The following is a 47,114-nucleotide window of genomic DNA, read 5'->3' on the forward strand; positions in this document are numbered from 1 at the left end:
GCCAGTCGGCTTGCACAGCAATCGTGCGGGCCTCGAAAACGATCCGCACCGGCGGCGCCACGCCGAACGTCTCACCAATCCGCGCAGCCAGTCGTGCGGCTTTCAGCGAGTCGCCGCCGAGATCGAAGAAGTCGTCGTCGATGCCGACCGGAGCGTGCTCGAATACGGTCTCCCACAACCGGGCCAGACTTTGCTCCAGCGTCGACGCAGGGGCCCGATAGGGCGCGCGCGCCAGCGCGGTGCCCGCATCCTCGGCACGCCGATAGACGGCGACGGTGGGCAGCGTGCGCTCGCGCCAGCCGGCAGCGCACGCGCTGCGGCGCAGTTTGCCGCTCGAGGTGCGTGGCAGTTTGCCCGGCGCAAGCAACAGAATCACGCTGGCCGGTTCGCCGTGGGTTTCGGCAATCGCCCGATTGATCTGTGCGAAGAGTTCGGCGGGGTCGGCCTTTGCGACGGCATGTGACACTTCGGCGGCGATGCCGATGCCTTCAATGCCACTCTCGGTTGCCGCAAACGCGATGATCCGGCCTTTGCGAACGCGTTCGACCCGCTTTGCGAGCATCGCCTCGACATCCTGCGGGTAAGTGTTCTGCCCGCGGACGATGATCAGATCCTTGACTCGACCGGTGACGAACAATTCGCCGTCCAGTACGCAACCGAGGTCGCCGGTACGCAGCCAGCGTTCAGCTGGCGCCTCGCCTGTCACGAACGTTTCGGCGCTCGCTTCCGGATTGCACCAGTAACCGGTCGCGACGCTCGGTCCGCTCACCCAGATTTCGCCGATCTGTCCGTTGTCCAGCACCGCATGCGAGCCAGACTCGACGATGCGCACGCTGTGCGCATGAGGAACCCGGCCGCAGCTTACCAGCGCGACGCCTTCGCCTGTCACGTTGAGCGCGCCCTCGCTGAGTGCCTGCGGGGTGACGTGGCGCACGGTCATGCCCTTGCCGGGCCCGGCGCTACTCACGAGCAAAGTGGCTTCGGCGAGACCGTAGCAGGGGAAGAGGGCGTTGGTGTCGAAACCTTGCGCGGCGAAATGGCCGGCGAACTGCGTGAGCGTCTCCGCGCGAATCGGCTCCGCCCCGCAGAAAGCGACGCGCCAGCTGTCGAGCGCGATCTCTTCGAGTTGCGCGGCGCGTACGCGATCGGCGCACAACTGGAATGCAAAGTTCGGACCGCCGCTGACCGTGCCGCGATACGCGGCAATCGCCTTCAACCAGCGGATCGGCGCTTCGAGAAAATGCTGCGGCGTCATCAGGACGAGCGGAAAGCCGCCGAACAGCGGCGCAATGAGGCCGCCAATCAAACCCATGTCATGGAACAGCGGCAGCCAGCTGACCATCGTATCGGCCGGTGTGAAAGCCATCGCGGCGCTGATCGCGCGTTCGTTCGCGATGAGATTCGCGTGACTGACCATGACACCTTTCGCGGTGCTGGTCGAACCCGACGTGTACTGCAGGAAGGCGATGGTCGCGCCGTCGATGTCAACGGGTGTGTTCGACGATAGGGCATCGCCGTTCATTGGATCGTCGACCGGCAGAGTGAGCGGAGTGACGGCTTTGCTGCCAGGCTGCGCGTACTCGTCGGCGAGCGCGTGAACGGCGTCCGCGTGAGCCAGGTCGGTGAGCAGCAGGCGTGGCTCGGCGTCGTCGAGAATCGCTAGCAGCCGTTCAAATTGCTGCGCCTGGGTGGGCTCGGGCGGATACACCGGCACCGCCGCAATGCCCGCATGCAGGCAGCTGAGAAACGCGACTGCGTAGTCGAGTCCGGAGGGCAGGAGCAACATGGCCCGGTCGCCTGGCGCGGCCTGGCTGAGCAGCGTCGTGGCGAGTTGCCGGGCGCGGGCGTCGAGTTCGCGATAGGTCAGCGTGCGCTCATCGCGCTCACCGTCGGCGAGAAAACGGATGGCGATCTGCTCGGGTTGCCGTTCGAGGTGCGCGGCGAGTGCGTCGAGCAAGGTGGCCGGAGACGGCGAAGCCGCCGTATGCGCGCTCGTCAATGCCGATGCGGGCGATGCCGCCGGGGCCGCCGGCGTCTCGCTGTGCTGGTTCGACGCGATCGCGGCCTGCATCAAGCCCGGATTGCGCCGCAGGAACGGGCACGCGCCGAAGTTCGGCGTGTCGTTATCGGGCAGAAAATATTGTTTCCACTCGCGATTGTCCGTGTCGCCGAAATAGCCGAGATCGGCGTGCGGAGGCACCTCGTCCCAGATGTTCAGACGGCGTCGCACTTCGGAGCGCGCCTGCGTGCTGATCGCCCGGTTCGTGACCTTATCGACGAACACGGCGCGCGGCTGGAACAGCAGCACCATGCCGGGCCCGAGATTGCGGCTGTGACGCGCGCCGAACGACGGGCACGCGCACACGACAAACGTCTCCAGGCCGGCGAAGGAAAACTCCCAGTCCGGATGTGAAGGGTCGAGTTGCTGACCCACCTTGGGATCGGGATCGTGGTCGTGGAGATATTGCAGCGTGTGCCAGAACGCGTCGTGATAGGCGTCGTGAGACAGCGGCTCAGCGTCGGGCTCGAAAAAGATCGCGATGTTGTTCTTTTCGTACTCTGGCAGCGTGGCAAATTCGGCGAAGGTCGCCATGGTGTCCGGCAACGACGAGATGTCCTTGCCGTCGATCCACGAATAGAACATTTCGCCGCGCTTTTCCGCCTGAGTGCCGAAAAAGCAGGGATAACCCGGGTCCATCACGTCGTCGCGCAGGCGCTCATACGACACCGGCAACCAGTCGGGCAACGCACGATCGAACGTGCTCGCGCCCACTCGGCGCCCCAGGATGATGCGGGAGCGCCAGTCGGATACATCAATCGTGTCGCTTTCGAGATTCGGGCGAACAGGGTCCTTTTCAGGCTGCATCAGGTGCTCCAGATGTGCGTGTGCTAACGCCGGCTTGCGATATGCGAGCCGGGTGGCTTGATCCGGGGGACGGGCGGCTCTGTCGTCGAGCCTTGAGCAAACGGAATGGGGCGGGATTCAGGGGGTGCCCGAGTCCCGCCCGCCGACGTGCTTCAGGTGGTCGCCGTGGTGATTGCGGCGTGGTCGGCAGTCGAAGGTTCGGTGAGTTCGGCGATCCATTCGTCAGGAATGATCGGCTGGTGATAGGTGCACGAATCGGACTCGACGGTCGAGCCGTGCAGACGCCCATCGGGAATCAGCACCATGTCGCCGGGATGCATCGACAGTTTCATGCCGAGGTTGCCCCAGAACAGCATGTCGCCGCTCTCGATCACGACCAGCCGATGTTCGTTGTGCACGTGGGTGGTCGAGCAGAGTTCGTGAGGCTCGATAAACGTGTCGCGGTCGATATCCGGAAAATCGATCTCGATCTTGTCGTAGATCCGACGCGCGTATTCGCAGTACGTTTCGATCGACGATAGCCAGTCCAATTGCTCGCCTAGGTCCCAACGTGCGCGTTGCGCCAGCAATTGCGCGCCGGCCACGCCTTGCGCGAACTGGTGCAATGCCTGTTCGCCGTGCCACGCGGCGAGCGTGTCGATCGTGCGTTCGAAGCGCGTTTGCAATTCCGCGCGCAACGTCTCGACGCTGGCGCCTGCGGCGGGGCCGGGTGCGATGTGCGCGCAGGCTTTGAGCAGCGCGCCACCGAAGGCGAGATGTTCAACCTCGGCAACGAACGCCGCGCCGGCGAGCGCGAATGCGCGGTCCGGGCGCGAGCCGAGTGCATAGAGCAGATTGCAGCGGGCCAGCGTGGTCGGCAGATAGAACTGCCAGTACGAGTGTGTCTGGCGCGTGACGCCGCACATTCCGGCGATGCGCGCGAAGGTTGCGTCGTCCGGCAGCCTGCTTGCGAGGCTCGGGCGAAATTCGGGATCGAGCCAGTCGAAATAGTTGGAGCCGGCCGCCCGTGCCAGCGCGGTACGGCGCGACGGCAGTGTCGCCCAGCGTTGAATCACGATGAGGCGCAAGCCTTCCTCGAGGAAGTCGCGCTGCAGCAATCTGTCAAAGCGTGTGCTCCAGAACTGCAGTTCGTCATTCAGGGTCGCGGTGAGACGTGCGCTGAGCGTCCCACGGGTTTCGCCGGGTTGCGCCTGATTGCCCAGATAGTCGAATGCGTACGCTTCCAGGTAAGGGCGAATCTGTGCACCGATGATGCGCTGTTTGTCGGCGTAAAACGAAGCACAACGCTGCTGCTGGTCGACACTGCGAGGTGCACGTGCGATGTCGAGCTCGTTGAGCGTCAATAGCGTGCGATTGGTGGCGAGCGATGGCAACCGGCTCACGTTGTCCACGCGTACGGGCTTCTGATACTGCAGGAAGTTGAAGTCTTCCGGCCGCAGCGGCCGCCGGTAGAAATCGTCATCCAGCACCAGCTCATCGACCGATGCGCTGCGGAACGGATCGCACGCCGCGAACTCGCGCAGCAACGACAGAAAAGTTTCGCGTTGCGGATACTGCGCGGCGAAATCGAACAAGGCGGGAAAGTCGGTCGGGTTCATGGGAAAGCGACTCCATTGCATTGAATAGGGCTGGCTATGACCGCAGCGGGCAGGTGGTGCGCTGCGCGTACCATTGATGGCCGCGTTAGCCGACGGGTTGCAGGTCTGCGCGCATCTGCTCCGGCAACGCATGACGCAAGGAAGCAACGATCGTGTCGATCAGTTCGGCGCGATGACTATCGATGAAAAAGTGGCCGCCGTCGAAAGTCGAACGATCGAAGGCACCGTGGCTTTCGTCGCGCCACGCGTCGAGCTTGAGCAGGTCTTGCGTGACGTCGTCGCGACGGCCGCCGAATGCGTGAATCGGGCAGTCGAGCGGATTCCGTGTGCCGGTGGGCGGCGATCGCCACGTGCCGTACAGATGGAAATCGTTGCGCACCACCGGTACGATCAGTTCGACAAACTCACGATTCACCAGCAACTCCGGCGACGTCTGACCGAACGCCTTCAATTCGTCGAGCACATCCTGCTCAGGGCACGCCAGCCAATCCGTTTCAACCACGTGATGCGCTGGCGCGGGACAGCCGGACACGCCGAGCCAGCGAGGCTCGACACCGGTCCGCTGACGCAGCGCATGGGCCAGTTCGAACGCGAGCAGTGCACCGAGGCTGTGCCCGAACAATGCGAAAGGGCGGTCGAGCTGTGAGCGCACGTCGGCGACCAGCCGGTCGATCAGACGTTCCCATTCCGGCAGTAACGCCTCGTCGTGACGCAGGCCGCGGCCAGGTAAATGCAATGGCGCGATCCGCAGCCACGACGGTGCCGCTTGCGGCCATTCTCGATAGACCGCCGCCGCCCCGCCCGCATAGGGCAGGCAAAACAATGTGATCGGCTGCATGGAAGGTGCGTAGTGCGTTAGTGCGTTGCTGCGTCCACGGGGGAGACACTCGCGGTTTCCGCCGGGTTGTCCATGGCCTGGCGCAGGCTGAGCGGACGCATGTCGACCCACACTTCATCGATATACGCGAGGCATTCGGCTTTGGTGCCTTGCTTGCCCGCGGTGTTCCAGCCGGCCGGCAAGTTTTTGTAAGTAGGCCAAATGGAATATTGATCTTCGTGATTCACGACTACGTTATAAACGGTATTTTCGTCGCCCCAGCTCATATTTTCCTCGTTAGTAATCCAAATTACCCATGTTAAAGAAATAGGTTTTCAGAACGGTTTGGTTACACATTTGAAAGGACTTGGGAGTCACTTAATTACATAATACTTTCAGTGCGTTGTCATTTGCTTGCGTAAATACGCTGACTTGAAGATTGATACGGAGAATAGGGCAGCGTACGGCACTCGTCAAGTAATGAGAATCATTCTCACCGTGTCTTAGGGTTATTATGCGGTTGCCATCGCGCGAGGTCGGCGGGTGTCTTGCCGAATGTCGGCCGCAAGTCCTTGGTGAGCAGTCCACGCCTTGTACTAACGTCACACCCGTTATTGCGCCCGTACTCCACTCTCGACTGAACTTCAGTAGCAACTCCTGACCATACATTGGCAGCAATAGGTGGAGCGATGAGGGGCCGCGTCCGTAGGGGTTGATAGCCGTCTTCTTTGCGTCGTCGGGTCACCATCCGACACGAACGAGCTCGCCGTCCGGAAGCAAACCTCCAGACCGATGATATCCTTGGTTCGTTGGTGCCGAAGACCTACGCCCCGTTCGAGTGCGTTTCCAACAATACTGATGTAGCCCGAGGACGCAGTGACGTTGATTATTCGTTCGGTGCCGGATGAAGACTCTGCGAACTCGATCTGAGTGACTCCGGGTGCAATCACGGCCCAGCCGGAAGCACAGTCAATCTGGCGCGTCTTTTTCAACCGTCCAAGATCGATGGTGACGACACCGTCGGTTGCTGGTTCTGAGGAGCCAAGCCCCAGTTTCGACCAGTACTGATGACATCCAGCCCCACATCTGTCTTGTGCGATTGAACGCTCGATCGATCTCCTGGACGTCGCCGACAGTACCCGGTCGAATTGTTGAGTGAATATATCGAGACATGAACAGGCTGACGTTTCTTCTGGAAACATCTCTCTCTGAAGCATCGAGATTGGGTCGACGTATGTGCTCCTTTCCAACTAGTCGCTCGACTTGCTCTACTGTTTGCCGCAATGCTGAGGTGTCACGTGGCGCAGAATTTTTGGTTGTTATGTTCATTCGTCTCTCCGGTCCGGCGTAGAGGATTCATTTGGCCGCATTGGCGTCGTGCCCGGAAGATAGACGTGCCGCGGCTTTCGTCGCTGGTTGCGCCAGCGAACTTGCGCAAGAAAACGGATTACCCTCGGGATCATCATTCATATCTGTAGTTATACTGAACAAAAAATGGGGATGTGATGCCAGCCTGCTTCGTGTGCCGCAATGGGTGGCAATTCGCGGGACAGGGGGCAGTGGTGACTGTAAAGAAGAAACTGATCAGTTCGATATGTTGCAGATGATTGCTCGCGACAATCTGCTTGAGCACCGCCACAATTCCTGCGAGCGATGTGCTCGGGAGTGTCGGCGGCAATTCACTGAAATTTTATGCTGCCTTCGGTAGCAAGCAGGCGGCATTTTGTGAGGCTGTTGATCTCTACATCAGGTTGGTTGGATCGAAATCTACGCGGTCGCTCAACGGCGCGAACACCGCCCATGATGGATTACGTGCAATGCTGGAAACCACCATTAGTGTGGCGACGTCAAACAAAGCGGGAGGGTGTCTCCTCATGTTAGGCGTTATGAACAATTTGCCGAAAAACGATGATGTCTGGTCCCATCTCAAGAGAACACGTCGCGAGACGTTGGCATTGATCCGCGCACGCCTTCAGCGCGGCGTTGCAGAGGGCGATCTGCCGAGTGACACCAATGTCAACGTGCTTGCACAACACTTCCTTGGGTTGACCCAGACTATTTCGCTTCAGGCGCGCGATTGCGCATCGCGGGCATCACTTAGACGCTTGATCGAACCGGCCATGGCAGCGCAGCCAACGCCCTGACTGAGGACCTTGTGATTGATACCCGTTCCGGAAACTCAATAGTCGAGTCGCTGGCCCGGCACCATCTACGGGTATCCGACCGGCAAACTCTTATGTGAGAATTTACGGCGAAGCGTAAAGGTCGCCTTTCGAAGCCATTTTCTTTCCCGTTTGATACCTCAAGCGAGGGGACGCCCTACAGCGACTTAACTGAGACTGAGTTCTTCGAGGTATGTAAGCCTAATGATAATTGTTCGGAGGGCGTCAATCGAGAAGCCCAACATTACAGGAAGCGAGAACGCGCAGATGACTTCGTCATCGATTGTCTTCGGTATGCTATCGGGCCTGAGGTTATAGCCCAATTTTTGATATAGGCGGAACATCCCGCAAGGGGCGACTCCAACGAGCAGACGCGCGTCGCGTTTCTCACACTGGTTCATCACGTTGGCGAGTAAGTGGTGCGTTGCATCGGGTGGCCGTGGTCCTGCCTGATCTTCGACAATCTCGTAAGTGGCACTTCGCCGGTAGTTGGCTCGCGCTCAATAACATAAATACGGTCGGGGTATGGGGTATCCTCGCCGGAGTGGCTTCGCTTGGGGCATTGTCCACACTAGTGTTTAATCGCCTCACAACGCGGCAATGACTGCCAGTTCGGGACAGATCGTCGCATAGATACTATTGGCGAGCCCCGAGTAATCGGGATGGAATCCCACCTCGTCGGAGAGGGCTAAGGTTCAGTTCGTCGACGAAGGCGTCTATGACCCTGACCGGATTGCCCTGTCCGGTCTAGTTGTCGATACATTCAGTAGTGCGACCTGCTTGAGGTCATCGCCTTCAACGCATTGCCTCATGAGTCACACGGTCTGATTGTGTTGATTCAGTTTAGGCGATCAATGCGCTTTCAGACACGCTCGGTCGTTTTCGACGGGTGCCCCTGCTGCGCGGTTTGGCCGCAATCCGGCGACCGGCGCCGAAATCCAGATCCCGGCCGCGAATACTGTCAAGTTCACGGCGGGTAAGGCGTTCAAGGATGCCGTGAACGGCGTCGGACTGCGAGCGACCGTCGTCGGCTGTCAACTTGTCGACGGATGGAGTTTGCAGAAATGTCGCGGCAGAGCATCCGCGCGGCGCGAGGAAATGTGGTGCTGTTTCACTACCAGGCGACATCTTGGGCGTCGTCGTCGAAGCGCGCAGACAAGGGGCGGTAATCGAATCGCTCGAATCCGCGGGTCTCTCGTTTCTCAGAACGGTCAAGGGGGCCAGTTAGCGTCTATCATCATATTGTGTGATAATAATTCTCATTAACCAAACCAAGACATTACTGCCGTTGCGTTGAATCTCATGGGCATCTTTTTTATGATCGCGCTGGCCTTTGGCGGCGCGCTGCTGTTCTATTTCACGGCACCTCACCAGCGCTGGCTGCGCGCGCCGTGGCCCGCCCGGCCGACACGCATCGCGTCGAGCGTCTGTGTTGCCGCCGCGATCGTATGTGGCACGCAGGTCTTGCCGGTGGCGACCTCGCTGTCAATTGTGGTCGCAACGGTCATGGCTTGTTTCACGCTGTATCCGTTCGTCGGCTTGCTGATCGAGCGGGCTCGCGCAGGGCAGGTCGCATGACAGCGCGGGCATCGACTGGCCGGCGCACCACTGGTTCGATCGAACGCGGCCTGCTGATGAAATTCATCGCGGGCATGAGCGGTGGCTTCGGCCTTGCAATTGCTGCAAGCGCCCTGTTTGCGCAACTGTCGGCCGGTGCGCTGACGTCGGCCAGCAAGTTCCACGTCGTGATGTGGCTGGTGCCGCCGATCTGGATTGCGGTCGCATCCGCCGCGTTCCTGTTTCGCAGCAGCGGCCGCGCGTTCGCATGGCTGGCTGCCGCCAATGTAATCGCCTTCGCGCTTGTTCTGCTGTGCCAGCGCGCCGGGTCCTGAGCACGTCTCCCTTCCATTCCGCGAGCGGTCTGCCGCGCGCTTCATTTTGTGTCCAGCATGCGCAGCGATGTTCTTCGCGTCTATAAAACCGTTCACACGTGGACCGGCATCGTTGCCGGGCTGCTGCTCTTCATTGCGTTCTACGCGGGCGCAATCACGATGTTCAAGGATTCGCTGAGTGCCTGGACCACGCCGCCTAAAGTCAGCGTGATGCCTTCGGTTCCGCTCGACCATGCGGATACGCTCGTCGAGCGCACGCTGAGCGCGTATCCCGCCGCTCGCAAGATGTTCAATCTCTCGCTCGTTGACGATAAGCGCGTGCAGTTGTCGTGGCAATCCGCGCCGGGTCGTCGCTGGTATGCCTGGCTCGACGGGCAGGATCAACTGCAGACCTTGGAGAGCCGCCTCTCGGATGCCGCGCGCTTTATCGATGTGCTTCACATGACGGCGGGTGTGCCGGGAGGGTATGACGTCGGCATGGGGGTGATGGGTGTGGTGTCGTTGCTGTATGGCCTTGCACTCGTGTCCGGCGTGATTGTGTTGCTGCCGACGCTGATGAAAGATCTGTTCGCCTTGCGCGTTGGCAAGAATCTGAAGCGCATGTGGCTCGACGCGCACAATGTGGTCGGCATCATGAGCCTGCCGTTTCATCTGGTGATGGCATTGTCAGTCGTCGCGTTCGGTCTGGGCGATTACATCTTCGACGTGCAGGACAAGGTGATCTATAGCGGCACACTGAAGCCGATGATGACCGCGCAGAATCCATTCTTCAACAAAGCGCCTGTGGCGCCGGGCGCGAGTACGACGCCGGTGATGCTGCCTCCTGCTCAACTGCTCGCAAAGGTGCGCGAGCGTGCGCCGGATTTCGTGCCGACCGCGCTGCGTTATCGTGGCGCCGGCAAGCCTGGCGCCACGGTGTTCGTGGCAGGCGACGACGAGCGCTATCTCGCGCGAGACGGCGGCTTCGCATTGATGGACCCGGTCAGCGGCGCGTTTCTCAATGCCCAGTTTTTGCCCGGCGGCAATGGCAACAATTGGTCGGCATCGACGAGCGCGTTTTACGCGCTGCACTTCGGCAGCTACGGCGGCGCACCGGTGCGCTGGGGTTATTTTGTTCTCGGTCTCGCGGGCGCGTTTCTGTTCTATTCGGGAAACCTGTTGTGGATCGAGAGCCGTCGCAAAGCCATGCGGTCCAACGGTGTGCCGGTCAGGCAGCGTCGTTCGACCTTCGTGATGGCGGCACTGACTGTCGGCGTCACGCTCGGCTGCATGTGCGGCATTTCGCTAACGCTGGCCGCGGGCAAAGTGCTCGCGGGGCGCATCGGCGATCTGCACGCGTGGCATATCGGGATCTACTACACGGTGTTTCTCGCCGCGATCGTGTGGGCGATGCTGCGCGGGGCGGCGCGCGCGTCGGTGGAATTGCAGGCGTTGACGACGTTGTCGACCGCGCTGATTCCGCTGGCGAGTCTGACCGGTTGGCTTGTGCCGTCTAGCGGCTTGTGGTTTTCAGCCGATGCAGGGGCGCTCGGCGTCGATGTCGGCGCGGCATTTGGTGCGCTGTGGTTTGCGTGGATGTGGCGCAAGACGCGCGAGCGGGTCGCATCGGCGCGCATCGACAGCGTGTGGTCGTTGCGTGCAAACCATAACGCGGACGAAACGGCGGGCGCAAGGCGGGAGGCAACTGAGGCGCAGCAGAGCCGCTAGCTTTGAGGGCGAGTACCCATACAAAACGCCGCCGGTTTCGACAACCCGGCGACGTTTTTTATTGTTATGGCGGGTCTATCCGATCGCCCCACACGGCACACTCAGAAATCAGTCGTCATCGAGAGCAGCACTGTGCGCGGTGCGCCTTGCGTCAGATAACCGCCGATCGTCGACGACCAGTAGGATTTGTTCGCGACATTGAGCACGCTGGCGCGGAAGGTGGTGGGCCTGCTGAACAGCACGGTTGCGTAACGCGCGCCGAGATCGAAGGTGTCCCAGGTCGGAATCGACAGCGTGTTAGTCGCATTCAGATACTGCGGGCCGGTGTGCGTCCAGCGCGCTGTTAGCGTCAAGCCGTTGAGCGTCGGCACGTCATACTCGGCGCCTACGTTGACCATGAAGCTCGGTACGCCGATCGGTCGCTTGCCGTCGGTGCCGCCGGTCGTGTTGAGCTGCTGTGCGTTGATGTACGTCGCACCGGCGATCACGCGTACACCCTTGTACGGCTCACCGTAAATCGACGCTTCGATGCCACGGTGCCGTTCGTCACCGTCCGCGACAAAGTAGCCCGCTCCGTTGACGAACGTCGATGGCTTTTCGATCTGGAACGCCGCAAGCGATGCGCCGAATCTCTCGTTATCGTATTTCACGCCGACTTCGTATTGCTTCGAACGCTCGGGCGGCAGCAATGCACCGAAATTGAGTGCCGTGTTCGGAGCTTGCTGGCCCGCAGCCAGCGCCTCGCTGCGGTTTGCGAAGAACGCCACGTTCTGCCATGGCTTGACGACGAGGCCGAAGAGCGGCGTCGTGATCGAGTCGTTGTACGCCTCGGTCTGCTTGCCGGTATAGCCGTACTCATTCGAATGAATTTCCTGGTGCCGCGCGCCGACGGTGAACAGCACACGGTCGTTCAGGAAGCCGAGGGTGTCGGACACTGCAACGCTGCGCATCAGGTTGACCGCCACGGTCTGCGGGTCACCTAGGTTGCCGCCCGTGTACGCGGTGGCCGGCGACGGTACTTGCGGGGTGTTGTAGAGATCGGTCGTGAACGACTTGCTCAACGTATAGGCCGACTGCGAGTCGATACGCACGATCGAGGCGCCCACCGTCACGAAGTGCGAGACCGGACCCGTGTTGAAGCGCCCACGTACGCCCGCCTCGGCGGAGGTCGCATCTTCCTGATGAGGCACGCCCAGGCGCGACGCGGTCGTGCCGGTATTACGGACCGTCGGCGACGAGTATTCACCGTGCTCGTTCGTGTGACGGGCGCCGCCCGCCACGTAGGCCGTCCAGCCCGGCAGGAAGTCATACTCCGCACGCAGGATGCCGACCGTATCCTTGAGTGACGAGTAGGCCCAGTTTTGCGCGTAGTTGTAGGTCGCCGAGGGCGTCTCCGGCACAAAATTGCCGGCGACGTTGACGGTTGGCCGGCCGCCATTGACGCGTTGCCGCTGATACAGGAGGTCGGCAGACAGACGCACTTTGTCGCCGCGCCAGTCGAGCGCAACGGCGGTGGTGTTGTCGCGCCGATGCTCGCCGTCGATGCTCGTTTCGCCGTCGTGGTTGGCCTGGTTCACACGGATGCCGAACTGATCTTCGCTGCCGAAGCGGCGGCCCACGTCGACGTGCGCGCCGATTTCCCCTGAGCCAGTGCCTTCTACCGTGACGCGTGTGAGCGGTTTGTCGTCGGCACGCTTCAACTGCAGATTGAGGCCGCCCCCGACCGCCGACCCGCTCGGCGACGCGCCGCTCAGGAAGGCATTCGCGCCTTTGAACAGGTCGACGCGTTCAAGTGCATCGGTCGCCACCAACTGCCGGGGCGTGATGCCGTAAAGGCCGTTCAACGAGACATCGTCGCCAGTGAGCTGGAAGCCCCGGATGACGTACACCTGCGAGAAGTTGCCGTACCCGTAGGCGGTGCGTACGGCAGGATCGTTGGCAAGCACGTCCGCGATCGTGCGGGCCTGCTGGTCTTCGATCAGCTTCGACGTGTAAGTCGTCATGCTAAACGGCATGTCGATGTTCTTTTGCTGGCCGAGCACGCCGAAATCCGCGCCGCGAGCGACCTGGCCGCCGCCATAGGTCGGGGCTAGATCACCGGGCAATGTTTCGCGGGAAGCCTGGACCTTCACGGACGGCAGGGTGCTATCGGACCTATCGGGCGCGGCGTTCGTCCCGCTCGACGCCGCGGACTGCGCGACGGCGAGGGTCGGCACGCTGAACGCGATCGCGATGGCGGCAAGGATGGCGGTGCGGATAGCTGAAACTTTGGCTGGCGCGGGCTGAGTCGAGTCGAAACGGGAAGCGGACATTGTCTGGAAATTGAGCGTGGTGGTCGGTCGTCCATCCCGGGGCTTTGATCTGGAATCCGGGCGGTCTTCTGCTGCTCGGCTCGATCGATCTCTTTTTTGACGCGATGTGCCGAAGCTGGTTTGGATCGGCATTTTAATGCAAATGAGAATCAGTAGTATTTGTAAATTATGTGTTTTGAGTCTGGAAGGAAGCAAGCTTCTTGTCTCCGTGCGCGCTTCCCTGCGTCTTCTCGGCACCTGATCGAACTCGTGTCACTCAAGATCAAGATATCGGTTCATGTGCGGACAAATCGGCTGCGCGGACAAAATTGATACTGGCGGCACCAAAGCACAATCATTCGGGTCCCCCATGTCATCCAGTCCTCGTTCTCGATGGCCCTATGTGTTCATTTCGGCCTTCCTCGGCACCGCAATCGAACAATATGATTTCCTGCTGTATGGCACCGCATCGGCGCTGGTTTTCAACAAGATTTTTTTCCCCAACCTTGATCCGCTTGCCGGCACGATCGCAGCGCTTGGCACGTATGCGGCAGGGTACTTTGCGCGTGGTGCAGGCGCGCTAATCTGCGGACACCTCGGGGACCGCATTGGGCGCAGGACACTGTTATTGACTACGCTGCTGGTCATGGGCGTCGCGTCTACCCTGGTGGGCTGCTTGCCAACGTATGCGTCAATCGGAATCTGGGCGCCCATCCTGCTGACCTCGCTGCGCGTGTTGCAAGGTTTTGCCATCGGCGGCGAACAAAGCGGAGCGATTGTGCTTGGCGTCGAGAGCGCACCGCCTAATCGGCGCGGCCTATACGGCAGTTGGAGCAACTCGGGTAGTTATGGCGGGGCGTTATTGTCGACCGGGGCGCTCTTGCTGACGTCGCTCTTACCTGAGCATGACTTCCTCAGTTGGGGCTGGCGTATTCCATTCCTGTTCAGCGCGGTGTTGGTCGTAATTGGCCTGGTGGGACGGGCAAGATTACCGGAGACACGTGAGTTCACGCAGTTACAAGCGACTGCATCCGTTGCCCGATTTCCGCTACGTGACTTGATACGCGATCACCGTCGCGAGGTCGTAATCGTGTTCATGGCGAGGTTAGGGGAGATTACATGGTCCGTGTTTGTTCTCCTGTTCTCCGTCGCTTACGTGACAGTGCAACTGAAGGTGCCGCGGTCCGTAGTTCTGACCGCCATCATGGCCGGCGCCGCGAGCGCGGTGTTCACCGTGCCATTGCTTGCCGCATTGTCCGACCGGATCGGACGGAAACCGCTTTATCTTCTCGGACTTTTTACGTGCGCGGTTTATGTGTGGCCCTACTTCCATATGCTTGATACGCGCAATCCGGTGTACATCACGCTTGCTATCGTGATTGCGCTTGGTGTCGTGCATCCACTGATGTATGGACCACAAGGTGGCTTCTTCGCTGACATGTTTGATGTGCGAGTGCGCTTCTCCGGTGTATCTATCGGTGCTATCGGCGCAGTGGTCGGCGGCGGGATCAATCCTGTCATCTGTTCATCGCTTCTGGCACACCGAGGCGGTGATCCATTCAGTGTCGCGCTATACATCACGATCAGCGCATTGATTGCTGCATGTTTTGTTGCACTAGCTCCGCGCGGATCGAGGGCGCGGAACGCGTCGCACGCATCCGTTCTCGCAGGAAGTGAAACGCCCGCGCAAGGGAACCATTGATGGAGATTCGCAACGCGTCATCACTGATAGACATTCCTTTCCTGGAGATGCAGATGGGTGAGAAGAACAACGAAAGCCTGATTTCGCAGATGGATGAAAAACTGGAGCAGGGTAGGTGGGACAGCCGGCAGAAGATCGCAATCGCATGCCGCATGCTCGCGCATGAAGGACACTCGGAGACGCTTGCGGGCCAGATTACCGTGCGGCAAGAAGACGGCACGTTCCTAACGACACCGATGGCCACTGGTTTCGATGAAATCACGCGTAGCAATGTGATTCGTATCGACGACTCCATGCGGGTCGTAGAGGGTAAAGGCATGGCGAATCCCGCGATCCGTTTTCACCTCTGGATCTATCGGCGACGCCCTGAAGTGAACTGCATTATTCATACACATCCGCCCTATATCAATGCGCTTTCAATGACCGGCACGCCGCTGGAAGTCGCGCACATGGACGCCACGCCTTTCTTCGACGACTGCGCGTTCCTGCGTGAATGGCCGGGCTTGCCCATTGGCGACGGCGAAGGGGAAATCATCTCGGGCGCCTTGGGAACCAGGCGCACGGTCCTGCTCGCGAACCACGGCTTTCTCGCGGCGACGCGATCGCTTGAAGAATCCGCGTATCTGTCCGTGCTGATCGAACGGGCCGCGCGCAGCCAGATCCTGGCGCGGTCAGTGGGCGAGATCCAGCGCATTGACGCCGAACGGGCCGCTGAGTCGCACGATTTCCTGTTGCTGCCGAGCATCGTCAACGCGAGCTTTGCGTTGTTTGGCCGTCGTGTCATAAAGCGGGAACCGGAGGTGCTGTTCTAAGCGCATCGCGAGGGAGATAGCAGGTTTTGCGGCACGATAGTTGGCGGTGCAGGTATCCGTAGGCAGAATCAGGGCCGCGTGGGTTCCGCTACCCGTACGCCGCCCAGCTTGCGGAACTCGCGCGGCGACAGGCCGTATCGGGTGTGAAAGCGCCGGCTGAAATGCGCCGCATCCTTGAATCCATTGCGCCAGGCGATCTGCTCAATGGGTAGCGCAGCACACATGGGATTGAGCAGGTCGCTGCGGCAGCATTCAAGACGATGCTGCAGGACAAACGTCCGGTATGGCGTACCTGTGGACTCGAACATTCTGTGGATATAGCGCCGCGATACCCCCAAGGCTGTTGCGCATGACGCGACATCGAGCTCGGGGTCGCGAATGTTGGCCATCAGGTAGGCGCTCAGGTGCGACCAGCGCAATGCATTGCATGACGCAGGGATCAATGCTCCGGCGCGGGCATGTTCATCTGCGGCATTCAGATACGCTGCGCAGAGCAGGGACACGAACGCTTGCTCGGCGGCAGTCATCGCGTCGGCACTCAAGTGCGCGAATTCCGGCAAGACCATATCGATGAAATGGTGGATCAAGCGTACGGGAGCGGACTGTGCATCCGCACAATGTGGCTCGAAGGACGCGTGTCGCGCAATGGCATGGCCGAAAAACCGCGTGAGCGGCAGGCGGATCATGACGAGCGTGGTGGTTTCCTCGAGCCTTGCCTGCGACGGTAGCCGCGCGCGCCGGTACGTGATGTCTCCCGCGCGAAAGGTAAGCGTCTTGCCCTTCTGACTGATCGAGCCGCTGCCGGACAGCGCAACCAGTACGATCACATCGTCGCCCGGGAACGCTGCGGCGTGCTGAGCATCATGCCGCACTTCCTGATACCCCAACCGCACCGTTGCGAGCACCCCGCCGCCGGTCAGCCGGCAGGCACGCACCTGACCGGTTTCGCCCATATCCGGGAACAGCAGGTCGCCCGGCATCACAATATCGTCGAGCGAGCGCTTCCATTCGTGCGGTCCCACAGGGTGGATGTCCCTGAATGTCGGCGCGTACGGCAGATTCAGATCTGAAACAGGATACATGGCACTCTCCACGAACCGGCCGGGCGAAGTACTAAAACCGATTCTGCCAGAATCTGATGACGGGCGGTGCTCTCGATCGGGCAACATTACCGTAACGTCGTCAATTCGGATCAGCTTGAGGATCAGTCGCAGGTAGCTCGTCGCGATAGCTCGGTCTTGAGTTGGCTGCTTTACTGCTTTGTGTTTCCCACCTGTTGCTCTTCCCACTCCTTGCGCTCCCCCCCTTTCTTCACTTCAAGAAAATTGCGGCTCTCGCCTGCTTTGAAGAACTTGAGGTGGATCGCGACGCGCTCGGACAGCTCCGGATGCAGTTTCCGAAGCGCCAGTACCCCAATTTGCGCACCACGTACTAGGGGCAAAAAAGGCTGTAAACCATGAAGGAAACGTCCACCCAAACCGTTGTCGGTGCGATTACCGACGCGATCCTGCTGCAACGCCTCGCCCCAGGAACGCGCCTCGGTGAGACCGAACTCGCGTCCATTTCCGAGGTCGGGCGCACCGTCATCCGCCAGGCGCTGATACGGTTGTCGCAAAGCAAACTTGTACGGATCGAACACAACCGTGGGGCGTCAGTCGCGCAGCCCACCGAGTTTGAAATCCACGAAGCGTTCGAAGCGCTCGCGACGATCGAATGTGCGGCCATGGAGAAATTTGCCGGCACGATGACGGCTTCAGACGTGCAACGTCTGCATCAGCATCTGAGCGAGCAGCGCGTCGTGCATCAGCGCAGTAACGTCGACCTCGAATACCGGCTTGGCCCGGATTTCCATCTGCTGGTTGTGCAGATGGCCCGCCATCGCACGCTGGAAGCCATTCACGCTAGCCTGATCGCGCAAGAGCGACTCTTCACATCATTTCATTACGACGATTTCGATCAAGGGCATCTATGCCGCGATCACGAGGAAATCATCGGATTTTTACAGGCTGGAGAGGTGGCACGTGCCCAGACATTGATGAAAGGCCACTACCGCACGCTTGAAGGATTCTGTCTTGGCCATAAGGTGAAACGGGCCGACCTGCCGTTGCACAAGGCCCCGGTTCCTGAGGGGAAGAGCGATGAGCCCGGCCAGAAAGGGCAAGTGGTTCAACTCAAATAGGGGTGGTGGCGCCGCGCGCACCTGCAGCCGGTGCGCCTGCCTAGTCGCCTAGGCACAACTCCACGTCAGTGTGCGGTTCAGCACAAAGCGCAGGTGAGCGTGGCCTACCTGCACATGTTCGAACCCAGTTAGAGAATTCGTACGCGTACGACCGGCTATGGCAGCTCGCGGACGACATCCTGGTAACCCATCCGATCAGCGCGGTGACGTCGGTTTCGCGCGAGACGTCCGTGGGGATGAAACACGCTTCGTGACCGGCGGCGCGCAGTGCGGCCACCTCCTGCATGGCGTCGTTGAGGTCGGCGATCACGACGGTGGCGCCGTCGGTCGCGAAGCGCATCGCGATCGCAAGGCCGATTCCGCGCTGTGCGCCCGTAACGATCGCTACTTTATTTTCAAGTTTCATGTTTTGTCTGCCTGGTTACTGAGTGGTCGAGATTGCCTCTGTTTTAACTCTTTTTGAATGTCGCATGGCATAAAGAGCGCACCATCCGGATTGCGGATTGCGGATACGGCTTGCGCCTTCCCACCGTCGGCTTCGTTGAGGCACGGTCCACCTGCGTCAAGGAAGGGGCCGTCCCTCAATACTTCGCCACTGGCGTCGGATTGGCGAAGTACTTGATCAGCCTCGTCGCCAGCCATCCGTGGTCGTCGGTATTGCTAAAGTTCTTGATCACGTTGGTCGTATTGCCACCGCCCCACAGGATCGCAAACACGTTGTTGCTCGCGGCCAGCGCCAGCTTCTTGTTGTCGATGCTCCAGTTGTAATTGCCCGGCTTGTTGTTGTACTCGAGCAGATACTGCTGATAGCTGGCATTCGGCGCGAGGCAGTTGTACGCCGTCGTCCCACACGAGACGGCGTAGTTGCCGACTGCCGTGTTGGGATTGGACGTAGTACTTCCCAAGATGATGTTGCCGAGGTCGGGCCGCAGATTGCTGTCTCCGAAGAAGTACGCCGGCGCGGTGCTGAACACATACGACCCGGGCGTGCCTTGAAACAGCTCGGGTGTGCTCTCCATGTTGTTCGGAATATGAGACCCCGGGATCTGCCACAGCATGATGGGTATGTTCCGATTTGCCTTGCTGAGCTGACCCACGGCGGACAGGTAGTTGTCCCACGAGCGCGCGTTATACAACGTGGCTGACCCAGGCGCCGCGCTGTCATCCATCTCGTAGCGATCGAACAGGAAGAAGTCGGGACCATAGGCATCCGCCGTGTTGATGGCCGCGGGCGCGCTCTGATTCAGCCAGTTCGAGACCGGCGTCGAAAAAGTCGACGCGATCTGCGCGCTACTCAGGTTCTGATGCAGCCAGAAACCCGAACCGATCGCCCACATGTTGTCCTGCCATCCGAAGGTGACCGTGCCTTTGGCCGCTAGCGCGCGGATGATCCAGTTGTTCGCCTGCACCCATCCGGCGAACCCGGCAGGAAAGGTTGGCGTCGGATAGGCGCTGCGGTCGTACACGGGGTTCTTCACGCAGTCGTTGAACCACGTGCCCACCTGGCTGTATGCGCCCGCGGTGGTTGTGTTGTTGACGTTCGAGTTCCAGAACGCGTCGCCCTGGCTGTCGAGGCTCCACGCCGGATAGCCGTCGGCCAGCAGACTCCTGAGTATCTGAACGGGTGTGCCGGTGTAGGTCTTGCCCAGATAAGCGGCGGTCCCCACGCCGTTCGGATTCGACGTGTTCCTGTAGGTGCGCGATGTCGTCGTCAGGCACATCGCCTGAGCGAGCGCGGTGTTCACCGCGCCCGTCGGCAGCGCTGAATTGGCAACGCTAAGGTAACCGTTCTGCTGCATGGCGCCGAGAAGGTCGGGGTTCATCAACAGGGAACCGTAGTAACTGTTGCCCTGCCAGGTCACCGGGTTGGCCGCCAGCATTTGCGCATCGCCGGCGAGACTCGCGAAGTGGCGTCCCATCAGATACGTCGCCTGCGGGTTGGACTGGCTGAGACCGGCCCCGCCGTTGGTGAAGTCGTCGAAGTTGGCGCCGCCGCTCATCTGCGCGGTGTATTCGACGATGGCGACGCGCATCGGATGCTGGTTGATTGCGCTTAGCGCATTGAAGTCACTGGTCATCCGGTAGGCGTTGGTCGGCGGGTCGATTACGCCCGGGTCGCCATTGCCGTTGACGCCGGCATACTTGAATACGGCATCGACCGGTTTGCCGCCGAAGTCGTCGTTGCCGCCCGTCGAGGTGGCGATCGGCGGTGTCGCGTTGGGGCCGCCGATCGCACCCATTGCAAGGTATGCAGGCCAGCCCGGGACGGAACCGCCGGTCCAGTTACCCGGCGTTGGCGTCGGAGTAGGCGTTGGACTGGGCGTCGGTGTCGGAGTAGGCGTCGCCCCGGCACAACTACCTGTAGCAGTCCAAGGTTGACCACTCCCGGAGCCTCCGTTATAAGAAGCAGGATTTTGCCCCTGGGTCCACCAGTTCGCCGTGTAGGCAACGCCGTTGTATGAAACAACACTGCCTGCGGTATAAGCCACGCTGGCGTTCCAACTGGCGGGACAACTGCTGGAGGAACCGGTCGATGCGGGTGGCGGTGACGAAGTGGACGTGCCTCCACCCGCATTTGCTCCGACTGGCGTCCATAAACTTGTAGTGGTCGGATTCCAGCCAGAACTGGAATAGTCCGTCTGGTTCACGATCGCCTGATAGTTCTCGCCATTGTACGTCACGATCATACCAGCAGCGTAGTACGTGTCGGCTGTCCACGCGGGGTACGCATGGGCGCTCTCATAAGAGATCGCCACCAGCACCGATGCCGATGCGACGACAAGCGTCGACCGCAATATAAGTTTGGCCTTCTTTCTCATCATTTTCCTCTTGGTTGGAAACGACCTTTTTCACCACTTGATGCAACCAGAATCTGCTAGATAGTCGACAGACCCGACGACTCCGGACGCGCGTTGCTGATGTGAGCGGGCGGGCCTTTCACGGGGCGGAGCCGATCAGCACCTGTTGCGGCGATCAGTGCATGCAGGATTCGAACGAATAGGCGACAAAGCGCGACAGCATCTGGCTTCAGTCGCGACGCGGACGCTATGGTTGAGCTGCCGGGGAAACGGCGGGATGACGAATTCGATGGTGTATGACGACACCCAGCACATGCCGATCAGATGCAATCAGCCGGCGGCTGAATTGAACAGGAATGCGTAGTGAGTTTCGCGATCTGTAGTGCGGAAATTGCGATCCAGAAGGATGTAGATCTGTGACACTCAGCCGTCGCGAAGGCTTAAGAGAGCAACGAAGTTGACCCGTTTTCTGTGCTGCCTGGCACATTGAGATAAGCGTTGTAGCCAGGAGAAAGTTGAGCAAGTCGCGCTCGATAGCACCGACAAAGCGGAACGTTGCCAGACGCAGCCAGACAACCCTTGCCATCGAAGAACCCCATTCACAGAAGCGCTATATAGCGCTCCTCACGGAGCGCGTAGCGGATTGGAGAATGGGTTTCGAGGCGATGCTTCGGTTATCCCAGCGGGCTAGAAGTTAGCAAAGCGCGGATAGAAGAACAAGAGAAAGCAAACTGAAAATATGTAACTCATTGTCACTGCTGGGTCGGGCCTCTGCTGCCTCGAATCGGTACGGCTCGGGACCGATGTAGATGAAGGTTCGACAAGGCAAACGTTTATACACGCACAAAGCGTATGTACGAGCAGTTGTTAGCTTTCGTGTCCACCAATAAGGCGATTGCGATCCGCAACGGCCGGCTAGCCGGGACGTGCCGCTTATGCGTTGGTCGACACGAGGCCAGTCGTCCGACCGCTGGCCAGCATCAACTGAGCTAGCGCACCTTGCGCGCTCTGCAGTTGAGTCTCGATTTGGCTGAGTTCGCTGGTATTCGAACCCTGCAGCGCCGCGCTCAACGCGCTTTGCGCACTTTGCAGTTGGGCGTTAATCTGGTTGATCTGGCTGGCGTCAACCACTCCCGCGGAGCCGCCGGCGCTGGACGATACCTGCGCTAGTTGGGCCTCAAGCGACACGACGAGTGCATTCATCTCGTCGAGTTCGGTTGTCGAGGAGTTGCTGGAAGACGCTGATCCGCCGCCAGCGCCCCGCGAGCCAGATGCGGAGGCAGAGGATGTCGAACCGGACGACGCTCCGCCCGACGACATCGACGTACTGCCGGTCGCCCCTTCGGTCGAGGCGGACGTGCCAGCGGACACTTCCTTGGTCCCGGACGATGCGCCGGTGCTGCCAGCCGTCGAACCGGACGACCCACCCGCGCCATGGTCGGTCCCGGTCGTTGTGGCGGCCGTGAAGGCCGTGGCGGCGGTTGCTGACTGGATCTGCATGGAATCCCCTCAATTGGTTCGAACACGACACATGGCGGCTTTGGAGCTGATTGGCAATCGCCAGAGAAATGCGCGATCACCAGCCCATCTTCTCGATAACGGCGGGCCGAATGGTTTCTTGAGCCGATTTCTTGCAATATTTCCGTATCGGGATACGGCGCGGGATAGCTGCCTATGCCGCGATGCCGCGCCGCGCTAGCCTTGCTTGCGGACGAGTTGTCATGGCTCTGCGAACATCATCTTCGGGCAACGTGCTACCTGCGCACGCTCCTGCTCGTTGACCGGCGTGACGTGCACAGCGAGAAGCGGGCCGTGTGTGTCAACCGCCATATGTACCTTGCTGCTTTGCTTGCGCTTATGACCGTCGCAACCCGCACGCGGTCCGCTTTCGCAGATCGACTACAACGTGTGCCCGTCCAGAATCACCGCGCTGGGCAGGCCCTGACGCGCCTGAGCGACCCGGATTACCGAACGCAGATCGCTGACCATTGCCTCAAAGCAATCCGCACTCAGCCAGCGTTGCGTTTGCTGATTCCCCACCTCCCACGGCGGGAAATCAGTCGGCAATATACGCCACGACGCACCCGCGCGTGCCATCCAGCGAAGCGCATTGAACTTCTCGCGCACCTCGTACCGGCGCTGCAGTGCGTATTCATTCATCAACGTCAGGTACGAAGCGGCAAAGCTTCATTCTTCGTCCGATACATCCGCCGGGTATGGCCTGCGTTCTATCAGGCCCATCAGGTTATCAGGTCTGGACTGAAGTGCCTAACACGCTCCAGCAGAATGCTTTGTGCGCGACTATCGCCTCCGACGAAATGCTTCGTGTGTCTCACACTGAAACGCGATAAGCCAACGATAGGTCTTCAAAGAGGCGTTTTGACACGGTCTTAGGTGAGTAGCCCACCGGAATCGCACCCGCAGGCCCTCGCAGGTAGGGTCGAGAACTGGCGCGCGCACCGGTAGGCGCCGGTGGTGATTCCACCGCTTTCGCGATGGCCCGCAATCCGGCAACCATGGTCACGTTTCCAGCTCCCGCCACGTCGAACGCAGCGGGCCGGTTTCCGGCACTACGCTCTCCTGTCTGCTTCATGTCAAGATTTATGGGACCTATCATGCTGGGCGCGCTTTCGGTGCGGCAGCACGACGAACACGATAGCCGTTGAACAGCTTCAGTTCCTCATACATCCAGCGCCTACTCCACCGCTTCCAGCCGAAGCCCCGTCGATTCCGGGAGCGCCCCATGTGGCGCCTGATCTTCTTTTCTACCCAGTCTTTGATGAAGCTGAAGCACTCGCTGGAATGTCCAACGGCGAAGTAATTCACCCAACCGCGTAACACCGGATTGATCAGTTCTACCACCCGATCTACCGGCTGCGACTGGTATCGCCGAAACACCTCTTTGAGCTTGCGCAATAACGCCGTGCGCTTCTTCAGCTTTGGCGTATAGTGCGCCCGCCACACCTGCCTCTGTACGCTGCGGAGTCGACGGAAGTCGAATCCCAGAAAGCCGAAGCTCTCTGAGCGGTCCAGATTAACGGTGCGGCTCTTCTCTTCATTGACCTCAACCTGCAGTTTGGCAAACTCTTCCCGAAGTCGCGTGGTCACCGCCCTCAGCAGCCACGCATGGCGCGGATGGGCATCGATCAACACCACCAGATCGTCAGCGAATCGGGCATACTCGACGTAGGTGTACTTCCCGTTGCGCGTGGCTTCTTTCGCCCGCTCCAGCATACGGTCTACCTCAGTGAGATAGATGTTACTGAGCAACGGTGAGATCACCCCGCCTTGCGGAACGCCTTGTTTGCCCGACGCCGTCAGCTTCAGCAGATGCATTACGTCGTCGTCCTTGATCCGACGCGCCACTTTTTCAAGCAGTAGATGATGCCGAACTGTGTCAAAGTAGGCGCGCAAATCAAGGTCTATGACGCGGGTCTTGCACTGAACAATCGCCGCCGCCACCCGATGCACCGCTTCATGCGCGGTACGCTTGGGACGATACCCGTACGACCCCGGTTGGAAGTCTGCCTCGAAGATCGGCTCCAATATGAGCTTGAGCGCGCCTTGAACCACCCGGTCACGGATAGCCGGAATCGAAAGGACACGGACTTTGCCCCCGTCCTTCGGTATCTCCTGCCGCCGCGCCCGTAACGGAACATAGGCGCGCTCGACCAACTCGCTCTGTATCTGCTCAAGAAACGCCTCCACGCCCTGCGCCTCGATGGCCTCGAACGTCACCCCGTCGATACCCGGAGCGCCGTTGTTCTTTCTGGCCAGCGCATACGCCTCGCGCAGTGCGTCCATCTTGCAGACATGGACGTACAACCCCCAGAAACGCCAGGACGGTTCAGCCTTCGCCTTGACGTATATTCCCCGCCTCAGGTCCTGCAAAGTGCTGGACGCCTTTGTCATCTCGTCCTTGCCTCCCATGTTGTCGAGGAAACTACAAACAGCAGGGCCCCTTCGCTCCACCAGCGTTACCCGGCTTCACGGCTACTACGGACTCATCCGCCACCCTCTCGCCTTCAGCCCACTTCCCGGGTTCGCCGGTTATAGGACCTACCTTGCTCCGGCGATTTCGCGCCGGGGCGAGGAGGGCTTCTCCAGTTGCTTGGCATGTCCTTGTCATCGTGCCGTCGCTTCCACCCCGCCGAAGTGGAATAGCCGTATCGGTCAGATTTCGGCTACCCATGCTGCCTTCACCCTCACGGTTGCGGGCTCGGCCCTCGGAGCTTTTCATTTTCGAGGCCACATCTACGTTCACTTTTGTTACGGCCCGATGACTCGCGCATTCCCCAAGGAAATGCCTGTCGATAGGCTTCAAGGTCTTGGTTTCCCGCCACCCTGCTATCCAAGCTACGGGGCCTCTGACTCCTACCCCGGCAGGACTGACTCCTGCTGAACATGCCAGCCTTCGCTGGACGCACAACCGGACGTGAATCTCTCGATTCATCCGACTCCTATTGCCCACCGTGTTGCGCCAGAATCCAGTGAGCAAACAGGCCCGGCCGCTGATGTCGTATCTTGACCACCAGCTCCCGTGCCCGACTCACTTTATCCTTTAGGCGCTTGTATTTCCTGCGCACCCACCGTACCAGGTATTGATCCAACGAATCGAACACCGCGTACAACGCCGAACGATAGAAGCGGCCACAATATTTCAGCCACCCTTTGAGCACACGGTTGATCTCCTGTGCCAAGTCCGTCAAGTCCACGGTGTGTCGGCAATGCAGTCGCCATCGACGCACTGTCTGGCGAATGGCTTTGGCCGCTGTTTGGCTGATCGCAGGCAGGAAGCTCACGAACACCGTACCGGCGCGCGATCTTGCGAACCGCGGTCGGAAGCAGAAGCCCAGGAAGTCAAACTGATGAACGCTAAAGCGCTCCCGCCGATTGCCATCGCGACAGTAGACGACTTTCGTCTTCTGCGGATGCAAGGCAAGTGAGCACTGCGCCATCCGCTGTTCCAGGGCTGCCTTAAGCGCCTCCGCCTCCGCCTCCGCCAAGGTGCGACAGTGGCAAACTACATCATCGGCATAACGTTCGAACGGCACGCCCGGGTAGTTGCGGCGCATCCATTCGTCGAACACATAGTGCAGAAACAAATTGGCCAGCAACGGACTGATGACTCCGCCTTGCGGTGTGCCAGCGTCCCGCTGCTGCACAGTGCCGTCTGCCAGACTGACCGGAGCCCGAAGCCACCGCTCAATGTACAGAAGCGTCACCCTGCACTTCGTGTGATGCCGTATCGCCTTCATCAGCAAGGCGTGATCGATGGAATCGAAGAAGCCCTTGATGTCGAGATCAAGCACCCAGGCATATTGCCAGCAACGCACGCGCGCCATGGCGACTGCTTGATGTGCCGACCAACCCGGCCGGTAGCCGTAAGAGTCGGGATGGAAGCGCGGTTCCAGTTGTGGCTCAAGACGCTGTTTGACCACCATCTGAGCCACCCGGTCCGCGACCGTCGGTATCCCCAACGGTCGCACACCGCCGCCTGCCTTCGGGATCTCCACACGTCTGACCGGTGGAGGTTGGTAACTTCCCGAGGCCAGTCGATTCCAGAGTTTATAAAGGTTGTCAGCCAACCTCGAATCGAACTCTTCGATCGTCTGCCGATCGACTCCTGCAGCGCCCCGGTTGGCCTTGACCTTCTTGTAGGCCTCCCACACTTCGCGCTTGGAAATATCAAACGGTTTGGCACGCCGAGACAGATCCTCCCGTTGCCGGTTGTCTGCCTCGTCTTGCCGGACAACGTCGCCCCTTCGGTCCAGCCCCATTACAGGGCCTTCCTCCCTACTACGGACGACTCCGCCCCTGTGCCGCGCATCGGTACTCAGGCTCTTGCAGGGGCTACCTGCTTGAGCTGCTCCCTTCGCATCGCGACGACAGGTTCCTACGTTCCTCATTGAAGCCTGCGCTGGCGTCACGCCACCTTCATGCCGGACGCCAGACAGCCCGTCAACAGGCTCCGTCTGTCCTTGTCCCGGGGCATCCATACCCCCCGGTTTTGGCGTCATCATGGGGTTTCGACACGTCATCAGTGGTTCACTCGCGTTTGTTGGCAAGCGCCACGACGGCGACGTTTTGTTCCCCGTCGCACCTGGACTTTCAGTATCCATCGCGAGAGCGGATCGCTACGCTTCACTGCCTGCTGGACCACTGATCTGGCTCCGAGCACAAGAAGCATGCGCAGGTATCCGTTGCCCCTCTTCGTAATTCCGAAGAGGCGTTGCCTGCCGCCTGACGAGTGTTGGCGTGGCGTCATACCGATCCAGGCCGCAAACTGCCAGCCGTTCGCGAACTCGACGGCGCTGCTTGCAGCGGCGATGACGGCGGTTGCAATCATGGGACCGATACCACGGATTTTCTCCAGCCGCTGGCTTGCAGCGGAAGTCTTGTGGGCTGTGGTGCAAATAGCGGAGCTTGTCGAGTAATTTGGTTTTGATTGGATGCCTCACTGAGCCGGGATGACCGCATTCCAAACCGCAGGCACCGTGATATCCTTGAGTCGCAGTTGGGTGAGGCTAAATTGTCCTTTGCGAATGCGATGCGTCAATTCAACGCCCGCCAGCGTGTTCGTGGCGTTCTTGAATTGCTTGAAACCAAGCATGACGTTCGTCCTTGACTTGATGTTGCGATGGTCTTGCTCGACTTGGTTGTTCAGGTACTTCGAGGACCGGACCTTGGTGTCTTCGGGAATCACGCCGTCTTCCTTCATCTCACGAACTGCGCGATGCGAAGCCGCGGAGCCATCGAGGGCAATGGGTTTCGATGGCTGGCCCTGATGCTTGATGGCCTTCTTGAAAAGTGCTTTTGCTGCGACCACGTCGCGTTTGGCGCGGAGCATGAAGTCTACTGGCTGGCCTGCCCGATCCACCGCTCGATGAAGGTAGACCCATTTGCCACGCAGTTTGATATACGTCTCATCGACACGCCAGGACTGACCGGTGAACGTACCAAACCGGGTCCAGCGTTTGACGAATTCGGGCGAATAGCGCTTCACTCAACGCAAGATTGTGGTGCGCGCCAGCGACAGTCCTCGCTCGGCCATCATTTCCACCAGATCTCGCAGGCTGAGCTTGTAGCGCAGGTGCCAGCGAACACACAGGATGATCACCTCGCGATCAAAGTGGCGCCCCGCGAACAACTCCTCCAGACTTTTAAACTTACCCATCGTAGGCTCTCAAATTCGTTCAGCCGGAGACTGTAACCGTTTCGACCACGCTATTTGCACCAGAGCCGCGACATCGAGGAAATCGTGTTGAAACGAGATATCTGCGTTACAGACTGGATTAGCGCCGGTCATCTATGCGCGCTAGCCATATTTGAGCGAGGGCGATGCACGCGGCAGCGAGCAACGCCAATGTCGAAGCCATCATGAATACACGCTTCAGCGGCACAAGTCTCGAAAGTAGTAGCCCACCGACGAGCGGGCCAATGATGGATCCACCTCGGCCGATTCCAAGCGTCCATCCTATGCCGGCTGCGCGGACGCCCTCCGGAAATAGCTGGCTCGCCATTGCGGGAAACGCAAGCTGACCGCCGACGAGACATGCTCCCGCCACGAACAGGACGATGAACGCTGCGGATCCACCTTCCAACAGGTGCCCAAGGGCGAAAACCAGCCCGCCTCCCGCAAGGAAAAGGACGGCTACTGGAATAAACGGGCCCGCTCGCACAACAACTGCAGATAGCGAAAGCGCTCCTGTAATGGCACCAAGATTAAATACGACGACTCCGAATGCTGCGCGCCCTACAGGGACGCCACTCAGGTTAAGAATAGTTGGCATAAAACTGACGATAAATCCGGAGAGAATCATGATGGCGAGCACCCCGGACCATAGTGCCAAAATCGCGGGAAGCCTGCCTGCTCTAAATGCCTGCAGGAACAGGTAGCCCCGCTGAGGCCGCCTTGGCGCTACCCCTTGCAACGGGGCGGCCCGTCTTGTCGACGGCCTCGGAATACAAAAGAAGACCGGGAGGATAACGATCAACGCGAAGGCACCTCCCATGACAAAAACGGACGCCCAGCCGAACTGAACCATCGTGACCGAACTGATCGCACCACCGATAACTGCTCCAAGCGGAAACCCAATGGACATCAGAATGACACGCACGGACTGGTATTTGGTCTCGCCGTTTTCTGCGGCGATAGCAGCGACCGGAGGGATGGCTCCGCCCATGCCCAACCCGCCTACAAAACGCAAGGCCGCCAAGGTGGTCGCGGAATGAACGAAAGCACAGCACAAGGTGAGAACACCCGTTACAGCTAACGCAGAAATGAGCATACGCCGACGCCCAAACTGATCCGCCGCCGGGCCAACGATGAATGATCCCAAGACCGTACCGACGAACCCGGCGCTGAACACTCGCCCCAATGAGGCATGGTCAATCTGCAGTGACTTGACTAGCAAGGGCGCGACAAATGACAACATAAGCGTATCGAAGCCGTCAATCATTGAAACTGCAATGCAGATCAACGTTATCCGGAGCGCCGTAGGGGAATGCGTGTCTGTTGCCGGGATAGTGTTTTCCATGATGACGTCGTCTCCTAATATTCTTTTAACCGTCAGCAGACCTGCGACGGCGTTTCCAATAGCGTTGGCGCATAAGCACCGCGGCTTGCGTCCCTCTGGCGAATGGCCTAGCAGATACCCGGGAACCAGCATCTAGGTGGATTCGCCACGTCGAAAACTCCCAGTTGCGCAACCCGCCAGGCCGCCTCGTGACCATGCCTTATCGCCATCGTCCGCGTCGAATGCCTGCTTGCAAGCAGCGCGTGCGCATAACGCCAGACGGCGGAACCTTGTACCGCATGAAACGCGTTATCAACTTACCACGCCATAGTATCGGCAATGTTCCGTCGATCACTGATTCCATGAAAGAGATTATTGATTCAACAACTGGATCAGCACCACGCGCCTTCAACAGGTAGGGAGGCGTTCCAATAGGAGAGAGCATGCGTTCGCCCGATGCGGGGCGCACGCAATCAATTGGCGATCTCGTCTAGTTCCGCAAAACCCTTCCTTGTTCGCTGCAGCAGAGTTCGACAGGCCTGCGTAGGCGGCAGGCCTGAACTGCACCGTTCAAATAGAGCCCTCCTATTGTTCGTTCAAGCTCGTGATGGTCCGGGGGACTGCCGACTCAGCGCGAAAGAGTGATTGGGCCGCTCTAGTCGCGCTGGGCGACGGACAAGAAGGTCCGTAAGTAGCTGAGGTTGATCAGATCGAATGGCATCGGTAAGTGAGGCATTCTTAGTAGCTACGGAGAATGAATACGTCCTACATCGCTGATATGACTTCCGTACGGTGGAGCAGGACCGGGACACCTCAGCATAGCCAATCTCTCGCGTCATAAAAAACGTCGAACGCTTTCGATATTCTGAGATAAATTAACATTCGTGGCACCCTCCACGGGCAAGCATGTCGCTACCACTGATGTAGGCGGGCTCGAAACTTTTCTCAGCCGGTTGGTCGCAACAGGGGAGATCGACATACAGCGCACGCCCCGCTGTAACGGCTTGATTCGCGATTGAAATCAGTAAAATTGTTTATCAAATGAAGGATTCGTTTCGATCCGGCTACACTACGCCTCAATCTGTTTCGAAACGTGACGCCAAAGACGGTTAGATATTCACGATCAAGCGCATCAAAGATTGTTAATTAGTATTACTAATTAAAATTGTGGAAAATTGTCAGTGGCCTCCAACATGTATGGAAGAGGCTTGCGAATCGGCGATCAGCAGTGATTCCGGAGTCGTGTGTTTGTGCAAAAGTGCAGGACGCGGATCAGTCCTAGCACATGACATTTCATCCGGTCGCTCAATGAAGACAGAGATGTCGATGGGCAAATGGAACTCACGTCACATCATATATGCCGCCGATGCGGATCTGTTGCGTACTCGCCGAAGTGGGCCGATCACGTTCAGCAGCGATGGCGATACATTTTGTCAATTCGTTAATTTTCCGGGAGTGCGCCGGAGACCGATTTCTTCTGCCATGGAGTGGAGAGCGTTTGTGGGCTCCTGAAAAACATCCGGAGCACGGGTTCGACAAAATAGACCAGACTATTAAATTGCTTAAATATCTGATGATATACAGATTTATCTGGTGAGCTACGTTTTATTTGAAAATATTAATATGTTATGCGATGTAATAATTAAAAAATATCAACAACCAAACATTGATATAACCACTAGTCGTCATTTGCATATCATTTAGAAAATATCTAAAAGGAGACAGTAATGCGCAGGACGATTTTCGTAGCATCTACTCTCGCTCTAACGATCGGTACGCCTTCTGTTTTTGCGCAGAGTAGCGTGTCGTTGTCCGGCTTGATGGATGCAGGGATAACTTACGTGAACAACTCATCAGGGCATGCTAATCCGCAGTTTGTTGATGGCGTTGACGTCCCAAATCTGATTATTTTCACCGGAAAAGAAGATCTAGGAGGAGGTACTGCGATGATCTTCCAACTGGAAGATCAATACCTCCTAGGAACGGGGAGTTGGCCAACAAACAAGAGCCTATTTACGTGGGAGTCAATGGCAGGTTTTCAAAACCAACAATTCGGTACCTTGACGTTCGGCAATCAACGTGACTTCATGATTGATTCAGTGTTTCTAGGGCAGAACGACGGCGCTGAAGCTCACGACGGCGTGTATGGCATAGCCGGAGGCCCTTTCATTAAGTTAAATCTGCCGAACAACCCGACGGGATCTTTTAATTGGGACCGTATGGGCTTCAATGCACCGATTTCCAACTCGGTGAAGTATGCGAGCCCTATATGGAATGGATTTTCCGGCGGAGCACTGTACTCTTTTGGTGGAATACCCGGATCCATCGGATCAAATAGCGGCTCGAGTTTCGGATTGAACTACGCGAATGCGTCGTTTGGGGCAAATGCAGCAATAACCAATGTCAAACAGGCTGTTGCGGGTGTCCAGGCTAGCGTTCGCAACTGGGGGGTCGGTGCACACTACTACTTAGGAAATTTCACGACTGCGGCGCTCTTTACGGCCGTTCACAACGGTGCGAACGGGGGCTCGGTATGGGAAGGACAGCTAAGTGAGTTTTGGCAGATAAATGCCGCTTGGGGTCTTAGTACGGCATACGTATACATGAAGGGTAACGCCGTAGTGAACAACAATCACGCGCACGAAGTGTCTTCAGCACTGTCCTATGCGCTTTCGAAACGTACGGTTGTCTATGCTACCGCAGTCTATCAGCGAACCAACCGCGGCGCCAATGCATTGATCAACGGGCTGAATAGCCCGGGTTCAGCGGCGAGCGGGCCGTCACAACTGCTCGGAAGAATCGGGTTCCTGACTCATTTCTAGTTGGAGGAAATGAAGCTGGTCATGTCTGCCATACCGAGTCCCACTCGGGGGGCTGGCAGTTCCGATCCTCGATATTTCGGTAGAGGCTGGAAGATGTTCAGTTGGACCACGCGCTCCCATCACTCTAAATTTGTGATTTGGATTGGAAATTAATAGATCGCGAAACTGCAATTGAGGAATTCCTTCAGAGCGAATAATCTCGTCGTAGATTCAGTGGGCGGTTGAGAAGGTTAACAAAGGAGATAATTTTGAAAAGTCAATCACTGACTAGCAGGATGAATGATGCAAATAGTTCCCCGGAGACGGCCAGCGACGTTGGGTCAGACTGGGCCTTACCAAAAAGGGGGCGCAATGCGATCCTCCCCGCTATCGCATTCATGCTAGGCATGGGTTTCGCCATGGCCGATACTGCGCCGGCTGCGGAACAAGGACGCTTTGCACCCCTGCCTGTGGAGGTGGCCATGAAGGCTGCTCAGAACGCGCTAGCTGCGTGCAGCAGTGTAGGCTATCGTGTGACCGTTAGCATAGTCGACAGGGAGGGTGTAACACGTGTGTTTTTGGTCGGCGATGGCGCCGGCCCGATCAGCGTTACAACTAGCCGGCGCAAAGCATACACTGCCGCCGCGCTTGGAGTCAGCACTGGCGAAATGGCAAAGCACGCTGCAGCTTCTGGGCATCCACCACCAGCCATCGATCCTGAGATTCTGACGTTGGCTGGCGGACTTCCTATTATCAGCCATGACGTCGTCATTGGCGGTATAGGGGTAGGGGGAGCAGATGTCTCAGAGAAAGACGAGACGTGCGCCCGGGCTGGGCTTGATAGTATCAAGGAACAGTTGAACTAGCCGCCGAAATTAATGCGTCTTCGCTGTCGCCATTCGTTACAAGGTGTCTCTATGTCTAGTTCAATACGTTCCGTGGATCCGTCGAAGTCGGCTCTATCTTCGCACGCATTGCGTTACAGTCTTGGTTTGCGAGTTCTTCACTGGTTGACTGCCCTGTCCATGTTCATAGTTATTCCGCTAGCTTGGTACATGACTGAGCTTGACCGGCATAATCCCGTGACAGAAGGGTGGTTCAATCTGCATAAATCGATCGGCCTGACTGTTTTTCTACTAACGCTCATCCGTGTTTTTACTCGTTTATCAAGCGGTGCACCACCATTGCCAGAGCGCATCCCCACATTTGAACGGTTGCTAGCCCGTATCGGGCACAGACTCCTGTATGTGATCTTGTTCGCCATGCCGATCAGCGGATATGTGAATTCATACGGCGGCGGTCATCCCGTGAACTGGTTTTGGCTGTTTCGGATACCCGCCGTCATCCCCGTGGACCACTGGCTCGGACACCTTGGCGGTCAGATCCATGGGCTGCTTGCATGGGCAACGTACGTCCTGATCGCGGGGCACGTTCTAGCGGTTATCTATCACCAATTAATACAACGAGTGGACATATTGAGTCGCATGACGGTGAGTGCCAGGCGGAACTAAAACGCAGTGGATTTTACGTTGCAGGGCTTACCTCCGCGACTTAGATACGCCTCGCTGGCTGAATTGCCCTGCAACGATAATCCCGTCGTCGATTGTGTTTGGGGCCCAAAGCTCCACGAGTGACTGGATGGTCTCTCGAAACCGATATTTTTGGGTCTCATTCCATTGTCACGGAATGTCTTCTATTCGCGGCGCCCCGGGACAGTTGTTCTCTGGTGTACACTAAGTAGTCCTAAAAAATGATAAGAATACGCAGGCACTTTCGCCCCCATCACCATCATCATCGTTACCAACCTTCGAAACAGTGCTGTTGTCCGCGTGACGACTTTAGCCATGGGAAAGAGCAGTATTCTCTCCCGTGGCTAATGCATGTAAATGGCGAGAAAAAAATTGCCCGCGACGGGGCGCATCTCCGTTAAACGGTGCCTGTCAGTTCAGCTTGTATGAGCCATTGCGGCCCTCACATCGGAGAATTTGGTGGCAAGGATGCTTTGTCGCGTCTCTACAACGCCTGCCGTTGCCTCACATAAATTACTTCGTTATACGTATTTACCCTAGACGGGTTTCCACCTAAAATGGTGTTGCCCGAGCAAATAAAATCTAGGAAGTTAGACCATGGAATCGCTTCTCGAAGCCCTGCTGGTAGCCATCATTCTTTCTGCACCTGTAGCAGCAATCGCACAATCGAATCAGCCTCTGAGTCGCGCGGAGGTTCGCGCCGAACTTGTCCAATACGAGCGCGCGGGCTATAGCCCTCTTGATTGGAGTCATTACGCGGCGGACATTCAGGCAGCTCCAATCAGTGCTTTTGGACAATATGATCATCTTCACGTTGAGCCTGGGGGTTATGGATCGACGGCCATCACCACGTCACAGACGGCGCATTCTGCTGAATACAGATGACTTGATTGCGCGGCCTTGAATGTCTACGGGAGACTCGCCTCTAGGCGTTGCCATCCCGGGCCGGTGGCGGCTCCTTGTCGACCACTCACGGATCGCGTTAAACGTCTGTGCGAAGCAGGATTTGATGACGTGGCCGGATCCCCTCGCGTTGAAGCGGCATGCCTACATCCTTACAATTGTGTTTCACGCCGCGCTATTCAGATTCCCGCGTGTAACGTCTAGCAGGCCGGTGAAATACCTCGCGGAACGGTCATCCGGGACGCAGGCGTAAACGTTGAACTTATGTCATCAATGAGAGCGAGATGGAACGGATGCGTGGGCCAGATGGTTTTACCGAGTCAATGTTCACGGTGTTGAAGCTGGATGATTTTGTGCCGAAGGACCATCCGTTGCGTCCGATTCGCACCTGGCTCAATGACGCGCTTAAACGCATGGACGATGTGCTCGCGCGGATGTACGAGGCTGACGCAAAAGGAGGTCGGCCGAGCATCGCGCCGGAGAAGCTGGTGCGAGCTCTTTTGCTGCAGGTGCTGTACTCAGTTCGTAGCGAGCGCATGCTGGTGGAACAGATTTCCTACAACATGTTGTTCCGCTGGTTCGTCGGCCTGCCGATGGACGGGACCGTGTGGGACCACTCGACGTTCAGCAAGAACCGCGACCGGTTGCTCGAACACGATGTGCTGGTGTTGCTGTTCAACGAGACAGTCGAGACCGCGCGCGAGCGCGGATATCTTTCTGGGGAGCACTTTAGCGTTGACGGCACGTTGATTCAGGCATGGGCCGGGCATAAGAGCTTCGTGCCGAAGGCAAGTTCAGACGAAGACGACGCGCCTCCTGACGAACCGCCAGCGCCGAACGACAACTGGCACGGACAGAAACGCAGTAACGAGACGCACCAATCGACGACGGACGAGCAGGCGCGCCTGTTTCGCAAGAGCAAAGGAACCGGAGCGATGCTCTGTTATATGGGCCATGTGCTGACCGACAACCGGCATGGCCTGGTGGTCAACGCGCAGGTGACGCTGGCGACGGGCACCGCCGAGCGCGACGCGGCCGGGCGGATGCTTGCTGATGCCGCAAGTGTTGCACCGGGCGCCATCACGGTCGGCGCGGACAAGAACTACGACACCGCCGGCTTCGTCGGCAGTTGTCGCGCGAATCGTGTCACGCCGCATGTGACACAAAACGATGGGCGTCCAGGCGGTTCAGCAATTGACGAGCGAACTACGCGTTGGCCGGGTTACGCGGTCAGCCAGCAAAAACGTAAGCGCATTGAGCAGGTGTTCGGATGGGGCAAGGCAGTCGGACGAATTCGACAGGCGATGTATCGAGGACTTGAACGCGTAGACCAGCTCTTCGTACTGACTCAGGTCGGCTACAACCTGACGCGTATGCGCACACTTGCCGGTTGAGGGGCAGGAAGCAATGGATAACACCGATATGGCGAACCCGCGAGCAACGTCGGATGCCCGCAAACGTGTTCCGCGTTTCAAAAGTGCGAACCGAGCATCCGTCGTAATGCACCTGAGCGCATCAACGACGGATATTTCAACGGCCTGCTAGATCGCGGTCGAACGTTCGCCAGCCTAACTCGAACGTTTGTCGCGACATTTGACTTCGCGGCTTGCGAGCCACAATCGTCTTGCTGAGGACGCTGACCGGCTTCCTATCCTCGCAATCATTACGCTAGGTCGCAAGGTCATATTCGGAACGCCATGGTCGCGCCACAAGGCTGCGATCATGGCCTCCTGCCCTCCATCAAGCTACAGATTCGGCCAATCGCCATTTCGGTAGTCGAACGAGGATCTGCGCTCCTAAGCAAGATCGCTTGTGTTCAATGCGCGCTGCGAAAGTTCTGCGGTAAGCGCTGCGAGAGCGCCGGCGTTGACGTGCGGGCGTGTTCGTCAGGCGTTTGCACGAAGCTGGTTTGCAACCATCTATGGCACGAGTTCGTCAACGCGGTTGATCGGGCGGTCGGCGATGTGCGCGAGCAAGAAGCGCAGATATGCTTCAAGATCGACTTCGTTGAGTTTCGCCGTGCCGATGTTGCAGTCGATCGCGGCGGCACGTTCGTCATCCGAGTCAGCGCGAGCGCCAGCGAACAGATTGTTACGTCGGCCGATGGCCACGCCGCGCAACGCGCGCTCGACTGGCAGATTGTAGATTTCGAGGCGGCCGTCATCGCAATAGCGCGTGAGTGCCTGCAACCGGTTCAGGACCTAGAGAATCACCCGCCTCGTGTCGGATTTGCGGGAGAGCGCTTTCAGCGTTTTTGTGAGCCATGCATGGAGGTGCTCGAGTAACGGCCGCGCGTGCGCCTGTCGATATGCCCGGCTCCGGTGCCGGCTATGGCGCCATCGATTGCACAGACGAGCGTTCGCGTTGCTCCTTCGCAACCATGTTCGCGTTCAGACTGTGTTCTTGCGCAACGTCGGCGGTCGAACGCGCCGGGTCGTTAGCTTGCGCACCACCATCTCCCGAAATTCTTGTGTGTATTCCTCGAGTCTCGTCGCCGCCCCGGCGCGCTTACCTCCAGCATTCTGATTCCCACCAAATCTAGTGGGAATCAGAATGTCGAAGCCACATCTGTTATGAACAGAGGTTACTGCACACTCGCTTACGTTCCGCGTATATATGCCGCGCTTGCGATGCGCGATCTCGTAGTCCTTCCGCAACCGCGGCGACCGAGGCGACACTCTGATTCAACTTGGAAATCAATAACTAGCGTTTATGAAATTGAGCCGTGGAGCTGAGCCGGGCTAACATCGGCTACGCCATACAGATTGACCGACATAAGACAATGAAGGGGACTAACTTGACAAGTCAGCAGCTTGCAGAACAGATCGATCCACGTGTCCCAGCCGTGGCGCGATGGGCGGCCGCGCCTTTGATTGCGTCGTGCCTTCTCGTCATGATCGATGGCTACGATATGTTCATGATCTCGTTTCTAGCGCCGCTTATTTCGAGCGATCTCCATCTTTCGCCACTGACGCTTGGCAGGGTGTTCACGGCTGGACTCGCCGGCTCGATGGTAGGCGGAATCGTTATAGGACCTGTCGCTGATCGAGTGGGACGGAAGAGGGCTCTAGTCGCCTCCTTGTTACTGGCGGCTCTAGGGACCATCCTTTGCGCGCGTGCGGAATCGTCTGAAGCATTTGCAGTTTACCGTTTTGTTTCCGGCTTCGCACTGGGCGGTGTTCTCGCCGCCATTGTGCCTCTCGTAGCAGAGCACTTCAGCCCGGAACGACGAAACGCCGTGGTCACGCTAATGTTCGTAGGCTATCCGCTTGGAGCGGTGATTGGCGGCGGCGTGACGGCGCTACTATATTTCCACGGGTGGCGACAACTATTCGTTGGTACTGCTGCATTGCTGCTCATTGCGGTATCGTTGACGCTACTCATGCGGGAAACATTAAATAAACGGGAGACGACGAATGCAATGCAAGTCACCTGGCGTAATTCCCTGTTTGGCCCGTTTGCCGAGGGACGCCTACTCGCAAGCATTTTTCTGGGAGTTGGCATCTTCTGCATGCTGCTTGTTGCGTATCTGTTGACTAGCTGGACGCCTATGATTGCCGTCAGGTCAGGCATCCCTCCACGCGCTGCGGCCTTGTGCGGCGTGTTCCTCAATCTGGGTGGGGTTGCTGGCGCATTGGCCTCTACGGTGCTCGTTCGAAAATTTGGGGTCTTTAGACTCGTGGCACTAATGATCGCTACGGGGGCTGTGTCGATAGCGCTAGTTGGGCAGTTCTTTGGGTCGATCGGTGTGTTATGTGTCAGTCTGTTTGTTAGCGGAGCACTAGCCATAGGCGGCCAGCAAAACACGCCGGCGATGTCTGTAGAGCTCTATCCACAGCACGTGCGGGCCGCGGGTGCCGGCTGGTCGTTTTCCATCGGTAGGGTCGGTTCCATGTTTGGTCCACTTCTCGGCGGATACCTTTTGTCGGTCCAAACCGATCCAAAAATGATGTTCTTCATGATGGCTATTCCAACGGGCATCGCCGCCGTCGCTTATCTCCTCGTGGATTTAGTAAAGCCGAACTAGCGATTTCGGCAAACTACCTCAAACTTCAATCAACCGGACGAATCATGCTACTCACTGAACACCAGCGTCTCCCGACAAACGGTGCCCGAGCCGTTCTCCCGTTCACCGCAGAAGGCCGTCAGTACCTTGGAATTCCGCAACTCTCGAAGGATGTCCCTGACACACCGGCGCATATGAACGGGGGTGACAGCGACACCGGCGCGCTGGTTTATCGTTGGGAAAACGGACAGTTTGTCGAGGACATTGGTTTGCCGCTGAGCGGAGGCGAAGATATCGACGTTTTTGAGTTCCGCAATCAGCAATTCATGGTGACCGCAGGTGTTCGCCGAGGACATGGCCCGTATCAGTACAACATCGACCAGGTGCTTTACAAGCGTGTTGGCTCTGGATGGGAGTCCTTCCAAACCTTCCCGGGGTTCGCAGCGAAACAATGGCATTTCTTCGAAATCGGTGAACGTGCATTTCTTGCTCTGGCTCAAGGCGTAACTCTGGGCCATATCGAAGCGACGAATCCGCGCCATTCAAGGATATTTGAATGGGACGGCTCACAATTCGCCGAATTTCAGACTTTCGACGGCCAGTGGGGATACAACTGGGAATCCTTCGAAATCGACGGGCAGTATTTTCTCGGCTATGCGGACCACGTAGCTCAATCCCAGTTGTACGCATGGAGCGGCGCGGCTTTTGTCCCGTTCCAGGTGTTTGCTGAGAAGGCTGGGCGATGTTTCCGATATTTTCAGGTCGACGGCGAACACCTGCTCGCATTCGCGAACATCCAGGGTGACTCGATTTTGTATCGATGGACCGCCGACGCGTTCACGGCGCAGCAAACCCTAAGCGGCCCGGGGGGGAGGGAGTTTTGCGTTGTCACGAGCGGCGCGGGGTTGTTTCTGGTGCAGATCAATTTTATCGAAGGAGAACCTTCAGCGCCGCATACCAGCCTCCTTTCTCGCATTTATAAGTGGGAGAAAGACCAGTTCAATCTTGTGGAGGAATTCCCGACATCTGGAGGAACTGATGCCGCCGTGTTTAATGCAGATGGCCAGATCTTCCTTGCCGTCTCAAACAGTTTGACGCCCGATGTGCGCTTCAGAACCGATACGATCATCTATCGCTTTAACGGTTGAACGCGCTTTAATTTGACGGCAGTGATCAATCAGAATAATGTCAAGGAAGAAGTCATGGCTTACCAACCAGATCCAGTTTTTCAAGGCTTGTATGACGCCTACACCGGTCAGGACAGCACGGGGCAGCATCTGACCCGTCACATGGTCAAAATGACCGAGCAAGATCCCATTCTCGTCGTAACCGGATCTGACTTTGTGTTCTTTCCAGGGTTACGTCAGCCACCTATCGTGCAAAGCTTTCGCAGGTCGACGAAGGGATTCATTGAGCTGACATCAATCTCGCATCTCGGTCCGGCACTTGCCTGGCTTTTCCGACTGCGAGACCTAGGCTATGCCTCATGGCGCCAGGACGCCGAGCGGATCCTGAAGTGCACGGACGAGGCTAGGAAACTTAACAGTGAAAGCTACTGGACAGATGTAGTTGCAGTAGAAGCTTATAAGGGCTACGAGCGCAAGATTGCCGATATGATCGATTACAGTTGCGAAGTCACCACTTCGTTTCTGAGCCGTTGTCTTGCTGATGAAAGCCTGATGACGTTCGAGTATCTGCGGGAAGGCTTTCTGGAGCCGTCGAACAAGGACGATGTTGCTGTGCCGATCAACGATATGATGGTGGCTACGTTCTCGCTGACGTTTCTTGATATCGGCCAGCGGGTAATTCAGTGGCTGCGCTCGCAGAATTTCGACTGGAGCAAGTTGATGGTGCTGCTCAGCGGAAAATCCGGCCGGCCGACGGCGGGTCTGACGTGGCCCACCAATAACAATTGCCACCTTCTTTTCAAGGCGTCGCGCGAGCAATTGCCAGTGGAGAACGTGCAGATTGCACCGCATGGCCCGTCGATGTCGCTCGAAGATATCGGCAATCAGGCACGGATTGACGAGCTTGAGCAGCAGTTTCGTAATCTTTTTCTCCACATCAGGGCGAACATCGACTTGTCCAGATTGATGTTCGAAGGGTTTCCCTCATTCAAGAAAAGTATCGAAGAACCACCAGTGATCGAACCCGGAACAAGTAGCCTGAGTGCAATGCCGCGACTGCGCTCCACCGATGATCGATTGACAGCAATCACTCGTCTGCGGTTTGTCATGGAAGATCCTACGCAGCTTCTGTCGAATTCCGTTGCGCATTTTATCATCGACCAGTTGTGCGATCACGACAATAACCCGGCGGCCGTCGTCATTCCCGGATTCACCAATGTGACGTACCCGCCAAAGCGCGCGTGATGTAGAGCAACGGCGCTGCAAGGAATAACCACTTGGTAATGCGAATAAATATCGGAGATCGGATATGAATCTCATGGAAATTAGAGAGCGCAATGTACTCATCGACAAGCTGCATCGTGGCGAACTGGTTACTGCCATGATGATCCGCGGCGCACGGACGGTAGATGTGGTTCGTGTGGCTGGATCAACAGGGCACGACAGCATCATCATTGACCTCGAGCATAGCTCAATGCCTCTTGACGTCGTTTCGCAATTGGCGTCGACGGCTAATGACCTTGGAATGACACCGTTCGTTCGCGTCCCTGAGCGCGATTACGGTTCGATCGGTAGAGTGCTGGACGGTGGTGCAATCGGCGTAATTGCTGCTCGTATTGAGACGGCGGCGCAAGCAGAGGAACTGGCACGCGCATGCCGGTTCGCACCTCGCGGTCAACGATCCCAGATTGCAATGCTTCCGCAGTTCGGGTTCAAGCCCACTCCGGCGCGAAAGCTGAATCCGTTGGTTGACGGGGTCACGATCGTGAAAACACTCATCGAAACACCGTTGGGTGCGTCGAATGCCGACGCAATTGCAGCGGTCGACGGAGTAGATATTCTTGCTATCGGCGCGAATGATCTCTCAGCAGAATTGGGAGCGCCGGGAGACTACACGAGCAGTGCATTCTATGATCAAGTCGCAAAAATTGCTGCAGCGTGCAAGGCTCGCGGCAAGCTGTGTGTGATTGGCGGAATTTCGGATCTGAACATACTCGGCGGATTTCTGAAAATGGGCGTCGCACCGATGATTATTTCCGGATCGGACATTGAAATGCTCTTTTCGGCCGCGCGTCAGCGCAGCGCTGCATTGCAGCAGTGGCATGCTGAATTGAGCCAAGCAGTCGAAAAAACCCCAGTTTAACAAACATTAACTAATGAGAGGAAAAAATGGCAAGCGAAGTACAAGTACCGACCGCAATGCGAGAAGCAACTACCAACACCAAACCGGCCTTTGTGCTGCCGCCTCACACGTGCGACGTTCATTTCCATGTGTTTGAAGTTGGATATCAGTCAGTCAAGGAACCTCACTATACTTTCCCCGACGGTACGCTCAAGCAGTACCTTGCGATGTGCGATTACATCGGGATTGAACGCATGGTCCTAGTGCAGCCGAGCTATTACGGTACGGATAACCGGCTCACGATTGATACCCTCGCGAAACTAGGCGCGCGCGGGCGTGGCATTGTGATGGTTGATGAAGATGTGACAGATACGGAACTCGATCAGTTCCATGCGGCTGGCGTCCGCGGTATTCGGCTTGATTTGTTTGCGCGCGCGGGCTGGGATCGCAGCGATATCCAATCATACATCCTGCGCATGATCGAACGTGCGAGGCCTCGTGGATGGCATATCCAGTTCTATACGCCTGGATATGTCGTGCGTGATCTGATTCCATTCCTGTCTACGGTTGAGTACAACTTCGTGATTGATCACATGGGGTACATGCTTGAAGAGGACGGTCTCACAGGGGACGACTTTGAACAATTACTTGGACTGCTGGAACATGGTTACGCGTGGTTGAAACTTTCTGCCCCCTACCGTATTGCCAAGGGGCGCGGTTACGGCGCAGTTGGTCATCTTGCGAAGGCCATCATTAAAGCGCGGCCGGATAGGGCACTGTGGGGTACAGACTGGCCTCATCTCACGGATGGCAGTCGAGATACTGGTGAGCTCGTTAACCTTCTGCTCGACTGGGCTCCAGATGAAGGAACGCGCCAGCAAATCCTGGTGGACAATCCGCAGGCGCTGTTCGACTTCGACGAGTAAGGGCAGAAAGGCAATTGCAGACGTCCGTCTTTATCGGGCCTCGAGGCCCGACGTTTGCGACGATCAGGGGCCGCTTGCAATCTGTGGCTAGACGCGAGCGTCCATCGGTCGATTATTGAGTGTCAACGTTCGAGTTCGCATGCAACCCAATCAGGTTGCTCTTGTGGTTGCCACATGCGACTTCGGCGAACTTGGCATCGGGAGTCTCTCTTTCATTGCTTCGGATGGCATGTTCAGCGCACTATTCGAAGGCTTGCTGTCGCAGACGGAGAAGTGGGGTGTGTTTTCAAGTATCTTTCTGATTATCTGATAAAAAAGGACAAGGCCGGATTTGCGCGGACAGATTCAGGCGCGCGATACGGTAATGAGCAATGCAGGAATACGAAAAGACCACAGCTAAAAGAACGTTTCCGATTTCCCGAAATATGGGAAACGCAAATGGACTCATTCATTTCAAAGAGGCGCTCTGGGGCCTCGTGCTGGCAATTGTTCTGTCGTCGATAGACCAAAATATTGTCTCGACCGCTCTTCCTCATATCGCGCAAGTTTTGGGTGGCTTGCCCCAGATATCGTGGGTTGTCACAGCCTTTCTGCTCTCGTCCACAGTTTCCATGCCGATCTACGGAAAACTGTCCGACATGCATGGGCGCCGTAGCATGTTCATGATCAGCATCTCAATTTTTCTACTGGCTTCGGCTCTATGTGGACTTGCCACAAGTATGAATCAGCTGATCGCTTTTCGGGCGATGCAAGGTTTGGGCGCCGGTGGGCTCTCGACGCTTTCACAAAGTGCAATCGGAGATTTGGTAGGGCCGCGCGAGCGCGGTAGATATCAAGGTCTATTTAGTGGTGCCGCTGCCGTTTGCACTGTCACCGGACCGCTACTTGGAGGGATGCTTATCACTGTCGCGTCGTGGCGATGGATTTTCTTTGCGAGCTTGCCTGTGGGACTAATTTCCCTGGTGCTTATCGTGCTGTTTCTGCCCGCTCCCGCAGTTCGCCGCGCTCATCGCATAGACTATGTAGGCATGCTCTTGCTGATCGTAAGTGTATGTGCGGCGATGCTTTTCCTCAATGGAGTGGGTGGTCAGCTCGCAGGGGCAATTCTGAATCCGTGGATCACCGCGTTAATTGCGATCTGCTTTTCTGCAGCTTTTTTGCTTTGGGAGCGCCGGGCGACCGAACCCATCATCACCGTCGGGCTCTTTCGGAACAGGACTTTCGCGGTTGCGGTTGCGGCAGCAGGAATGATGACCTTCGCAATGCAGGCGGCCATGGTTTTCCTGCCCCTGTATTTCCAGTTAGTCCTTGGGAAAACACCGGCAGAATCAGGATTGATGTTGGTACCACAGATCGTAGGGATGATCGTGAGTTCCACGTACGGAGGACGTCTCTCCAGCGCGAGCGGGAACTTCAAGAGTTTCTTTCTGCTGGGTGTCGGCTTGGAGGCCACCGCATTGGCACTGCTTGGCGTCTCGTCACTCGTGGGGGCCGGCGTGGTCCCATTCCTATCGGCGCTAGCCGTCCTCGGTCTGGGTACAGGTCTGGGAATGCCGAATGCTATTGTTCTGGTCCAGAACTCTGTAGCGCCTGAAAAATTAGGCATGGCAACAGGGTCGATGTCTTTTGTGCGTTCGCTCAGCGGGGCGATTGGTGTTGCGCTATCCGGCTTTGTAATGCGTTTGATGCTTGAATCTGGACATACGAGCAGCGCGTTTATCCGCTTTTTTCATGACGAAACTGGAAACACGGTCATTTCCGGAACGGGCTCGCAAACGGTTGACGCGCTACGTCTCGCAATAGCGGCCAGCTTTGTGCTGGGTGGAGTGATGATGGTGGCGGCATTTGCGACTGCTACGAGGGTATCGGCGCTCGAGGCACCCTGACGTCGAACTTAGGCCTAACGTCCTCTATTGCTAGGCCTGTATATCGACGCGCTTCACGGGTTGACTTTAAGCGTTGCTATCCGGAAACGATGTTCATCGCCAAATCCGCAAACTGGCCGACCCGCGAATTGGCATCTCCGAAACGGTGTGCGATATAGATGGTCGTAGTGGCGTCGAGATCGCTGAATCTTCTAAAAACGACGCCAGGTATCGCGATGGTTGCGAGTGCCGACGGTACGATTGCAACTCCCAATCCTGTCGACGCAAGACCCACCATCGTTGACGCCTGCTGGACCTCCTGGACCACGTTGGGGACGAAACCATGTTTGGCGCAAAGCGCCAGAATCTGGTCTGAGACGGCGATGCCGGCTCGCTGGGCATAGGCTATGAAAGATTCGTCGCAGAGATCGGCGACCGAAACCGACGTTGCGGTGGCCAAGGGATGCCCAGCGTGCACGGCAAGGAGCAGTGGCTCCTCAAGGAGCGGCGTGCATACAACGCTGGAAATTGGGGCATTAGATGGAAGACGTAGGAGTGAGACGTCTAACTCACGCTGCTCGAGGGCCTCGATTTGCAAAGAAGAAGGAAGCTCGCGCAGGACCATGCTGACCTTAGGGCGTAAGGCTCGATATTTTCGGATGAGATGGGGAAAGAAAGGGAGAAGGGACGATGCATTGGTGAACCCGACTCGTAATCGACCAACCTCTCCGCTGACTGTCTGCCAGACAGCCTCCTTCGCGTGTTCCATCCGGGAAAGAATGGCGCGGGCATCGTCAAGGAGCGCCACACCAGCCTCGGTCAGCGTAGTCGCGCGCTTGGTGCGGTAAAAGAGTTTCGCGCCAAGTTCGTTCTCTAGGGACTGAATGGCAAGGCTCAACGGTGCCTGCGTCATACCCAAGCGTTCCGCCGCGCGCCTGAAGTGAAGCTCGTCTGAGAGGATAACGAAATACTCTAAATGTCTGATGTTCATTGATTTGCCTGGCAAATATATAAAGTGCTGATTTAGAAACAATGGCAACTGAGATCTGGGTGATACTTATGCCAATCGATAGTTTGACACACGCGTTGGCGAGATTGGGCATCGAAATTTGTATTAACAAGCCACACACCTGATTGCCTTCTGCATGGCGATCGCCGCGCGCTCTGTGTCCCCTGTTCGATTCAGGCTTAGTACGGGTGATCGGGAGCACTGGGCTGTAGCGAGTCATCGGCCCGACGGTCTGCTGTTGTGCCGCGTTTCGCTTGTCGGCTTTCATAAAGAGAGATGGGTAGTTACGCTATTGAGTGATATTGCGGTGCGATTCGGGATCAGGTCGTATCGGCGACCACGGAATAGGTCCGCAGTCCATCAAATTGGTCATGCCGGGGAAGCATTAGAAAGTGCTGTAGTTGTGGCGGTGGCGGGTCGATCTGAGAAGGGCGAATGTCGGGAGGTTACGTGTTTGTAGTCCCGTGAGTTAGAAATTCCTATTCAAGGTGTGGGCTGCCCTAACCATCATCGGGTTGCCCGCGATCACCTCCACGAATCACGCGAGGTGATCTAATTTTCGCTGGCGCGAGCTACACAATGGCGATTGAAAAACAAGCCATGCTAGCGGTGCCGGGAAAGAGGATGAAGGAGAACTGATAGATAAGGCGGAGAAGTCTTTGCGGATGCTGATAAAAATGGTTTGCGTCGATGCCCGCGACGTCATTTCGCATAACCTGATTCAGTTGTGGACGTTCTACTTCGAGTGGTATGTCTGCGTCGGGGCGTCGGGACCTGGGGGCTACTCCAATTACCTCCGTTCGTCGCCATGACGCCGCTGCCGGTGTGTTGCCGCCTGAGTCCAGATAATCGGCAACGAGTGTTTCCACTGGGTGCGGCGCGATTGAGGTATCTGCGGAGTGATCTAAGGTGTTGGGCGAGTTTGGGAATAAGCGGAGTTCAAGAATTTTTGATGAATCGGAGCAGATAGCGCTCGAATACGCTAGTGATGTGAAGGAGTGGACGAGCGCCTGGTTCGGCGAAGCCGTCTCAGCGATTCGTGCGCCTGCCTTATCACCGCTGATGCGGCGCCTATAAAGCATCTCCAAGGCTACCTCCACTCCGGCCTGTTGCCGGTTGAAGCAGCATATGCATGTTTCGGCAGGATTCCTTGAAAATGTTTCGTTATCACGTCATCTTCTGACACGAATAGTTATCCGAAGGAAAAACATCGATCTCGGGATTGCAATGGTTTTCTAACTCATGAGGCTAGCGCTTGAAGCATCAGTGTGCTATCTGGCCATAGGGTGTGCGACCGCGGTGGTATGGCAGTGTATGGTCGCGCGACATGAAGCCTCAAAGGAGCCTGAGTCGCGTGGGGGCTGCGCTACAAGCGTCGGTTATCGCTGGTACCAGCCGTGGTCAAACGCCTTGGGAGCGTCGGCTACCCGCATCATAAGCGTACGTTGTACCAACGAACGCATCCTGAAGAATAGTTGAATTA

General features: G+C 57.6%; 35 protein-coding genes and 5 pseudogenes (1 of these 40 only partly in view). 20 read left to right on the plus strand and 20 right to left on the minus strand.

Annotated features, from left to right (window positions below):
* From PQR40_RS31225 to PQR40_RS31245, 5 genes are all read right to left on the minus strand, one after another.
* On the minus strand, positions 1-2,866 hold the beginning of the coding sequence (locus PQR40_RS31225) for a non-ribosomal peptide synthetase (protein ID WP_408510573.1). It extends 14,549 nt beyond the left edge of the window; only the first 2,866 of its 17,415 coding nucleotides appear in the window; the start codon lies at positions 2,864-2,866; the stop codon falls past the left edge of the window.
* Positions 2,867-3,018: 152 nt separating this feature from the next.
* Entirely contained in the window at positions 3,019-4,464 is a 1,446-nt protein-coding gene (locus tag PQR40_RS31230) for a cupin domain-containing protein (RefSeq protein ID WP_408510574.1), read from the minus strand.
* A gap of 85 nt (positions 4,465-4,549) precedes the next feature.
* Positions 4,550-5,302 (minus strand): thioesterase II family protein, encoded by a 753-nt coding sequence (locus PQR40_RS31235; RefSeq protein WP_408510575.1) that lies wholly within the window; start codon positions 5,300-5,302, stop codon positions 4,550-4,552.
* A gap of 17 nt (positions 5,303-5,319) precedes the next feature.
* The gene (locus PQR40_RS31240) at positions 5,320-5,568 is read right to left on the minus strand and encodes an MbtH family protein (protein ID WP_408510576.1); all 249 of its coding nucleotides are present in this window, start codon (positions 5,566-5,568) and stop codon (positions 5,320-5,322) included.
* 357 nt (positions 5,569-5,925) lie between these two features.
* Entirely contained in the window at positions 5,926-6,498 is a 573-nt protein-coding gene (locus PQR40_RS31245) for an FAD-binding protein (RefSeq protein WP_408510577.1), read from the minus strand.
* A gap of 408 nt (positions 6,499-6,906) precedes the next feature.
* Here PQR40_RS31245 and PQR40_RS31250 point away from each other — a divergent pair, with 408 nt between their 5' ends.
* From PQR40_RS31250 to PQR40_RS31270, 5 genes and pseudogenes are all read left to right on the plus strand, one after another.
* Positions 6,907-7,425: a TetR/AcrR family transcriptional regulator gene (locus tag PQR40_RS31250; protein ID WP_408510578.1), complete on the plus strand. Its 519-nt coding sequence runs from the start codon at positions 6,907-6,909 to the stop codon at positions 7,423-7,425.
* A gap of 894 nt (positions 7,426-8,319) precedes the next feature.
* Positions 8,320-8,445: pseudogene (locus tag PQR40_RS31255) on the plus strand (HU family DNA-binding protein); the annotation flags it as partial.
* Positions 8,446-8,745: 300 nt separating this feature from the next.
* Complete coding sequence (locus tag PQR40_RS31260; RefSeq protein ID WP_408510579.1) at positions 8,746-9,021, plus strand: hypothetical protein; 276 nt, start codon at positions 8,746-8,748, stop codon at positions 9,019-9,021.
* Positions 9,018-9,335: a hypothetical protein gene (locus PQR40_RS31265; RefSeq protein WP_408510580.1), complete on the plus strand. Its 318-nt coding sequence runs from the start codon at positions 9,018-9,020 to the stop codon at positions 9,333-9,335. The genes PQR40_RS31260 and PQR40_RS31265 overlap by 4 nt, the downstream gene beginning before the upstream one ends.
* A gap of 57 nt (positions 9,336-9,392) precedes the next feature.
* The gene (locus PQR40_RS31270; protein ID WP_408510581.1) at positions 9,393-11,042 is read left to right on the plus strand and encodes a PepSY-associated TM helix domain-containing protein; all 1,650 of its coding nucleotides are present in this window, start codon (positions 9,393-9,395) and stop codon (positions 11,040-11,042) included.
* Between the two features lie 101 nt (positions 11,043-11,143).
* Here PQR40_RS31270 and PQR40_RS31275 read toward each other — a convergent pair whose 3' ends face one another.
* A complete protein-coding gene (locus PQR40_RS31275; RefSeq protein ID WP_408510582.1) occupies positions 11,144-13,354 on the minus strand; it encodes a TonB-dependent receptor in 2,211 nt (736 codons plus the stop codon).
* A gap of 277 nt (positions 13,355-13,631) precedes the next feature.
* On the opposite strand from PQR40_RS31275, the gene PQR40_RS31280 reads away from it, so the two are divergent.
* A complete protein-coding gene (locus PQR40_RS31280) occupies positions 13,632-15,035 on the plus strand; it encodes an MFS transporter (protein ID WP_408510583.1) in 1,404 nt (467 codons plus the stop codon).
* A gap of 53 nt (positions 15,036-15,088) precedes the next feature.
* Positions 15,089-15,847 (plus strand): aldolase, encoded by a 759-nt coding sequence (locus PQR40_RS31285; RefSeq protein ID WP_408510584.1) that lies wholly within the window; start codon positions 15,089-15,091, stop codon positions 15,845-15,847.
* 68 nt (positions 15,848-15,915) lie between these two features.
* Here PQR40_RS31285 and PQR40_RS31290 read toward each other — a convergent pair whose 3' ends face one another.
* On the minus strand, positions 15,916-17,136 hold the full coding sequence (locus PQR40_RS31290) for a helix-turn-helix domain-containing protein (protein WP_408510585.1): 1,221 nt from the start codon (positions 17,134-17,136) through the stop codon (positions 15,916-15,918).
* Between the two features lie 167 nt (positions 17,137-17,303).
* Here PQR40_RS31290 and PQR40_RS31295 point away from each other — a divergent pair, with 167 nt between their 5' ends.
* On the plus strand, positions 17,304-18,026 hold the full coding sequence (locus PQR40_RS31295) for a GntR family transcriptional regulator (RefSeq protein ID WP_408510586.1): 723 nt from the start codon (positions 17,304-17,306) through the stop codon (positions 18,024-18,026).
* 40 nt (positions 18,027-18,066) lie between these two features.
* Here the strand turns inward: PQR40_RS31295 and PQR40_RS31300 are convergent, their stop codons facing one another.
* The 11 genes and pseudogenes from PQR40_RS31300 to PQR40_RS31350 all read right to left on the minus strand — a co-directional run bounded on the left by PQR40_RS31300 (position 18,067) and on the right by PQR40_RS31350 (position 29,364).
* Positions 18,067-18,432, minus strand: a complete 366-nt coding sequence (locus PQR40_RS31300) for an SDR family NAD(P)-dependent oxidoreductase (RefSeq protein WP_408510587.1) — start codon at positions 18,430-18,432, stop codon at positions 18,067-18,069.
* Between the two features lie 175 nt (positions 18,433-18,607).
* On the minus strand, positions 18,608-20,266 hold the full coding sequence (locus tag PQR40_RS31305) for a hypothetical protein (protein WP_408510609.1): 1,659 nt from the start codon (positions 20,264-20,266) through the stop codon (positions 18,608-18,610).
* A 168-nt stretch (positions 20,267-20,434) separates the two neighbouring features.
* Positions 20,435-20,788: pseudogene (locus PQR40_RS31310) on the minus strand (carbohydrate-binding protein); the annotation flags it as partial.
* Positions 20,766-20,891 (minus strand): hypothetical protein, encoded by a 126-nt coding sequence (locus PQR40_RS31315; RefSeq protein WP_408510610.1) that lies wholly within the window; start codon positions 20,889-20,891, stop codon positions 20,766-20,768. The pseudogene PQR40_RS31310 and the gene PQR40_RS31315, both read right to left, overlap by 23 nt.
* Before the next feature lie 866 nt (positions 20,892-21,757).
* Positions 21,758-22,324: a hypothetical protein gene (locus PQR40_RS31320; protein ID WP_408510588.1), complete on the minus strand. Its 567-nt coding sequence runs from the start codon at positions 22,322-22,324 to the stop codon at positions 21,758-21,760.
* 255 nt (positions 22,325-22,579) lie between these two features.
* A pseudogene (locus PQR40_RS31325) lies at positions 22,580-22,993 on the minus strand (transposase); the annotation flags it as partial.
* 444 nt (positions 22,994-23,437) lie between these two features.
* Entirely contained in the window at positions 23,438-24,736 is a 1,299-nt protein-coding gene (gene ltrA / locus PQR40_RS31330; RefSeq protein WP_408510589.1) for a group II intron reverse transcriptase/maturase, read from the minus strand.
* A 548-nt stretch (positions 24,737-25,284) separates the two neighbouring features.
* The gene (gene ltrA, locus PQR40_RS31335) at positions 25,285-26,604 is read right to left on the minus strand and encodes a group II intron reverse transcriptase/maturase (protein WP_408510590.1); all 1,320 of its coding nucleotides are present in this window, start codon (positions 26,602-26,604) and stop codon (positions 25,285-25,287) included.
* A 260-nt stretch (positions 26,605-26,864) separates the two neighbouring features.
* Positions 26,865-27,173, minus strand: coding sequence for a transposase (locus PQR40_RS31340; RefSeq protein WP_408510591.1), 309 nt, complete (start codon positions 27,171-27,173; stop codon positions 26,865-26,867).
* 108 nt (positions 27,174-27,281) lie between these two features.
* Positions 27,282-28,001: pseudogene (locus PQR40_RS31345) on the minus strand (IS6 family transposase).
* A 118-nt stretch (positions 28,002-28,119) separates the two neighbouring features.
* A complete protein-coding gene (locus PQR40_RS31350) occupies positions 28,120-29,364 on the minus strand; it encodes an MFS transporter (RefSeq protein WP_408510592.1) in 1,245 nt (414 codons plus the stop codon).
* A 1,706-nt stretch (positions 29,365-31,070) separates the two neighbouring features.
* Here PQR40_RS31350 and PQR40_RS31355 point away from each other — a divergent pair.
* The 5 genes from PQR40_RS31355 to PQR40_RS31375 all read left to right on the plus strand — a co-directional run bounded on the left by PQR40_RS31355 (position 31,071) and on the right by PQR40_RS31375 (position 35,970).
* Positions 31,071-32,165, plus strand: coding sequence for a porin (locus PQR40_RS31355; RefSeq protein WP_408510593.1), 1,095 nt, complete (start codon positions 31,071-31,073; stop codon positions 32,163-32,165).
* Between the two features lie 461 nt (positions 32,166-32,626).
* Complete coding sequence (locus PQR40_RS31360; RefSeq protein ID WP_408510607.1) at positions 32,627-33,010, plus strand: GlcG/HbpS family heme-binding protein; 384 nt, start codon at positions 32,627-32,629, stop codon at positions 33,008-33,010.
* Between the two features lie 51 nt (positions 33,011-33,061).
* Complete coding sequence (locus PQR40_RS31365) at positions 33,062-33,655, plus strand: cytochrome b (protein ID WP_408510594.1); 594 nt, start codon at positions 33,062-33,064, stop codon at positions 33,653-33,655.
* A 615-nt stretch (positions 33,656-34,270) separates the two neighbouring features.
* Positions 34,271-34,558 (plus strand): DUF4148 domain-containing protein, encoded by a 288-nt coding sequence (locus PQR40_RS31370; RefSeq protein ID WP_408510595.1) that lies wholly within the window; start codon positions 34,271-34,273, stop codon positions 34,556-34,558.
* Positions 34,559-34,869: 311 nt separating this feature from the next.
* Positions 34,870-35,970: an IS5 family transposase gene (locus tag PQR40_RS31375; RefSeq protein WP_408510608.1), complete on the plus strand. Its 1,101-nt coding sequence runs from the start codon at positions 34,870-34,872 to the stop codon at positions 35,968-35,970.
* A 525-nt stretch (positions 35,971-36,495) separates the two neighbouring features.
* Here PQR40_RS31375 and PQR40_RS31380 read toward each other — a convergent pair.
* A pseudogene (locus PQR40_RS31380) lies at positions 36,496-36,891 on the minus strand (IS66 family transposase); the annotation flags it as partial.
* Positions 36,892-37,373: 482 nt separating this feature from the next.
* On the opposite strand from PQR40_RS31380, the gene PQR40_RS31385 reads away from it, so the two are divergent.
* From PQR40_RS31385 to PQR40_RS31415, 7 genes are all read left to right on the plus strand, one after another.
* Complete coding sequence (locus PQR40_RS31385) at positions 37,374-38,603, plus strand: MFS transporter (RefSeq protein ID WP_408510596.1); 1,230 nt, start codon at positions 37,374-37,376, stop codon at positions 38,601-38,603.
* 44 nt (positions 38,604-38,647) lie between these two features.
* Entirely contained in the window at positions 38,648-39,730 is a 1,083-nt protein-coding gene (locus tag PQR40_RS31390) for a hypothetical protein (protein WP_408510597.1), read from the plus strand.
* A gap of 54 nt (positions 39,731-39,784) precedes the next feature.
* On the plus strand, positions 39,785-40,954 hold the full coding sequence (locus tag PQR40_RS31395) for a DUF5624 domain-containing protein (RefSeq protein ID WP_408510598.1): 1,170 nt from the start codon (positions 39,785-39,787) through the stop codon (positions 40,952-40,954).
* 64 nt (positions 40,955-41,018) lie between these two features.
* Positions 41,019-41,852 carry an HpcH/HpaI aldolase family protein gene (locus PQR40_RS31400; protein ID WP_408510599.1) on the plus strand — a complete coding sequence of 278 codons (834 nt, stop codon included), beginning with the start codon at positions 41,019-41,021 and terminating at the stop codon, positions 41,850-41,852.
* A gap of 26 nt (positions 41,853-41,878) precedes the next feature.
* Positions 41,879-42,757 (plus strand): amidohydrolase family protein, encoded by an 879-nt coding sequence (locus PQR40_RS31405; RefSeq protein ID WP_408510600.1) that lies wholly within the window; start codon positions 41,879-41,881, stop codon positions 42,755-42,757.
* A gap of 139 nt (positions 42,758-42,896) precedes the next feature.
* Positions 42,897-43,067 (plus strand): hypothetical protein, encoded by a 171-nt coding sequence (locus tag PQR40_RS31410; RefSeq protein WP_408510601.1) that lies wholly within the window; start codon positions 42,897-42,899, stop codon positions 43,065-43,067.
* A 61-nt stretch (positions 43,068-43,128) separates the two neighbouring features.
* Positions 43,129-44,643 (plus strand): MDR family MFS transporter, encoded by a 1,515-nt coding sequence (locus PQR40_RS31415; RefSeq protein WP_408510602.1) that lies wholly within the window; start codon positions 43,129-43,131, stop codon positions 44,641-44,643.
* Between the two features lie 76 nt (positions 44,644-44,719).
* On the opposite strand, the gene PQR40_RS31420 is transcribed toward PQR40_RS31415, so the two are convergent.
* The gene (locus tag PQR40_RS31420) at positions 44,720-45,613 is read right to left on the minus strand and encodes a LysR substrate-binding domain-containing protein (RefSeq protein WP_408510603.1); all 894 of its coding nucleotides are present in this window, start codon (positions 45,611-45,613) and stop codon (positions 44,720-44,722) included.
* Between the last annotated feature and the right edge of the window lie 1,501 nt (positions 45,614-47,114).

Source organism: Paraburkholderia sediminicola (assembly GCF_046026855.1).
In the GTDB taxonomy this organism is placed as follows: Bacteria; Pseudomonadota; Gammaproteobacteria; order Burkholderiales; family Burkholderiaceae; genus Paraburkholderia; species Paraburkholderia sediminicola_A.

Bases quoted from the DNA above. Each gene is read 5' to 3' on its own strand.
- PQR40_RS31260 (WP_408510579.1), top strand. From the start codon at position 8,746: ATGGGCATCTTTTTTATGATCGCGCTGGCCTTTGGCGGCGCGCTGCTG.
- PQR40_RS31350 (WP_408510592.1), bottom strand. From the start codon at position 29,364: ATGGAAAACACTATCCCGGCAACAGACACGCATTCCCCTACGGCGCTC.
- PQR40_RS31355 (WP_408510593.1), top strand. From the start codon at position 31,071: ATGCGCAGGACGATTTTCGTAGCATCTACTCTCGCTCTAACGATCGGT.
- PQR40_RS31405 (WP_408510600.1), top strand. From the start codon at position 41,879: ATGGCAAGCGAAGTACAAGTACCGACCGCAATGCGAGAAGCAACTACC.
- PQR40_RS31390 (WP_408510597.1), top strand. From the start codon at position 38,648: ATGCTACTCACTGAACACCAGCGTCTCCCGACAAACGGTGCCCGAGCC.
- PQR40_RS31285 (WP_408510584.1), top strand. From the start codon at position 15,089: ATGGGTGAGAAGAACAACGAAAGCCTGATTTCGCAGATGGATGAAAAA.
- PQR40_RS31365 (WP_408510594.1), top strand. From the start codon at position 33,062: ATGTCTAGTTCAATACGTTCCGTGGATCCGTCGAAGTCGGCTCTATCT.
- ltrA (WP_408510590.1), bottom strand. From the start codon at position 26,604: ATGGGGCTGGACCGAAGGGGCGACGTTGTCCGGCAAGACGAGGCAGAC.
- PQR40_RS31275 (WP_408510582.1), bottom strand. From the start codon at position 13,354: ATGTCCGCTTCCCGTTTCGACTCGACTCAGCCCGCGCCAGCCAAAGTT.
- PQR40_RS31305 (WP_408510609.1), bottom strand. From the start codon at position 20,266: ATGGGTGCGATCGGCGGCCCCAACGCGACACCGCCGATCGCCACCTCG.
- PQR40_RS31395 (WP_408510598.1), top strand. From the start codon at position 39,785: ATGGCTTACCAACCAGATCCAGTTTTTCAAGGCTTGTATGACGCCTAC.
- PQR40_RS31340 (WP_408510591.1), bottom strand. From the start codon at position 27,173: ATGATTGCAACCGCCGTCATCGCCGCTGCAAGCAGCGCCGTCGAGTTC.
- PQR40_RS31235 (WP_408510575.1), bottom strand. From the start codon at position 5,302: ATGCAGCCGATCACATTGTTTTGCCTGCCCTATGCGGGCGGGGCGGCG.
- PQR40_RS31230 (WP_408510574.1), bottom strand. From the start codon at position 4,464: ATGAACCCGACCGACTTTCCCGCCTTGTTCGATTTCGCCGCGCAGTAT.
- PQR40_RS31295 (WP_408510586.1), top strand. From the start codon at position 17,304: ATGAAGGAAACGTCCACCCAAACCGTTGTCGGTGCGATTACCGACGCG.
- PQR40_RS31270 (WP_408510581.1), top strand. From the start codon at position 9,393: ATGCGCAGCGATGTTCTTCGCGTCTATAAAACCGTTCACACGTGGACC.
- ltrA (WP_408510589.1), bottom strand. From the start codon at position 24,736: ATGACAAAGGCGTCCAGCACTTTGCAGGACCTGAGGCGGGGAATATAC.
- PQR40_RS31420 (WP_408510603.1), bottom strand. From the start codon at position 45,613: ATGAACATCAGACATTTAGAGTATTTCGTTATCCTCTCAGACGAGCTT.
- PQR40_RS31415 (WP_408510602.1), top strand. From the start codon at position 43,129: ATGCAGGAATACGAAAAGACCACAGCTAAAAGAACGTTTCCGATTTCC.
- PQR40_RS31400 (WP_408510599.1), top strand. From the start codon at position 41,019: ATGAATCTCATGGAAATTAGAGAGCGCAATGTACTCATCGACAAGCTG.
- PQR40_RS31320 (WP_408510588.1), bottom strand. From the start codon at position 22,324: ATGCAGATCCAGTCAGCAACCGCCGCCACGGCCTTCACGGCCGCCACA.
- PQR40_RS31265 (WP_408510580.1), top strand. From the start codon at position 9,018: ATGACAGCGCGGGCATCGACTGGCCGGCGCACCACTGGTTCGATCGAA.
- PQR40_RS31245 (WP_408510577.1), bottom strand. From the start codon at position 6,498: ATGCTTCAGAGAGAGATGTTTCCAGAAGAAACGTCAGCCTGTTCATGT.
- PQR40_RS31280 (WP_408510583.1), top strand. From the start codon at position 13,632: ATGTGCGGACAAATCGGCTGCGCGGACAAAATTGATACTGGCGGCACC.
- PQR40_RS31360 (WP_408510607.1), top strand. From the start codon at position 32,627: ATGAAGGCTGCTCAGAACGCGCTAGCTGCGTGCAGCAGTGTAGGCTAT.
- PQR40_RS31370 (WP_408510595.1), top strand. From the start codon at position 34,271: ATGGAATCGCTTCTCGAAGCCCTGCTGGTAGCCATCATTCTTTCTGCA.
- PQR40_RS31375 (WP_408510608.1), top strand. From the start codon at position 34,870: ATGCGTGGGCCAGATGGTTTTACCGAGTCAATGTTCACGGTGTTGAAG.
- PQR40_RS31240 (WP_408510576.1), bottom strand. From the start codon at position 5,568: ATGAGCTGGGGCGACGAAAATACCGTTTATAACGTAGTCGTGAATCAC.
- PQR40_RS31300 (WP_408510587.1), bottom strand. From the start codon at position 18,432: ATGAAACTTGAAAATAAAGTAGCGATCGTTACGGGCGCACAGCGCGGA.
- PQR40_RS31410 (WP_408510601.1), top strand. From the start codon at position 42,897: ATGCAACCCAATCAGGTTGCTCTTGTGGTTGCCACATGCGACTTCGGC.